The sequence below is a fragment of the Citrobacter sp. RHBSTW-00671 genome (genome assembly GCF_014103415.1).
Taxonomy (GTDB): domain Bacteria; phylum Pseudomonadota; class Gammaproteobacteria; order Enterobacterales; family Enterobacteriaceae; genus Citrobacter.
In genome coordinates, this window is sequence record NZ_JABXPR010000001.1 from 1 (window position 1) to 57,347 (window position 57,347).

Here is a 57,347-nt window from a genome sequence, read left to right on the forward strand (position 1 = left end):
TCGAAAATTATTGTACTATAAGGGCTTCCCCGGCGTGTCAACGCCGGTGTTTATGGTTTCTGTCTGCTCTTCAGTAAAAATAAAGGGGAGAGACTGCGGTACTATAAACGGCCATGATGAATCGTCATCGATTCGGACCCTGATGAAAGACGCGCGTGAGGTTCTTGTTCGTTAAGCGGATACGTATATCCTGTACAATAGCCAGATAGGCCTCACGGGGTCTAACCCTTTATCATCAACGAATTGCAGGTCAGATGGTTATTTTGTTTCGTGCTTTAGCTGGCTGAGTACAGCCTGAAATCATCACCGTAATGCAATGATGCCCAGCACAGCCTTGCGTTTTTGGCGGCGATGGCTACAACGGCACGCCAGTATCCTCTGCGATCGACCAGTGAACAGACCCAACGACTGAATAAATCAGTCCTTTTCTCGGCACCAATCAGAACCGAACGAGCCCCCTGAACCAGTAGCGTTCGCAGATACGAATCGCCAGCTTTAGTTATCCTGCCAAGCTTTGATTTCCCACCACTGCTGTACTGCGATGGCGTTAGTCCCAGCCAGGCTGCCAGTTGTCGCCCATTTTTAAAATCGTGTGCATTACCGATACTGGCGACCAGCGCACAGGCCGTTGTGGGACCAATCCCTTTCAGTTCCATCAATCGCTGGCTGCGGTGATCTGTTTTTGCCATGCGGGACAAAATCCGGTCATATTCAGTAATATTATCTTCAATACGATCAATGTGTTCCAGCAGGTCATTAACACATTGTTGAACCTGAAGTGGCAAAGAACTCTTCTGCTCAGAAACCATGTGACGCAGGGCATCTGTACTTTGTGGGGCGATGACACCGAATTCCGATATCAAACCTCTCAATCGGTTATATGTTGCTGTTTTCTCTTCGATAAAACCCTGTCTGATACGGTGTAGGCATTGCATCGCCTGCTGGCTCTCATCCTTCACTGGTACAAACCGCATATGCGGGCGACGAACTGCTTCACAGATAGCCTGAGCATCAGCTGCATCATTTTTGCCTGATTTACCGGCCATGCGGTAAGGAGATACAAATTTAGCAGCCATCAGCCGTGGTTCATGACCATATTGCCGAAACAACCTTGCCCAGTAGTGAGCCCCGGAGCATGCCTCCATCCCGATAACACAGGGAGGTAAACTGGCAATCAGCTCAGGAAGGGCAGCACGCGATACTTTGGGTTTAACCAGAACAGTTTTACCGTGTTGGTCAACGCAGTGAACAGCGAACACATTTTTAGCAAGATCGATACCGACAGTCGTGATGGTCATAACGAATCCCTCCGGGGCTATGTTTACCCCATGATTGCACAAGAGTTAATCAGGCGCATATCCAGGGGAAGTCCCTTCCATTCGTTAAGGCTGATTTTTTGTAAGTACCCCACTTAAACGCCCCATTCTCTTTCAGAGACCCTCTGGCACATGGATTAGGTTTTCCGAAAGCGAACTTCCGCTCTTCGCTCATAGATGCCGGTCAAACATCCCGCATTCAGCATGTGAGGCGGTAGCCTCATCTCTGATGTACTGAATAACAGTAACGTCTTGCTGGTGTGTCTATCCCGGCTTTACCATGACGTATAGCGATAGGGTCTAAATGCTCAACGGCACTCTCAGTGAGAGTCAGTACCGATTTAACGCTGATGCTTATTCTATCGATAATGGCCTGCCGGGGACCATGACGCCATGCTTCGCTATCATAAAAGGTGTCCTGGGCAGTTTTCAGGTGAGAGAGGCTGTTATAAGCCCTGATCAGATAGTAAGCATCGTCGTCATGTGCTGATATACCATAAGAAATAACATCCATTCCCACTGAACGGTGAAGTGGAACACTCACTTCTTTCATTATTCTATGAAAGTCTTTTCCAGTACCGGGTTTGAGGGTGTACAGCAAAAATTCGACAGTTTTCATCTTCGATATCCTATTCTGTTTTTCTCATCATAGCGAATTATGGCGACGTGTAGTCGTGAAACCGAACAGAAGAACTGGACTGCCAGGCTGTCCCCAGCAGTTATGGCTCTGAATGTCTCATGCGTGCCAGGAGCGGACGTTGCTAACATCGAGATGCTCTAATCTGCAAGGAGCAGCTCCCCCTTTATCAGACAATCTTGTCTGACGCTCCGGACAGAAATATGCTGGTTTTATCTGTTCAGAACACTGAACTATGTTCGGGAAATCACAGAGTCAGGCTAACGGAATAGAATAGTGAGCGGTGTCTTAACCCCTTAAATCGTAAAAGCACCGGTTGATAGCTGATGATGAACGCTTCTCTGATTTAACCAAGCATCGGCATTGAGAATGAATCAAAAAAGTGAAAATATCAAAGGGTAATAGCCTCCGTTTGAACCGGACACCTCACCAGTAAGACATAGTCATAGAGCTATGTTTAAGGAGTGTCCTGTGCAAAGAATCGAAGTGATCACTGGCGAGCAAAAACGCCGTCGTTATACTCCTGAAGAGAAAGCCCGTTTTGTTGCGCTCGCCATGCAGCCCGGCTACACCGTCTCACTCGTTGCCCGGCAATATGACATCACACCCAGTCTTCTTTTTAAGTGGAAACGGCTCATGAACGAGGGTGGAAAGTCTGCGATCGTCGCTGGCGACGAGGTCGTCAGTGTCTCCGAGGTCCAAGCGCTGGAGAAAAAAGTCAAACAGCTTGAACAAATGCTGGGCCGCAAGACGATGGAAGCCGAAATCCATAGGAACGCGCTTGAGATAGCCTAGGCAAAAAAGTTGATATCGCGCATGCCATTGCTGCCACCGGACGATACCTCCTCATCCGAATAGCAGAAGTGCTCTGCGTATCGCGTTCGAATCTTTATGAACGGCTGCTAAAGAAGCGCCAGCAGCGGCCAGCCCGCTATAGCAAAGATGATGACGCCCGACTGTTACCGCTTATCCGCCAGATATGCAGCGAGCGGGCGACAAACGGCTACCGTCGCGTGACGGCACACCTCAATCGTGCGCTGAAGGAACAAAACTGGCGGGTTAACCACAAACGCATTTACCGGATCATGCAGGCGAATAACCTGTTGCTGGCAAAATCTGGCCATAGAAAGCCAGAGCACAGTCATACCGGCAACGTCGTGACACTCAAGCCGGATACGCACTGGTGTTGAAATCCGCTGCTTGAATCGGGAAGTCGTGCGGGTAGTGTTCAGCCTTGACTGCTGTGATCGCGAAGCCATCTGCTGGTCGGCGACAACAGGTGGAATAAACAGCGTTATGGTGCAGGATCTGCTGACAACAGAGAGTGTGGAAAAGCGCTTTGGCAATACGCTTTACCTGCCACATGCCGTTGAGTGGCTGACCGATAATGGCTGTTGCTACATAGCGGACTCAATAAGAACGTTCGCCACCTCACTCAGGTTCATCGTGTGTACGACGCCAGTGCGCAGTCCGGAGAGCAATGGGATGGCTGAATCGTTCGTTAAAACGTTCAAGCGTGACTACGTGTATGTTAATGACCTGCCGGATGCCATGACAGTGATGTGAAAACTGACGGAATGGATGGAAGACTATAATAACTGGCATCCCCATAAAAGGCTGAAAATGCAGTCACCAAGGGAATACAGAAGTTCGCTGCTAGCTATAAATTAACCGTGTCCGTTTTAGCGGGGGCAACTCCACAAAGAGGACGTGGAGCTAAAATATTTGCACGGATAAAAAACCATACTTAACTATTAGTATTACATTAAAAAAATACGGACTCTTTATCAGCAGTCCGCTAAAGTCTATTCAAGGAAAAAACATGTGGCATATCAAGCATTAAAAATTAGTATATAGTGGCAGATTTTATCAAGGTATATATTCCTATAGATACCCTAAAATGATTATCTATTAATCCCCTAATTTAGCGGTCATATGCACTCGATTACCAGTATACGCAGAGAGAATTTTGTATGACGTTTGTGCTTCTTTTGCTTTAGCAGCAATTTTTGCTTCTGCACTGTCAAGAGTGGAAGCAGTTACGCTGACCGTCTGCGCCATACCAGAGAATGAGACAACAGAGAGAAAACCAGCTGCTGCGAGAAGTTTGATATTTTTCATAGTGATAACCCTAGTAAAGTTAATGTTCATCATAAGAGCATACTGCTCGTTTCCTGTTGATGAGCATTAAAAACCCTGCAACTACTATAGGGTCAATACTTTTTATTGTATTTTTTATATAGCGCTGACTGTCTTGAACATCCACTTATCGAGAAATTTTTCTTAAACAATAAAATTCACGCATAATCAATAAGATATGGCAATTTTTATATCGTTTTACACTGAAGATATTTTTTCTTACCCCATTTATATAGGTTTCAAAATATGTCTTTGCAGGTAATTGGAGGCTGGAACTCACGCATTCCTATCCCCTTCCCTTCAAACAACTCTAGCTTTACTCTGATCAAAAGAATAAATACCCAGACATTAAATCACGTGACATGAAATGCCAAAACTGTCTAAATAAACTGGACTGACCCCAGGATTAGATATAACCTTCAATTAGTAATGTCGGTTGGTTTTTCTTCATATTTCCCGTTTCGCCAGCCTGCTGGAAATTCAGCTGGAGTCTGGTAATCCAGCGATGAATGTGGACGGCACTCGTTATAATCCTGCCGCCAGTCATTAATCGTTTTCCTGGTGTGAACTGATCCTACCCACGTAATGTGGACACGGCCCTAAGCAAGGTTCTGGTTTTCAAATTGTTCAGGACTGAGCCCACCACAGGCACTGTGGCGACGCCAGCGATTGTAATCGCACTCAATATAATTAAATACAGTTGTTCTCATCATTTCCCGGCTGATAAAGCGTTCACCGTGGATGCATTCCACTTTCAGCGAGTGGAAGAAGCTTTCCACACACGCATTGTCGTAACAGCAGCCTTTCGCGCTCATGCTCCCGCGCAGATTATGCCGCTTCAGCAACGCCTGATAGTCCGCTGAACAGTACTGGCTGCCACGGTCAGTATGAACAATGACTTTTTTCGGGCGTTTACGCCGCCACAGCGCCATCTGCAACGCATCGCAGGTCAGTTGTGCCGTCATTCGCGGTGCCATTGACCAGCCGATGACAGCTCGCGACCACAGGTCAATCACCACTGCCAGATACAGCCAGCCTTCATCGGTGCGTAAGTAGGTGATGTCTCCCGACCACTTCTGATTCGGGCCGCTGGCGTAAAAGTCCTGCTTCAGCAGGTTCTCAGACACAGGCAAGCCATGCTCACGATAACTGACCGGGCTGAACTTGCGGGCTGCCTTTGCCCGAAGCCCCTGGCGACGCAGGCTGCCAGCTATCGTTTTGATGTTGTAGGCCGGGAGCTCATCCGCAAGCCGTGGCGCACCATACCGTTGTTTTGCATCAGTGAATGCTCTGAGAACCGCGGCATCACAGGCCAGACGGAACTGCTGCCGCGTGTTTATCTGATGACGCCGGGAGCACCAGGCATACCAGCCGCTACGGGCCACGCGCAGCACCCGGCACATGGCTTTGATGGTGAACTCAGCCTGATATTTTTCGATAAAAACATACTTCATTTCAGGAGCTTCGCGAAGTATGTCGCGGCCTTTTGGAGAATAGCCAGCTCCTCTGCCTGCTCCGCAAGCTGGCGTTTAAGCCGGGCATTTTCAGCATCCAGTTCGCTTTCGCGTGCAGATGATGTCAGTTGTTGCTGTTGTTTTTTTCGCCAGCCATAGAGTTGCGATTCATACAAACTGAGTTCGCGGGCAGCGGCAGCGACGCCAATGCGTTCAGCAAGCTTCAGAGCTTCCTGGCGGAATTCGGGAGTGTGCTGTTTACGCGGCTTTTTACTGACGGTTACTGATTTAGTCATGTGAGCTACCTCTGGTTGAGAGTTTACTCACTTAGTCGCGTGTCCACTATTGGCGGGTATCTGTGCCAACAGCTCTCAGGCCAAGGGCCGCGTTAAGCGCGCCAACCTGACGCTGCAGGAGCGGCTGGTTAAGGAGATGTGCCTGGAGAATATCACCTGCATTGATGCCGCCAACGCCTGGATCGAAACGTTCATCAGCGACTTCAACCACCGCTTTGCCAGACTGGCAAAATACCCGAAAAACCTTCACCGCACGGTCTAGAGAGCCACCTGGAACTGGACGACATTTTCGCCTGGCAGACGCTTCGGACGCTCTCAAAAGCACTGACTTTTCAGTATGAAAAAATCCTTTATCTGGTTGATCCCACTGACGAAAACTCACGCATAGTCGGAGAAGAAATCCTCGCTTTTGATTATACGGACGGTACGCTCAAATTCCGCCATGGAAACAGAACACTGAAATATCAGATGTTCGATAAGCTGGACTGCATCAGTCAGGGGCGCATCGTTGATAACAAAAGGCTTGACGCGGTGCTGAAGCTGGCGAAGGAAAAACAGGATGAGCTTGAAGCCGCAGGAAAAAGAAAGGCGCAGCCAGAGTATGCCTAAAAGGCGGGCACAGATTCAGGCTCAGCTCAGAGCCATCAATCCGGTTCTGGCTGAACCCTCTCTTTTCAAATCAAGCCTGAAAAAATGAGCTCACTGCCCTTTTTTCTTCATCAGAAATCAGCAGAAAGTGACATTTAAAACCGGGAAATCAGGGTGACATTATCAATAAGGAAAGACAGCGAGTATAATAGTTGTAATATCCGCACCTCCCCAGAACATCTGAATTTGTCTTTGACAGAAAGAACCGCGCTTCCGGCAGGAAGCCGGCCCCCTTGAAAACTCTCTTATCCTGTTAAAAAGCCTGATATGGTTCGGAGTTAGTCGGTGTTTCCTCCGGCAATAGTGCAGTTGGCTTCACAACAGCGTACATTATCACATCAGATTTATGCCAAAACGGCGTAACGCACTGGCCCACAAAAAGAAAATAAGGACGGTTACGACACAGCAGCTACCCAGCGTGATCCAAAAGCCAAATCGCTGACAGAAAACAGGGAATAGTAAAAACATAGGTAGTGTCGGCACTACATACCAGAATGTATACCACGCATGATTGGCTATTTTTTGCTGACTCTGTCCTTCCAGCTTCATCCACACGAGCACAAGCACAGTAACCAGGGGAAGCGCGGCGACAAGACCACCAAGCCGATCACTACGCTTGGCAACTTCAGAGATAAAAACAACCATTCCGGCGGTGATCGCGTACTTAATCAGTAGCCATAACATCATAAACCCTCACTAATCCTGTAAGTTAACGGCCCTGCACCGACCTATCTCCCCAGCGCAATCCCGGTTTCGCGGTGTCTGTTACGGCCGTATTTTCTCATGCCTCGTCAGCCACGGTGAGGCTCTTTCAAGAGCTGGGTTGTATGAAAACGAAAAAACACAGCCAACAATAATTTACAAAATAACTTATTGACCCTGTATTTACTACAGGGTTTTTAATGCACATCAACAGGTGAGACGGCGATGATGCCGGTATCACCAGATGACCAGATAACCCAAGGAATATAAAAAAAAAAAATATCAAACTGCTTGTTGCTGCCAGTATGCTCTCCGTAGTCTCATTCTCTGGCTTCGCCCAGTCAGTCAGTGTTACTGCTGACACACTCAGCAACGCGGAAGCGAAAATTGCCGCTATCGCCAAGGAATCCGGTGCTTCGTCCTACCGCATCACCAGTGCAGACCAGAACAACTTTGCCCGCATGACTGCAGTCCTAGATAAGTAACCCGGGACTGTACTACCCTGAACCTGACCAGTTAACGCAAGAGATGGTCGCAGAGCAAATAGCCGGACTGGCTGTCCCCCAGTGGGATGCATCTGGTTCCGCTGGCGACCTCACACGCAATCCCTCACTGTAACGTTTTCTGATCTCACCACGCTGGCCATAACAGATTGCCCTAGCCACTGCATTACGACCTTCTCTCCGGTTAAGCTGAGTCAGGATACGTCGGCGATAATACTCATCATAAATATAATTAAGAAGGTATAAATTGCTTCATTCGGCGCACTATTGTAAACGTTTTTGGCGGGACAGGATGTACTTGTGTGTACGAAACCGAGGGCCAACAATAAATATTGATTTAATGCAAAGGCCCATATAAGATTGATTTACAAGGTGATGGTGCTCCACCTTTCCCAACCGCCGGTTTTTCAACACCGGATGATGGCGCCTGATATACAGATGAAGTTGTCCTCTTATAGGCATGTATGTCAGGTATAGCTATGCAAAATAAAACCACATTACCGCTTACCGCAGAATCTCTCTCTTTTCAAAGAGATAATCCGATTTATGTCTTCGGTCATCGAAATCCTGACAGCGATGCTATTTGCAGCGCGCTGGTTGTGGCTGACTGGCTTAATTACACCGGTCGTCCCGCAACGCCCTGGCGCCTGGGGGATATCACCCCGGAAACCCGTTATATCCTCAACGCTGCGGGTGTTTCACAACCCGATTTACTCACCGTCGATCTGACAGATAAAACCGTATGGCTGGTTGATTTTACGGATGCAGAGCAGGGACCGTCTTCGCTGATGGACAGCAACGTCATCGGCATCATTGACCATCATCGTATTGGTACCCTTGTTACCCGCAATCCACCGGATGTCTGGGTGCGGGCGGTAGGATGCTGCGGAACAGTAATTCTCTCAATTCTCATGCATGACATTCCGATGCCGCTGACTGCCGCTCAGGCTGTGTTGCTGATGGGGGCGATCCTCAGTGATACCGTTGCGCTGACGGGTCCCACCACCACCACTCAGGATCAGGAATCCGTGGCTGTTTTGCGGGAAATCGCCGGTATCGATTATGACCAGTTTGTGACAGGGCTGCTGCGAGCCAAAACAGATATAACCGGGCAATCCGCGTCGGTTTTACTCAATCGTGACGCCAAAAATTACCGGATCCATGATGTGCCGCTGTTGTTGTCACAAATTGAGGTCCGCGACATGGCTGATATTACTCCCCTGTTGCCTGAGCTACTGCAGGAAATGGATAAAACCTGCAAGGACAGCGTGCTGGACATGGTGATCCTGATGGTGACAGACATTACCAGCCGGAACTCCGTTTTGCTTTTTTCAGACAGCAGCCTGACAGGCTCCCGCCAGGTATCGCTGCCCGGCATGACAAGCCGGAAAAAAGAAATCCTCCCCTGGCTGACCAACCGCTTCGCTTCTTATAAGAGGTGATTTATGCAAATTTACCGGCATGCCTTGTTACTTGTACAGAATGAAACCGATGGTCTGCTGTTGCTTGAGCAGGCAGAACGTCTGGCAAAAGAGATGGGCACCCGTATTACTGTCGGGCATCTCAGTGCTGACTATAGGGAACTGGATTATACCAGTGACTCATTAACCAAAGACCGTCAGTCCCGCGAAGTTATTGATGCAAAGGCAATGCTTAGCCGTCTGGTGGAGTCCAGCAGTATTGATATCAACGTCAGGTCCATCGTCAGCATCCATCGTTTCCGGGACGTTGAGGCCGTTGTTCAGCATGAAGATATCGATCTGGTCATGCTGGGGCATGAAAACCGCCTGTTCGGGGTTTTTTCCTCCTTTTCTTTCGAATTCATCAATCACCTTTCTGTTGATGTTCTGATTAAACATATTCCAGCCCCTTAAAAGAAGGTCAAACTTATGAGCTTTGAAATTGAATGTATCATCGCAAGAGAAATTCTGGATTCCCGCGGTAACCCGACCGTAGAGGTTGAAGTGACTTCTGTAGGGGGCAGTATGGCCCGTGCCTCCGTTCCTTCCGGTGCCAGCACCGGCTCCCGTGAAGCCATCGAGCATCGCGATGATGACAAGACACGTTTTGGCGGTAAAGGTGTTCAGGATGCGGTCCGGTGCGTCAATACCGAAATTAACGATGCCCTGCAGGGCTACGATGTACGCCGCCAGAAAGAAATCGACAACTGTCTGATTGCCCTTGATGGCACAGAAAACAAAGGCCGGCTGGGTGCTAATGCGATCCTTGGCGTATCGCTGGCAGTATCCCGCCTGGCGGCACAACTATCCTCTACCCCGCTCTACCGCTATCTGGGTGGCGTCGGCGCGAATCTGCTGCCGGTTCCCTGTATGAATATCATTAACGGCGGAGTTCATGCCCGCTGGCAGGGCGCTGATTTTCAGGAGTTTATGATTGCACCATGGGGAGCCTCTTCCGTACGCGAAGCTATTCGCTGGGGCAGTGAGGTCTACCAGGCCCTGCGTCAGGTCCTGCTGGAAAAAGGTTTATCCGCCGGCGTGGGCGATGAAGGCGGTTTTGCACCGGCCGTTTCCTCAAACCGTCAGCCGCTGGAGCTTATCGTGGAGGCAATTAGCAAGGCGGGATACCGCCCAGGCGAAGATATCGTTATTTGCATGGATCCGGCCTCCAGTGAATTCTACGTCGATGGGAAATATACCCTGCGTACCGAAAATACCCGGCTCAGCGCCGACGAAATGACCCGCTACTATGAGCAACTGGTGAAGGATTTCCCGATAGTCCTGATTGAAGATGGCCTTGCGGAAGACGACTGGGCCGGCTGGCAGCTCCTGCACCGCGCGCTCGGCGATAAAGTTGAGCTGGTTGGCGATGATATCTTTGTGACCAATGTGAAATATATCCAGCGAGGTATCGATGAAAACCTGGCCAATGCCGCATTGATCAAACTGAACCAGATAGGCACCCTGAGTGAAACCATCGAAGCCGTCCAGTTGTGTCAGGATAACAACTGGGGAACCTTTATTTCGCACCGGAGCGGGGAAACCGTGGACAGCTTCATTGCAGATATGACCGTCGGCCTGCGGGCTGGTCACCTGAAAACCGGTGCACCCAGCCGTGGGGAGCGCATTGAGAAATACAATCAACTGATGCGTATTGAAGATGAATTAGGTGATGCCGCCATCTTCGCCGGTAAAGCCGCCTTCAAAAAACGCTGATTCCGTCACCCTTCCCGTATGCTCAGATACGGGAAGGGGTAGGGTGGTTCTGTGAACGGAAAAATACTCATACTGTAACAGCAACGGGGATCCAGGCAAACTGTCTGGTTTTCCTGATCGCTGATGCCTTTTTTAATATACTGCCGGATGATACCAGTGCCGTTGTAATCGCGCTGTTCATCGGGAGCGGTGCCCATCTTCTGATGCGTCACCTCCTTGACCGGAGTCTAGGTAAATCCGGGTAATCAGTACAAACAACTCAACGGGTTCAGGTCCTTCCGGTTCAGTTGTGGGTGACAGACAGGTAGTTGTTATGGGGAAAATTATTTTACTCCGCCATGGCGAAAGTTAGTTGAATCGCAAAATCGTTTTACCGGATGGGAAAATGTCCCGCTGATGCTGAAAGGAGTGGAGGAAACCCGGCGCGCAGCAAACCTGATAAAACGGTCCGGAATCAGTGTGCCACTACAATCATAGATGGAGCCTGCACATCCGTTCTGAACCGGGCAATTCATTCGCTCTGGCTGATAATGGAAGCGCTGAATCAATTGTGGTTACCGGTGGACAAATCATGGCGGTTAAATGAACGTCATTACGGTGCGCTTCAGGGAATGAACAAAGATGAAGCCACTCAACAGATTGGCCAGAAAATCGTTTATCACTGGCGGAGGAGCTATCGTGGTATCTCCCCTCCGTTGCCGGATGCACCTGCTTCACTTCATCGTGAGGCACGTTATCGTCATGTGTCCCTGACGGATTTGCCGGGGGGAGAAAGTCTGGAAATGACGCAACGAAGGTTGTTGCCTTACTGGCACCACGTCATTGTCCTGCGCGTCGCCAGTGGCGAAACCATGTTGCTGGTCAGTCATGCTAATACACTGCGTGCGCTGACCATGTTTATTGAGCAGATTGATGAAAATAAGGTTCCCGATCTGCATGTCCTGACGGGAATCCCCGTACTGTATGAAATGAATGAAAAACGGGCCATCACCGCACGTTATTCCCTTGAATGACGGTCTGATGGTGCCCTGATTTCAGCGAGGTGGTATGTACAAATCATTATTCGCGGTGGTGATAGGCGGATCGATCGGCTGTGTGATCCGCTGGATACTGTCCATGCGTCTCAATGCACTTTTCCCCAATCTTCCACCTGGTACCCTGGTGGTTAATCTGGTTGGCGGATTTATCATCGGTATGGCACTGGCCTTTTTTGTCCGGCAGCCTCACCTTGATCCCGCCTGGAAGTTTTTTATTACCACCGGCATATGTGGCGGTATGACAACCTTTTCCACCTTTTCTGCTGAGGTGGTGGTGTTACTTCAGAATGGCAATTATGCATGGGCTGTCATTTCCGTACTGACGCACGTAACTGGCTCGCTTCTGATGACTGCCACTGGTTTCTTTGTGATGACACTGCTGTAAAAGCATATGCGCCATACACTTAACCGCGCCATGTCTCCGGCAGATTTTCATTTTATCGCCATAACAACATACCTGACCTGCCGGGTCAGGTATTTCCGGAGAAGGGTGTATGGAGATGCTCCCTGAGAATATCGTGAAGGGACTTTCCGAAGCCGAGGTGCAGACCCGGCTGGGTCAATGTGGCTATAACGAAGTGCGTGAACAGCCTCCGGACCAGGTGCGTGCTATCCTCAAACGTCTGCTGGGTCCCATCCCCTGGATGCTCGAAATTGCGCTGGTACTTGAAGTGGTTCTGGGAAAGACGACTGAACCAGTGCGCGCTCAGACAACGACGAACCATCCATTCACCTCATTCGGAGGTCACAGATAGTCGCTGTCTCACACGCCGAATCCCCTCCTGAGTTCACCACGATCCAGCAGGTCATGGCGGCGTCCGGCGCCATGATCCTAGCAGTCGCAACCGGCAGCGACGGTCATCCCCATATCCGCGGGTTGCAATCATTAGTCGAAGCACTAGGCGATGATACGGCAGGACTCGTCAGGGATACGGTTTCCAGTGAAAGATTAGACTTATTGCTGCCGGCAGTAGTGTCAGCGTTGCCAGTGTGGCTGAAAGCAGCCCACCAATAATGGCAAATGCCATCGGTTCCCAGAAAACATCCCGGGCAATCGGCAGCATCCCGAGAATGGCCGCCGAAGCGGTCAGCATGATGGGGCGTGAACGGTGCAGCGCGGCGACTTTGATCGCCTCATCCGCAGTGAAACCATTTTTCATCCCCACATCCACTTCGCTAATAAGAATGACGGCATTACGGATGATCATCCCGGCCAGTGCAATGATCCCCAGCAGCGCCACAAACCCCATCGGTATGCCAAAAGGCAGCATAGCCACAACTATCCCAGGCAAACCAAACGGTGCCATCAGCAGGGCCAGCAGCATCGACGAAAAGCGTTGTAACTGAATCATCAGCAGTAACAGCATCACCATCAGCGTGACAGGCAATACCGCATACACTGAGCTGTTTCCTTTCTCCGATTCCACAACCACTCCACCTTCCTCCACACTGTAACCCGGCGGGAGACTCTCCCGGAAACCGGCAACCACCGGAGAGAGTGCCGATGACACGGTCTCTGCACGAACGCCGGGCGCGGTATCCGACTGAACCGTGATAAACGGCAACCGCTGCCGACGCCAGATAACCGGATCATCCAGCGTCCATTCTGGCGTGGCGACCTGTCCCAGGGGAACTTTATTCCCGGTCGATGATGTCAGCATCAGAGCATTCAGTAACGCCGGGTTTTGTCGTGAGGCTTCATTTCCCCGCAGCACCACATCAATCTGGCGGTTACGGTCGCGCAGGGTGGTCACGGTGGTTCCGGAAAACAGCGTGGCAAGCGTTCCTGCCAGTGACTGAGACGTCATGCCGGTGGCACGCGCCTGCGTCTGATCCACCCGCAGACGGATGACCCGCTCCGGTTCACCGGACGTCAGATTGACACCCCGGGTATCGGGATTGCGGGCAATCATCCCTGCCAGTTGCGTGGCCAGTTCACGTACACGGGTATTATCCGGCCCGGATACCCGGTATCTGACCGGCCAGCCCACCGGAGGGCCCAGCTCCAGTGTGGATACCCGGGTTGTGAGCGTACTGAAATCTTTCGACAGGATCTGCTCAAGCTGTTTCTGCAGCCGGTTTCTCGCCGCTTCATTTTTCGCCACTACGACCAGCTGGGCAATGTTCTCTTTCTGCAGCAGAACATCCATCGGCAGATAAAAACGCACAGCGCCGGAACCGATGTAGCTTGAGTAATGGTCAATATCAGGATTATCGCGCAACTTCGCTTCAAACTTCAGGACGTCGCGGTGCGTCTGTGCCTGGCTGACATTCTGCGGCAGAGTCAGGCTCACCAGCAGCTCCGGGCGATCGGACGCTGGGAAAAACTCACCCTGCATCAGCAGGGCTCCGCCCCCGGACAATATCAGTATCGCCAGGGCACAACCGAGTGTCTTGCGCCGGTGCTGCATCACCCGGTCGAGCAGGCGGGTATAATGACGGTGAAAGAAACTGTGCTTATGTGACTGATGTGAATGCTGTTCCGGCAGTAACCAGACGCCGGTAAGCGGCGAGAAAAGAACCGCAACCAGCCATGAGCTCAGCAGCGCTGTCAGTACCACCACAAACAGGGAGTAGCAGTATTCTCCTGCGCTCGATGCCGCAAATCCCACCGGTATAAATCCGGCAATCATCACCAGTGTCCCCGTCAGCATCGGGAACGCGGTGGTACGAAATACCTGCGTGGCGGCCACACTCAGGGCATCGCCAGCCTCAAGCCGCGACACCATGGCTTCTACGGTGATCATGGCATCATCAACCAGCAGTCCCAGTGCAATGATCAGGGCACCGAGGGAGATTCGCTGTAGCCCTATTCCGGCCAGTTCCATCCCGGTAAATGTCATGGCCAGCACCAGCGGAATGGCCACGGCGACCACCAGACCTGCCCGGCTGCCCAGCGAAACAAAAGAAACGGCCAGCACAATAATAACGGCCTCAACCAGCACCTGGACGAATCCTCCCACCGCGTCACTGACTACGGCCGACTGGTCTGCCACCTTCTCCACACTGATCCCGTAAGGAAGATGCGTGCGGATCCTGTCCATCGTCGCGTTCAGCGCCCGACCAAAATCAACAATATTTCCACCGCGAGCCATCGAAATCGCCAGCCCGAGTGCTGGTTTACCGTTAACCCTAAACTCCGGTGAGGGCGGATCTGCCTGCTGCAGTGTGACCGTGGCCAAATCGGTGAGGGGGATAAAACGGTTTCCGGTATGCAGCACAATTTGCCGCAGGCTGTCCACGGATGTGAAGGCGCCACTGACTTCCACCGACATATTTTCCTGTGATGTCCGGATACGTCCGGCGGGCGTGACGGCATTCTGTGCCTGCAGAGCCGCCGTCACCTGCTGAAGATCGAGTCCCATTCCCGACAGTTTCAGTGGATCAAAAGCAATCACCACCTGTTGTTCGCTGTCACCCAGCAGCGTAACTTTCCCTGTTCCCGGAACAGCCAGCAGAGATGTCCGGATATCATCGACGGTATCGCGTAACTGCCGGGGAGTGAAGCCGTCCGACGTGAAGCCATAAATTGTGCCGTATGTATCATCGAATTCATCATCCACGGCCGGGGTGGTGGTGCCGTCCGGCAGGGATGCCCGGATGTCGTCCATCTTTTTCCGCACGCTATACCAGATACCCGCAACCTCTGACGGCGGTGTGTCATCACGCAGGTTCACAAAAATCACCGACGAGCCCGGACGCGTGTAACTCTCGATATAATCCAGATGTGGGATTTCCTGGAGCTTCTTCTCCAGCGTGTCGGTGACGAAACTGACGGTATCTTTTACCGTTGCGCCCGGCCACTGTGCCGACACCACGGTGGTCTTAATGGTAAACGCCGGATCTTCGCTGCGCGGCAGATTCAGAAAGCTCATGACGCCTGTCACCGTGACCATCAGCATCAGAAAAGCCACCAGTTGTCGGTGGGCCAGTGCCCAGGCAGAAAGATTAAAACCGCCGGAAGCGTGCATAACATTTTTCATTTTTGGTTCTCCGTCAGCACGTTTTCCCCGTCACGTAACTGACTGACCCCGGCAGTGACCACCTGTTCACCGGCTGTCAGCCCTTTGCGGATGAGCACCGAATCGGTCATATAGGCCGCAATGTCAACGGGTGTCAGGCGCAGGCGATTTTTGCCGGTGTCCACCACGAACACTGCCGGTTTCTGTTCTTTCCTCGTCAGGGCAGATGCCGGTACCTGAAACACTTCACTGCCGCCCAGGGGTAATGACCCGGTGACCGTCGCCCCCATAGCCATTACCGCGGGTGCATTCTCAAGGTCATAGCGTACCCGCCAGGTCCGGGTCTGTGTGTCGGCCTGCGGGCTGATGTCACGCAGCGTTCCGGTTACCGACACCGACGGGTTATCCGCCATACGCAGGGTGAGTGTCTGCTGCTGTTTCAGGGTGTCAGCCAGAGCCCCCGGTACGCTGAAGACCGCATCACGGGCCCCTGACTGCGCCACCCGCAGGATTTCCTGTCCGGTGGTCACTACCTGTCCCGGACCGGCGCTGACGGTGGTGACCACCCCGGTAACCGGTGAGAGCAGTCGCGCATACCCCAGACGGTCCGCTGCACTGCTCAGGTCGGCCTGAGCGCTCTGCAGTTTTGCTGTTGCCGTGTCGCGGTTTGTGCGGGCCTCGTCAAGCTGAACCCGGGCAACCGCACCCTGCGGGGCAAGCAGCGTCATGCGTCGCAGGTTTATCTCAGCAAGCCTGACGCTTGCCCCGGCTTCCTGTACTACCGCCTGAGCACTGCGGTACTGATTACACAAATCGGTATCATCCAGTTCAGCCAGTACCTGCCCGGCAACCACTGACTGCCCCACATCCGTGAGTCGTTTCACCATCCGGCCATCGGTACGGAAGCCGATAATCGTCTCTTCATGGGGCAATATTTCACCGGTCATCAGCGTCTGCCCACCATGATTGCCGGCAGATACCTCCGTGGTCATCACCGGTCTTGGTGGGACATGGCGGGATACCGGCTCATTATCACAGCCGGTCAGTTGCAGGGCGAGGGCGAAAACCAGGGCTGAGCCCCGTCGCCAGAAAAGCAAAGACGCTATCAGGGGGATGAATGAATATGATGGCATGGCAGCCTCCGGAAAAAATGCTGCCATGAGTAAACCGCAGGTGTGTCCAGATACGTTCGACGAACCATCAAGATTTGGTCAAGAAAAGTGAAAAAGAAAACTCATACGGGCAGTTTCACCCGAAACAGGAGTCCGTTCCCCTCTTGCGGGATACTGGCGGTCAGCGTTCCGCCGTGAGACTCACAAATGGCTCTGGCAATCGACAGACCCAGTCCACTGCCTCCTGAATGACGGGAACGGGAAACATCAGAACGGGTAAACCGGTCAAACATCACCGGCAGAAAATCCGGTTCGACGCCCGCGCCGTAATCCCGGAAGGAGAACGTCCAGTAGCCTGACTGAACGGAACCCTGTATCGTTTGCTTCCCGCCTTCCGTCGCGTAACGCAGTGCGTTCTCCATTAAAATGGTAAAGACCTGTCCGATTCGCAGCGGGTCCGCACAACATTCTCCCGGAGGGATATCCGTGTCGTAACCGAAATGCCCGGCGGTAGCCTGTGGCCGTAGCCAGGCAATCTTTTCCTGCAGTAATCCGGCGGGTGAGAAGCGTTGTTTATTCAGCGTAAGCTGCCCTGCATCAGCCAGTGAGAGCAGGTGCAAATCATCAATCAGACGGCTGAGGCTCAGGAGCTGGTTCATCACCATATTCATCTGCGCTTTATCAGCCGGGAATACGCCGTCCATCATTCCCTGTAGACGGCCCACCGCGGCCGTCAGTGGAGAGCGCAGTTCATGCGCGGCTGCAACATGAGATGCCCGTAATTCCCGGTCATAACGTTCAAGTCTTTCGGCCATGGTATTGAAGTTCTGCGTAAACAACATCAATTCAGAGGGCGCACTTGCATCCATTTTTGAGCGAGTGGTAAAACGCCCCTGCGCTATCGCTGCGGAGGCTCGCGTCAGCAGACCGAACTGCCGGGCGAGAGGCCGGGCGGCCAGCAAACCGAGCATAATTATCAGCGGTGTCACAAACAGGACCAGCCCTCCCAGCGTCAGCCAGTCTGTTGACGCAATGGACGGATCTGAGAACTGCAGTCCGTACCAGTCATCAATAATTTCATGGTAACGGATGCGATTAAGATCGGGATTTTCCCGCAGATGCAGAAATTCCTGTCGTACCGCCTCCGGCATCCGATGCTGTACCCAGGCATCCAGCAGGGCAAAACGCAGCCACATGCACAGGGCGATAAGCACGACACTGCCGGCCGCCAGCGACAACACCCTGACGCAAATCCAGCGCCATAATGAACGGGACTCTCTTTTTTTCATGGCTGCAGATACCGGTAACCGATCCCTCTCACGCTGGTCAGCACACCGCTGACCCCCGCTTTTTCCAGTTTGCGGCGTAGGTTATAGATGTGTGTATCAACCACCCTCTCCAGCGCATCACTTTCCGGCAGGCAGTGTTCAAGCAGCGTCTGACGGGAACAGACGCTCCGGGGGCGGGTCATCATCATGTCCAGCAGTGAAAACTCGGTGGGGGTCAGCTCAAGGTGCACCCGGTTTTCATCGTGAATAACAGCGACTGACATGGTGTCCCGGTTGAGTTCAACGGCCCCCACCCGGCGATAATTTTCAGCGCTAGCATGCGCTGCCGCCCCACGCCGTAACACCGCCTGCACCCGGGCCACGACCTCACCCGGATGATAAGGTTTGACGACATAATCATCCGCACCGAAGCGTAAGGCCCCGATACGGTCCGGGGCCTCGCCCATTGCGGTGACCATTATCACGGGAACATCGGATTCGCGGCGCAGCCGGCTGAGTATTTCTGTTCCGGTCATACCCGGCAGCATGATATCAAGCAGAATAAGTGCAGGATGCTGGGTAAGGGCGGCTTCAAGTCCTGCTTTTCCATCATGGGCCAGTATGACCCCGAAGTTTTCACGACGAAGATAGGCTTCGAGCACATTCGCCGCATCCCGGTCGTCCTCGATAATCAGAATACGTTTTGTGTTCATTCATTCTGCCTTGATGGTTTCTTGATGGTTTCCACGCTGAGTCTTGATAAAGCATCGTCATAATCCACTGCGGGTGGCCGGGCGGGTCACAGCTTACCGTAATGCATAAACATAAAACGAGGGATATATGATGGCAACGTATTCGTCTGTAACAGGGTGTACAGTGATCCTGCTGGCAGCGACCTGCGGGTCCGCTATTGCCGACAGCGGCAATCAGGATGGAGTGACGGTGGGGATAATGGGAGAAAACGCCCCCCGCTACAGTGGCGCGGATAAGCAGCACTGGACAGTGATGCCTTCCCTGCAGGTCCGTAAAGGCGCGTTTTTCTTCGACTCAACAAAAGGTATCGGTTATGACCTGCAGACGGATAATGGCCTCTATTTTGAAAATGCGTTCGGATACAGTTTTGGCCGTGCCGATCAAAATTCATCGTGGCGCGATGGTTCTGACAAACTGAAAGGAATGGGAAACATCCGTGGTGCACTGAACACGCAGGTTGCTGTTGGCTGGCAGGTGAACAGCTGGTTTACCCCGGAAATCCGTGCAACTCTGCCGCTGACGGATTCACAGGGGGTACAGTACCAGGCCTCGCTGACGCTCGTGCCCTGGCAGAACGACACAGATACGGTTGCCCTGCAGGGCGCGGCACTTTTTGGTGACGCCCGGTACATTAACACCTGGTACGGCGTTAATGCTGCCCAGAGCCGCACAACCGGTTTCCGGGAATACAACCGTAGCGCAGGATTTTATGCTACGCAGACTACCCTGAGCTGGCAGCATCAGTTTAATGAACACTGGGGCACCCTACTGGGCGCTTCATATGCCTGGCTTGCGGATAAAACCAGTGACAGTCCTGTTGTGTCAGCGCGAGACAATATCAGCGGTTTTGCTGGTATCAACTGGACATTCTGACACGCCAGGAACTGGCAGAGTCTCCGAAAAGTGGACTATCAGAAACATATATTTGAATGTTGATATCAGATGATGTTTTGCGAGTCATCTACTGGCTTGGAAATGGCTTCAAGCCCTGAGTGATATATCACCGGAAGATTACGAGCAGGAGCATGTACTATTACACTTTCAGTGGAGTGGATTATAAGCGCAGGATAATAGCATATGAGGACAGCATTAAAATTCATTACACTCCCAAATCCTTTATCTATATTCTCGCTAGTATAAAATCATGTATAGCGAAAGAAAACCCTAGCACCTTAAATAAGACCGCACCGACAGTCTTTTGCGCCGAGGTTCTTCTCCCCCCCATAAACAATGACCACGAAAATATCAGGAAAACTACGACATCACATGTCAGATGGGCCGAATCCCAGCTTAACCAGAATTGACGAATGAATACTTGAAAAATTTGACATAAATTGAATATCGTCATTCCATAATAGTATGGGCATAGTACGAACTGCCAGCTAGTTTGTTCCGTCCGTTGAGTCTCTAACTGACTATTATTTTAAGACTAACATATCAGTCTCTTTGATTTTTAGATAGCAATAATATTTGCTGATATTACTTCATTGAGTACTTCTACCGCCATACTGGCATCAAGATTCTTGACCGACACATAGACCTTTATATGAGCCTCCACGCTATCGAGAATTATCTCGAGCGTACGGTCAAGCTCTTCTGGATAGTAGTTCATCACGCTGTCGAACACGCTATTGTACGATGCCCTGACAATCCCATTACATACCGTAAGGAATAAGGCGATATTTCTCATTCAGAACTGAATCACATGCGGTAGCAGGAGGATGAAAATCAGCTACTGAAGAAACAGGTGGCTGGCCTGAGTGTGGACAAGGAGATGCTTCAGGAGATGCTGAAGCAAAAGTTCTAAGGCCGGCACAGAAATACCAGTCGGTGCATTCTCTGCGGGAAGCATATCGTATCAACGCCTACCGGGGACGCGGGTTACTAATGCAAAGCAGAACTGTTTAACCGCCGCTATCGGACATAAATACTGGATTTTAATCTATTTAGAACTCAGAATGAGGTACGGGAGAATTACATTATGCTGGCTGAGGTAATACAATAACGAGCGGCCTCATGAATCTCTGAATAACCTGATACAGGAAGAGGTATCGGCTGATGACTGAAAACCCGGAGCTATCAAGAAGTGCATGGAACAAAAATGGCATGCTTAAACTTACAGCGTTTGGTTTACGTATACTTCGCTCTTCTTACTTTTTATGATGATAAATTTGGCATACCACCCTGTTCTTAATATATTTAAAAAAAACCAAATACTCCCTCCACAAATACTTGACGTCACATGATACATTAATGAGGCCTTAAAAGAAAAAACCGATGATTTAGTAAATCACACATAAATATTGAACACAATACATTTAACATAGAGAAAAAATTAGTGAGTTAAGTAATAGACATATTAAATCAAAACTACAACTCAAGACATCTAAACACCCCACCATGGTGCATAATAATAACAGAAATACTTCTAACCGTAAGGATACATGATAAAAAATGGTTACCACAGCGGGGAGGTAACCATTTTTAGTTAACTACTCTCTCGGAGGAAAACCTGCCTCACGTAAAGCATTAGCAACTTGTTCAGTAGATAAAGAAGTTTTCACTTCGATCTTACGAGTCGGTGGATCAGTTATGATACTTGCCTCAGGATCAATATTTTGAATCACTTTAGTCACTGTCCGGGCACATCCGCCGCATGTCATATTTTCTAGATGTAATTGCATATATATATCCTATTTAGTTGTAGTAACTTCAATGATAGAACTTGCCACCGTTGTAAGGTCAAGCCCTATCGCCAAAAATTTTCGTGCTTATATTCTCTGACTAAGCGTTTCACCTGAGGTGGGGATATATACTGCCCCAAAGTATTTCAAGTAAACCGTTCAGTTGTGCTTTCTGCCGGCTGTCGGGCAACAAGACGAAGACGTAGCAGTCCTCGCAGTAAAAGAAGTGGTTGCCGCGCCGTAACCCCTTATCCCTACGACAATGCAATACGCGGGCGGTTTTATCCCTCCACCCACGTATTGCCGACCTTATCGCCAGACAGTGGCGTTAACCTGCCCGGAGAGTTATGGCTTAGCCGGAGAGCTTTCTGTCCATCCGCCCCCCAGCGCTTTATACAAATTGACCAAATTGCTCATTCGCGCCAGTCGGGTCTGAACCAGAGTTTGCTGTGCACTGAACAGCGCTCGTTGCGCGTCAAGCTCCGCCAGATTATCGTCAATACCGGCCCGGAAGCGCTGTGAGGCCAATTCATAGTTAGCCTGGCTGGCCTGCACCAACAATTGTTCTGAACGGAATTGATCGTCCAGGGTTTGTCTGCCCGCCAGGCCATCAGCCACTTCGCGGAAGGCAACCTGAATCGCCTTCTCGTAATTCGCAATTTCGATGCGCTTTTGTACCTGGGCTAGGTCCAGATTGGCGCGCAGAGCGCCTCCCCGGAAAATAGGCAACGAGATTTGCGGAACAAAACTCCAGGCCGCTGACCCCGGCTCGAACAACCCGTCCAGACTCGAACTGGCCGTACCAGCCGATCCTGTCAAACTGATTGCCGGGAAAAATGCCGCGCGAGCGGCCCCGATATTGGCATTGGCCGCACGCAGTTGCTGCTCTGCCGCACGGACATCCGGACGACGCACCAGCAATTCTGCCGGCAAGCCCGCCGGCAACGCGGAAGGGATGATGTCATCGGGCAAGGTATTCGCCTTATCCAGGCTGGCCGAGAGTTCGGCCGTCAATGGCTGCCCTAAAAGCAAAACCAGTGCATTGCGATCCTGCGCCGCCACCCTCGTATAAGCAGCCTGACTGACTTCCGCAGTACGCAACGCAATCTCTGCGCGCCGCAAATCAATTTGCGTTGCATTACCCGCATCAAACAGCGCCTGGGTCAATGCGTAAGTCCTCTTTTGCGTGCTCAGCGTATCGTGAGCCAGTTGCAGCAACTCCTGATCCGCACGCAACGTCAGATAAGCGTTTGTCACCTCAGCGAGCAGGCTCAGCCTTGCCGCAATCCGTGTTTCATCCAACGCCAGGTACGTTGCCAGCGCCCGATCGCTGAGGCTACGAACCCGTCCCCACAAATCCAGCTCCCAGGCTGACACCGCACCATTAACCTCATAACTCCGCGTTATCTGCGTTGTACCACTCGGGCTGACATCTGCGGGCAGACGCTGCACGGTAGCGCCCGCATCCACATTCAGTGTTGGCAACATATCGGCACGACGGATCCGGTACTGAGCCCGCGCGGCCTCAACATCCAGCACCGACTTGCGCAGATCGCGGTTGTTTGCCAACGCGACCTCAAGTAATTGTTGCAACAACGGATCACGATAGAAATCGCGCCAACCGATATCAGCCACGGCAGTCTGAGCCGCTGAAACTGTTCCCTGAGCATAAGCCGCTCCCGAAGGATAGCTTGAGCTCGTTGGTGCAGAAGGCCGTTCGTAGTCCGGCGCCATAGTACAACCGGCCAATACCAGCGCCATCGCCAGCACCGAGAGTTTATTAATACGATGGTTCATTTCATACTCTGCTTTCATTATTCTCTCTCCGCCCGTCATGGCCGTGAATCACTGATTGCCCGCTGTGCCTGCTTGATTTCCCGGCGAATAACCAGCTTACGGACCACGACATAGAACACTGGCGTCAACAAGAGTCCGAACAGCGTCACCCCCAGCATCCCGGCAAACACGGCAATCCCCATGGCATGACGCATTTCCGCACCGGCACCGCTCGCGATCACCAAAGGCACAACCCCCGCAATAAATGCCAACGAGGTCATCAGTATCGGGCGCAGACGCAGGCGAGCGGCCTCCAGCACGGCAGCCAGAGGATCGACGCCTTCACTCTCTCTGGCGCGAGCGAACTCGACGATCAGGATTGCGTTTTTCGCCGCCAGTCCCACCAGCACCACAAAACCAATCTGCGTGAAGATGTTGTTATCTCCATTCGATAGCCAAACCCCGGCGATCGCGGAAAGTAATGCCATTGGGGCAATTAACAGCACCGCAAACGGCAGCGACCAGCTGTTGTATTGTGCGGCCAGGATCAGGAACGCCAGGAACACCGCCAACGGGAAGATATACAGCGCCGAGTTGCCAGTCTGCTTCTCCTGGTAAGTCAGATCGGTCCATTCGTATGTCATTCCCTCAGGCAGCGTTTCACTAACGATCTTCTCAATAGCTGCCGTTGCCTGTCCGGAGGAGTAGCCAGGCGCTGCGCCACCGGTAATATCCGCCGACGGATAACCGTTGTAACGCATAACACGGTCTGGTCCAGAGGTACGGGTAATGTTCACCAGCGTTCCCAGTGGGATCATGTCACCCGCGGCATTACGCACTTTAAGCAACCCGATATCTTCAGGCTGCATACGGAATTGCGCATCCGCCTGAGTGATCACCCGATACGTACGACCGAAGCGGTTAAAGTCATTTACATACAGCGACCCCAGATTCACCTGCAACGTATCAAAGATATCGGTCAGTGCGACGCCCTGAGACTTGGCTTTGACGCGGTCGATATCAACCTGCAACTGAGGTGCGTTGGTCTGGAAACTGGCCATCATCCCTGCCAGTTCAGGAGCCTGCATGGCCTTCGCCATAACCATCCCTTGAACACGGGTCAGCTCTTCAAAGCCAAGCCCTGCCCGGTCTTCGATCTGGAGTTTAAATCCTCCCATGCTGCCCAGCCCCGGTACCGGTGGTGGCGGGAAGATCCCGACAAAACCGTCAGGTATCTGGCTAAATTTCCCCATCAGGCTACCGGCAATAGCCTCGGCAGACAGCGAAGGATCCTTACGTTCACTGAAGGGTTTCAGCATGGTAAACATCAATGCGGAGTTAGGCATGTTAGGGCCGTTTACCGACAACCCAGGAAACGCCACGACGCTTTCCACTCCAGGTTCCGCCAGCGCAATTCGGGACATCTCTTTCACTACGGCTTCCGTGCGATCCAACGAGGCGCCGGAAGGCAATTGAGCAATCCCAACCAGATAGTATTTGTCCTGAGCGGGCACAAAACCGTTAGGAACCTGCTGGAACCCCAACAGTGTCAGGCCCAGGAAACCGGCATACAGCACCAGCACGATGATACTGCCGCGTACGGCCCGGCGGACTGCGCCAACGTAGTTGTTCGACAATCTATCGAAGAAAGCGTTAAAGCGACGGAAGAAACCACCGAATACGCGATCCATGATGCGCGTCAACCTGTCGGCCTGCGCCATATCCTGATGGGGTCTAAGCAGAACCGATGCCAGCGCCGGCGACAACGTCAACGAGTTGATCGCAGACAAGATCGTCGAAATGGCGATGGTCAGCGCGAACTGGCGATAGAACTCCCCCTGCAATCCTGACAGGAACGCAGAAGGAATAAACACAGCAGCCAAAACGGAAGTAATGGCTAAAATAGGGCCAGTCACCTCGTCCATGGCCCTTCTTGCCGCTTCTTTCGGAGAACGGCCCTGTGCAATATGCCGTTCGACGTTTTCAACCACCACAATGGCATCATCGACAACGATACCTATCGATAACACCAGACCAAACAACGACAGCGTGTTGAGCGAAAAGCCGAACAAATACATGAGGGCGAAAGTACCGACCAACGAAATAGGTACCGCGACCAGAGGGATGATCGAAGCCCGCCAGGTTTGCAGGAACAGCATCACCACCAGTACCACCAACACCGTCGCCTCCAGCAACGTCATTGCCACTGATTTCAACGAGGCGCTGACAAACACTGTCGGGTCATAAGCGATACGGTATTCGATACCTTCCGGGAAGTTGGCCTGCAGCCTCGCCATCGTCGCCCGAACCGAGGCAGAGACGTCCAGCGCATTGGCGCCTGGCGTCATAACGATGTGCATACCCACGGCATTTTTATCGTCCAGCAGGCTGCGCAGGGAATAGTTGTCCGATCCCAATTCCAGACGCGCAACATCGCGCAGGCGGGTAACCTGCCCGTCAGCGCCAGCTTTGATCACGATATCGCCAAACTGCTCAACGGTGGTCAGACGCCCCTGGGCATTGATACTGACTTCGAAGGCAGAGGAGCTGTTCGGCTGTTGACCGACAGAACCGGCCGCGACCTGGACATTCTGCTCACGAATTGCTGCGGTCACATCACTGGCCGTCAAACCGCGGGAAGCGACTTTGGTCGGATCCAGCCAGACGCGCATCGCGTATTCACCCTCGCCCCCAAGCGTGACGCTGGCAATACCTGGCAAGCGTGATAGCTCATCACGCACGTTCAACATGGCATAGTTGGAAACATAAAGCGGATCGTAGCGATCGCCCTGTGCAAATATATGCACAACCATGAGGATATCCGGTGACGTTTTCTCCGTCACGACACCGATCTGCTGCACCTCAGTCGGCAAGCGCGGCAAGGCCCGAGAAACCCGGTTCTGCACCTGAATCTGCGCAATATCGGGGTCGGTTCCCTGCCGGAATGAAATCGTCAAGACCATTCGACCGTCGGCAGACATCTGGGAACTCATGTACAACATGCCTTCCACCCCGTTGATTGCCTGTTCCAGTGGAGCAGCAACGGTGTCAGCAATCACCTTAGGGTTAGCACCAGGGTAGCTTGCCGAAACCTGCACGGTAGGCGGTGTTACCGATGGGTATTCACTCAGCGGAAGCTGAAAGAAAGCCAGAGCGCCAGCTATCAGCATAAACACCGATAACACAATCGCGAAAATAGGCCGCTGGATGAAGAAGTGTGGGAATTTCATTATTGGCCTCCCCCTTCAACGGAGCCGGCTTTTTCCCCCTCGCTAACCGACGCGCCAGAAGCCTGCATCGGGGTCAAACGCGGCGTCACCGCCATACCGGGACGCACCAGCCCCTTGATAATAATGTTCTCACCGGCTTTCAGGCCACTCTTGACCACGCGCAAACCATCAACCACCGCGCCCAGCTCAATCGGGCGATACTGCGCCTTATTATCCGCACCCACCACCAGGACATAGTTGCGTCCCTGATCGCTCCCTATCGCCTGATCGTCAATCAGAATCGCCTGATGTGCCGCACCGGTGGCCAGCTGCACGCGGGCAAAGGCACCTGGCGTCAGTTTCCCATCGTCGTTAGGGATTACGGCACGTACCCTGACAGTACCGGTACTACGATCGATCTGATTCCCGACAAAATCGAGCGTTCCCTGATGCGGGAAACCTTTTTCTGTCGCCAGCCCAACATGCACGGGTAAACGCTCTTCCACCTTGTTAACTGCGTCAGGACGTGCCTTGCTGACTGAATTAAGGAACGTCGCTTCGTCAATATCAAAGTAAGCGTATAGCGGATTGACGGAAACAATCGTTGTCAATAGCGTCGCAGATCCCGTACCACCGCCGCTGACCAGATTTCCCTCAGTCACCAGCATGCGATCCACGCGGCCGGTAATCGGTGCCACCACGCGCGAATAAGACAAGTCCAGTTTCGCCGCCGCAACCTCGGCCTTTGCAGCCTGCACCTCAGCCTGACGAGCATGACGTGTAGAAGCGGCGTCATCGTAATCTTTCCGGGATACCGCGCCATTGTTCACCAGCCGACCAACTCGTTCAAAATCGCGATTGGCCTGGATAGCCAGCGCTTCTGCCTGCTTGAGTCGTGCTTGCGCGCTGTCAAGAGCCACCTGGAATGGACGAGGATCAATTTGGAACAGCAGCTGCCCCTGACGCACCATGCTGCCTTCAGGTACGCTGACAGCGTCGATGGTACCGCCAACGCGTGGGCGTAGCTCTACGGTTTTTGGGGCCGCCAATGAACCGGTAAACTCTGCCGAAGGGACTATCTGACGCGAGAGCACTTCGGCTACGGGAACCTGGGGAGCCATAGGTGCGGCCGCTGCGGCCGGCTCATCGTTGCCGCCACTATCCCGGGCAAACGCAATCCCGGCAGTGGCGATGATTGCGGCCGACACAATCAGAACCCCAATTTTCATTTTCATAACAGTGATCCTTGCATACGCCACAGGCAGCCCCGGCCCATCCGAAAACGGCGCTGTAGCAATTTCTTACAAGGCTAAAGGTTGATGTTACTGGAAGGTCAAGCACACCAATTAAAAAAAATGAAAAACATCCAATCAGGCTTAATTAATATTTAATGTGTAAGCGTTAAACGAGCGCCGTATTGACGATTATTTATCGGGAAGAACCACGTTCCATGGAAGTAGTTCGGCCACTTTGTTGCTGGACTACTCCGGTAGTATGCTCAAGATATGGCGAAGGTAGTGACCCATGCAGCAATTGAGCTCACCGCTGAAGACTCACGCCAGACCTTCCCCCTTCTCCCGGGATAGCCGCCTGCGGCAGCATGTCATTCGTCATCGCGCTGCCAACCTGACCATTCAGAACCAGCGGCACAACATGCCGCATTTCTTTACGCAACTGGCTGATTTGCTAGCGCGGGACCAGCAGATGATTGGTAGGTGCTTGGCTGTCCGCGTGTCTCCGGGGTCAGACACTGACCTTTACTGACAGCTGGCGGCCCCCATTAAGGTCGGAACCACAGTACTTGGCGGGCTGTGCTGCAGGCGCTGATACTGCCCCAGTACCAGTTCGGCGCTGTTCAGAACATTTAGCATCCAGAACGGGGACATGTCTGCCATGCGCTCGTTACTATAGGGCAGGATCGTCTACCGGGGTGGGGTCAGTCCATCAACGGCTCGGAAGTGTCTAGATTACCCGTGGCGATTCAAGAAGGTTGAATATGATTCCCGACTCATTAATGGAACGCTGCATGATGTTATGCATTACGGGTTGACATTACGATGTGACGGGCCGGGTTAGCTGTATGGAGCCTGTACACAAGTTTGTGTAATTGCCTGATTTTGATATGTTCAATTCAACATCAAAAGCAGGTTACTTTATGGACGAAAAACAGTTGTAGGCTCTGGCTAACGAACTGACCAAAAATCTCAAAACCCCTGACGATCTCAACCAGTTCGATCGCCTGCTGAAAAAAATCAGCGTTGAGCGCCGCCTCAACGCCGAAATGCTCCATCACCTCGGCTACGGTAAACATCAGTCTAAACCGGGTGCCAACTCCCGCAACGGCTATTTCACAAAAACCGTTACCACCGGCGATGGCCCGCTGGAACTGCGTACGCCGTGCGATCGTGACGGCTCCTTCGAGCCCCAACTGGTGAAGAAAAACCAGACCCGGATCACCGGGATGGATAACCAAATCCTGTCACTGTACGCCAAAGGGATGACCACCCGTGAGATAGTGGCTGCGTTCAAAGAGTTGTATGACGCGGATGTCTCACCGACGCTGGTAGTCCTTCATGCTCCGGAAGGTCAGACTGATGTTGTCTTCACTGCCATCATCAGCAAGCGTGTTTTTAACGGTAAGATTGACTTTTGGGGAATATTCAGAAATGACAGAATCACAATTATTTTTATTCAAATCAACTTTTTTGCGCTCAGACAAGGGGCAGACTCCTGACCATTACTGAAGTCGCCCGCCACGAGCAATTTCAGGGGGAGCTCCGTTTTCTTGCTCGCACCACCGGTATGCAAATCAAGTTTTAAATTAATACGCGCTTTAGGGATTTCGGACTGAAAGGAAGAATTAGACATGGCTGTCCCTGTTCTATGGAGTGATAGAAACGGTCAATGCCAGTGAAAAATAAATAAGAAAAAATTACCCAGCCAGAACAACTTTCCGGTTCGCGTCATCCGACGTAAATAAAAATCCCGGAACCAAAAAAAGCGGGCGCATTCCATCCACCAGCATGTCGACACTGTATTTTCTGGGTATTTGTCTGAAATGAAAAATTTCGGATAAGGCCCAATGGCTGGAGTTTGGGAACGTTCCCTGCCAGATCGAAAATGAAAAAATGTAACAAAGATTTACATTCCTGGCTTTTAACAAAAAAATATCATCTTTCTGATTTATAAGAATTTTACACCATAACCCTTCAGGCCCCGCGGGATAAGGATGCACAGAAAATGATCAATTTGGCTTAGGGTGTATATTTGTACAAAATATCACCAGTCACGTGAAATATCTGATTTTGTACTTTTATCAGAAATTGAGAAGCTGGACGTGACTGAGCATGTGAAAAACTGGCGACAGTTTCAGGTTTCCATCATTTCTTATTATTCACGTAAACCGGGCTTATTTATTTTTTTCAGATTAAAGGAATTGCAACGCCCGGACTTTACGCATATCTCATACCTGTACCAGCGATATGAATATCTCAGCCGCCGGTGCATTAGCGCGACCAGGAACAACACCCGTTCGGTTTACAGAAAGACAGACGTGGACAGTGATGAGCTTTGCTGCGGGTTGAGAACGGTTGTTTTACTGCTCAAGGTTGTAACACGATCCGATTCGACTCCAGCATGACAGCCGACAGTGTATGAGCCGCAAAAACAGCCATACAGGCTGACAAGTCGCCATTCACAAGAAACTCAACCGGCGCAACGAGTTTCCCTCCATCCGAAAATCCGCAGGTCAGTGCCGACTTCCTTACCAGCAGTGCATTCGCATCGCTGTATTCCAGGACCAGAAGCGTTTCATTGTCCCAGTCCCTGTCACTCACCGCTGCATTGACCCAGCCCCGCGATTTAAGCTGTTCAATTGCGTACGTCAGCCGATACAAATCCGACTGCGCTGACACCGGTCCGGTGCACGAAGACCACAGATATTCCAGACGACTGAATAAGCTGGCGGCAAGGCCTTTGTTACGCCCCAGCGTCAGCAATCCCTCAATATCAGATGCGATTGCACGTGGAAACCGTTTTTGCTTATACGCCACCGTTAACCAGCGCAGTATAAATGCATGCGTGCTGAGTGGCGACAATGCCTGACCATCCTGCTGAGCGGTACGTAAGGCGACAAGGGCGCACCAGGCGAAATGCGCAAGTGCTGTGACGGTTTGTTCCGGGGGTAAGGTATCGTGAGCTTTTTTCATTCAGGGATTATATCGGCGCTGCAGACACCGGGGAAGACCTGGATAACTCCCCCATTAATTAGAGAAGCTATTACTTTCACGGACAAATCATCCCCGTTCTGGCCGTTGCTATTGGCTCTGACATGGCCTTAACATGCACGGTAAGCTGGTTAAAGGGTGTTGCGAAGACTCCCTGAGCGACGCGGTTAATAATGATCTGCGTCATACTCGTTACGCCGTCAGTGCAGGCGGTACCGGTCACCTTTTGCCATGCGTCGGCGATGATGGCGTTAAGCCCCGGAGGCGCACTGTCGGTCAGTTGCAGGTTTCGCCCTGTACCCAGCGTATCGAGATTGAGCAGCAGCACCATTTTGCACTCCGGTGCGCTGGCCGTCTCCCATATCCAGCGTAACAGCGTCGGGAGTGAACGATGTCGTGCCTGCTGACGCTGGCGCGAATATTCGCCGGTGCGCTGCCAGACTTCAGAGTGAAAACGCAGAATCAATGACCGGTATTCGCTCATGGCTTCACGATACGGTAGCGCCAGCGTAAAGCTGAATGCCGCCAGTCGCGGGTAATGGTCAACGGCCTGTTGCAGAAATGCACGCGTGCTGACGGCATCCGCGCTGACAGCATCAGACGCCCGTATGTAAGAATGATTCATAATGCAGACTCTCTTTAGGTTAAATCAGGGAGGACACCGCCTCTACGGCGGTATCTGGTTCATAAAGACGGGGAACTATCTGGTACTGCAGCAGTAGTTTCTCTGCCAGTGCGCTTCTTCGATGCTGTAGATACCAGTCAGACACCGGGGACAGTGCTTCACGCCCTGGTAATGGTCGCCGCACCACACGCAGTACCAGGAGAGCACCATTACCGTCGCTTCCAGCCCGTTGATGAGACTGCGCAGCTTTCGGTGCCGGGCTTCGGTTTTCACTTCCGGGTCAAGGTGGGCGCAGGCCATCAGCACATGCCGGGCCACGCTCTGCTGGTCATGTTCAAACCACGGCGGCTCCCCGTATGTCCCCGCATGGAGCACCAGTCGACAGCCGCAGGACGCGCAGCTCCATATCTGCCCCGGCGCACTCACGGCCTCCCCGGCTGTCGCGAAGTGGCCTTCGCGGTCATTGGCCAGATAACATTTCAGCATGCGCATGCCGTCACTTCCTCTATCCGGTTGGTATCAGCACGCACATCACTGTGCTCGCCCGTCCGGCAGGTGAGGCAGTAGCGCTCACCGTGGTAATCACTGCCGCAGCCGTGACAGTGCCAGTCTGCGTAGAAAACCAGGGGACGGGCTTCCGGTACATAAGACTGCAGTTGCCGGATATGGCGGGTCTCCCTCACCCCGGGCTTTACATACGGGCAGTGCTGTCGACCGTTCTCCGAAAGCTTTGCTGCATGATGTTCAAACCACGGACGTTCGGTGTCGTATTCAGGATGGTACTGCAGGGCACTGGCACACAGATGGCAGCTGTAGCGGTCATACGGCGCGGTCTGCGCGGTTATGGCTCCCGTGAGACGGCCGTTGCCGTCCAGAGCCATAAACGATTTTGCATACATAGTGGTACTCTCCTTACCGCCAGACGACACGCAGGCGTCAGCCGTCCCGGTACGGGCAGCGTGGCAGGGTGAATGGCGGTTCAGTTATGCGTTAGCGGGTCGGTACGGTTGGTGGTCGGCACCGGAATACAGAAAGGTTACGGTTGCGCAGGTGCGTCGGTGGGTCTGAAACAAACGGGACAGGGTCTGGCGCCACAGTACTGTCGCCGGCAACGGGGACACGTCCAGCGAACCGGGATGGCCTGTGGCTGAGTGCGGCGTCGTTTTTCCATTCAGATATCCTCCCTGCTCAGACGCCACGGGAATCAGCAATACGCTGCTGCATCCAGGCTTCCACCTCGCTTCTGCGCCAGCGGGAGCTGCGCCCCAGCTTGATGGGTTTCGGAAACAACCCGTCGCCAATCAGTTTGTAAAACCATTTGTCGGTCATCCCGGTAAACGTGGTGATAAAGGTCATGTCGATAAGCGGGTCCTGAGCTGAAAGCAGTGTGTCAGGGCTGGCATTAATATTCGTATTCAACGTGGTCATGGTATTTTTCTCCCTCTGAGGATATGGCTATCGGGAGACGTCCGGTGGTGGTTGAATCATGGGGTTACCGGTTCGCCTCAGAGGATAGGGGAACGTTGTAAAAAATTACCCGGCCCGCACAATCAGGCCTGATGAATCGAGATATGTCTGGCTCAGCCACGGCTGCAACCGAAGTTACGCTCACCGTCACCGGTGATTTTGGTCTCCAGCTTGGCTAAATAGGCCGCCTGCGACAGGGCCTGTTGCAGTTGAGCACCATCGCCACGTGTCAACCATGAGACTGGACTCGCCGGGAAACGAGCCAGAACGGCATGCGCCTGTGCATCCACCTTCAGGGCGCTGCACCACGCTTGTTTAATCATACCTGCAAGCGAATCCGGGTCTTTGTAATCTCCCGGTCCGCACCACGTATCGCGGTTCAGCAACAGCACCGCGTGGTAATGCTTCTTCCCTTTGATTTCACCAAACTCCCGCGCCCAGATAAAACGCAGCGTGGTCGGCCAGACGCGTTTGCCCTCGCGACGTTGACGCGTCTGAAGGGCATCAATCCGGGCTTTCAGGGAATCGGTGAAGCGGGAGATAACAGCAGCATCGGTGGCCGCTGGCGTATCCGGCAGACGGAGGTCAACACGCAGGGCCAGTAAGCGGGTGTAAGCGTTAAGAGCGCAACTGAAGGTATCAGCGATGCGTTGCTGCCAGTAAGGGTCGTATGTGTAACTCATTAAAATGGACTCCGGTGGGTTATCGTTCATAACCATTACCGGTGCTGTTAAAAAAAACTTATTGCCTTCAGCGAGTCCGCCAGTCGATCCCTCAGAGACGGCTGGCTTCAGTAAAATATCGTGGCTGGCAGAATGATTGCGTAAAGGGTAATCGCCTCTCAGAAATCGGTTCTAATGCCGGGTGACCCGAAGGCTGCGAAAAAACAGTCTTCCCGTTAGACGATGGCGGGTACGCTTGACATAAGCGGCGTCAACGAGTTCATCGGGTGGCAAATCACGGGTGATATTACAAATCGTCGCCAGTGCTGTATCGGAGAGTTTAAAACTCCGTGACAAGGCGTAGTAATCCCCGGTTTTTTGGTTACTGATGTTATCGAATAACGCTCTGAAGAAATCCGTCTGTGAAGGTCTGCGGGCGTTGATAATTGCCTCTGTCGCTTCATCCCTGAATGTTACCTCCACCTCTTCCATCCCCAGTGAGCGAATGATCCCGGCAATGTCAGGCCAGTAGCGAAGATCGAAACTGTTAAGTCGCTGCAATTCTGGCTTACAGAAGCAGCTGAAGATTGCGATGCCCTTGTATTGACCTGGACCCAAAATAGGTTGTGGTTACCCTGAAAAGCAAATATTACCCCAGAGGGATGTATATACCCGGGGCAAGAGCCCCTGTACCAGTCCCTCATTGCTGTCATGATATTATTACCCCGTTCAATAAGCCCGATAAATAATCGTTATCGGGACTACTGCTAAAACGCCCTGTAACGCATCAGGAGCGCCATATTCATACTAACCACAGATTTCCACTATCGTGTTATTCAATGCGCTTATGCAGGCTCACAGGAAGCTATGGCGGTATAAGACACTACAGCGCTCAATTACTTATTAAATAGCTTGCGGTGATTACCAGGATAATCACCCTATTCCACGTCACCTCAATCGGGTTATTCTGTTTACGATACAATCATGACTATTATCACCAACACGGATAATGCCCCGTTTACAGTCGTTACCAATGGCCTTGTTTACACATATCAAAAAACTTTCAGGGATAACGGGTCACCGTAGTATCTGTAACTGACAGGTATTGTAAGCGTCAATATCAGGCAGACAGAGCAATACCGACAGGCTTACTACAGGTTAGTTCACTGACTGAGCATTTAACGCTCATCACTAATACGCAGACCAGTAATAAACCATTGATACTCACCTGCTGATTTTCAGGCATGACCATTCACCCAAAACGTTACTGTTAACCAGTAACCACCCTGTCGTTATGATTATTAGATTACTGATGTTAATCATCTTCACTTTTATCCTGACGAGGACTAGTCAATGGTAATATCGACTCAATTCAATTCTGTTTTCTTAATGATAGATTTTTAATGAGTGCTAAACATTCAGGTTGTGACTACATTGAATGGTGTATTTCTTACCTGATGGCAATGATTGCTCAATGGATACCATCCAATAGTACTATCCCCTTAGTGAATACCTTCAGATAATAATACCTCCCAGGCATAACCCACTTACTGATAACACATCATCGATTACTGTTACAAATGATAAGACCCCTTCTTTAATATATTAATACCAATCCAACACGCCAGGCATAACAATAGCTATGAAGATAACCACGCCATACAGCACTTACCTACAACAAACGCCTGCATCAGTTACTCTGGAATTATCTTTTTTCAATAACATGAAAATAGACACCACGTCATATCAAATAACCTCAATCAAATTAACCCCGTATCATCACTGCCCGCAGAAGCCCTCAATCCTGATTATGAGCAACAAAATGGAAATACCTCATGGCAGCCCGACCTGATACCAGAAATGCCCCCTGAAGCGAACCAGGCACCATGATGGGGATGAAAACGAAAGCATGCAGGAGAACAAGATAACCTATTGAGACGATACTCATCCAGTAAACAGAGAAGCATCTGAGAGATAAACAAAGAAAATGACAACTTTAAAACCATGGTAAAACCTTGTCAAAACCAGTATAAATCAACAATAAAACCTCACGATGACTACCAGATGTGTTTTTAAGTGACGATAAAACCATCATCGTGATACTGTGTAGCTACAACAATCACCACCATAACCACTACTATGTAGTTTACGATTACAGGTATCCACAATGGTTGTACATTACGACAATGGCAGACAACATCTTATAAAAACCCGTGACCTGAGAGTCTGTGCTTTTTATGCCGGGTGGCTGGGTATTAATAAAATAATTAACACCCGTGACATTCCTCACCAGGATGCAGAAAGTTGTCGACAGGCACTCAACAAACTGATTAATCAGTTCATACCGAATGCAGAACAGCGGGCAAGACTTTTTTCTGATATGGAAACAGCCCGTGATGAAAACATCCTTCCGCTGGAAAGTTTTGACTGGCTAGAACAGGATGAACGGGCAACATTCTGGTTATGGGCGTATATTTGCAAGGCCGGAGACTACGAACTTGGTATTGACAAACCAGCAAATGCAGAGTTCGGAAAGAACTGGTATCAGCGAATGAATCTGAGTGTATCTCCGACAAGCCACCAGGAAAGAATTAATATTATCATCTCTTTTTTCGACAACATTATTATTCCGACCCCACCGGTAAATCATCTCAAGCGCCAGGTCATGGACAGGCTGAAAGACCAGTGGAAAAATATTTACAGCAAACCAGCTCCGCTGAAATGGTTACCTAATGAAGAAGACGCGGTACTGTGGGCATGGAACAGCCTCAAATCGCTTCAGGAAGAAAGAAATGCGCCCACTATCGGGCTCTCATTAAATATTTCAACGCCAGGAATGAGTACCTGGTTTACCCCCCTGAGTCATTCTGAACGCAATTTAGCCCTGCGCACGGCGATCGACTTATGGGACGATGCACCGGATACAAAGCGTTTATTCCTTCTGAACCTGAATAAAGCCTGGAACCAGCAAAAATTACGTCAGTCCCGTACCGATAAAAAAGCACTCAATACGTACCTGAAGAACGAAACAAAAACTCGACTGGACTTTATGGCAGAACGTAGCGGAGTTCGCATCAGTGATATGCTGGAAATGCTGATTAATGACCATTACCGAAAAACCTGTGGTGGTGAGTGAGGGCTTTGCGCTAAAAACAAGGTGAGCGGAGGCAGTAATACAGACCAGAAATGACATTCAAAATAATTTCAGACCTATATTACCGGTGTGAGAACGGCAGCAGAAGTGCTGCCGTTTTGTTATTTCACTCACGGAGGTTAATGTGTCCAGTAAGAACAAACGGGGTCCCGATACCCTGTTACCGTCGTTATTCCTTCTCCCGGGTCAACTGTCCCACAAAATACCCGTGCGTATGCTTCTCGCGCTAAGTCACAGCTATGCTTTCTGTTCCGGTACCCAGGTCTCTCTGATACACGGTCCGCCAGCTCATGAAGGCGGCTATTTATTGCCAGTAATAAGGGAGAAAGAAATGCATTGTCCGAATTGCGGTTCGCAAAACATACGACTGCGCCATGTGGGTAAAAAGACGGGTGGGGTCATTGGCGCAACAGCCGGAGGCATTGCCGGGCTTGAAGGAGCCTCCACCGGTGCGCTGATAGGTTCAGTCATTCCGGTTGTCGGTACGATAGCCGGAGGCCTCATTGGTTTTCTGTCCGGCGCCTGTGCTGGTGCGGTGGCAGGCTCTCTGGCCGGAGAACAACTGGACGGTACCGTCTTTGATGAATACGGCTGCACGCAGTGCGAGCATATCTTCAGTGCACCGTAACGTTAATAAGGGTCAGCCCATCCTGCACAAAGCCTGAGCCGCTGACCGTACTCGCTACGGCACGACTGATGACAGGGCGTGTCAGCATGCTGTCGTCATTTCAGCTACCTGGCACTAACCCTTTGTTAATTCTCCTGTTTACTGAAAGATGAATTTTACTTTTTCTTTTCCGCCATTACGGGGGATGGACATAACGTGTCCCTCCCCGCCCGCATAATAACCGCATGAAATATCAACCTATTTATCGCACACGGAGCGTCCATGCAACGACCCGATGAAGAGGCCCGCTACGACCGGCTGGCCGTCAGATTGTCGGTCATTATCAGCCGGTTAATGGCCGGAGAAACGCTGACCCTTCAGACACTGTCCGGTGAGTTTGGTGTATCGATACGCACCCTGCGTCGTGACTTACATCAACGGCTGGTCCACCTCGACATTATCGGGGAGAACGGCACGTATCGGCTCAGTGAGAGCGCCACGCGTGATCACTCTCCGGGGGCCGTTTCCTTTGCCCGCAGTACCGGTATCGCACGCATTATCCCGTCGCAGAACCGGCAACTGATGCACCTGCTGATGAATGAAACGGGCACCTCACCCTGCTTTATCTGGCACGACTTACCGCCAGCATGGACACAGGCTGACAGTTTTCATCGTCTGGCCGAAGCCATTTGTCATCACCGGGTGGTCAGTCTGCTGGTCGGCGGTGTCCGTCACGATGAGCAGGAGCCTTACCGCCTGATTTACCGGCATCAGCACTGGTATCTGGTCGTCTGTTGCCGGGGGAGCCTTCGGGTGTTCCGGCTGGAAGACATTATCTCGGCCTCACTCTCAGAGCAAACCTTCCGTCGCCGGAGCGAAATCAGTTCGCTCATTACTGAAGAGGGATTTATCAGCGCACTGCCCCACTTTCGCTTTATCAGTGATGTCATTCACACCTTCAGGGAACAACACCCTGAACATCCATCCAGACCCAAAGGAGTCAAATCGTGAAACCTGTCGCAGGCCCTCTGCTGCTCTTCACCCTGATGTTGTCTGCCGTAACCCTGAGCGGCTGTGGCGACAAAAATGAACGCGAGTTTATCCGGGGATGCAAATCAGGCGGCGGTACTACCGCCGTCTGCGGATGTATCCGGGATGACCTCAAAACGAAATATACGCACGGGGAGCTGGAGAAAATGAACCAGCAATACGGTTATGTCCCCCCGCGCTTCATGGACAACATGCTGAGCGCTGCTCAGCAGTGCAGAAAATAAGGAAATCTGAACATGGCGCTTGTCATTAAATATTTCGCGATTGCCTTCGCCATCGCGCTTGTGGTCGTGCTGTTTAACGTGTTCGGGAGTACCGGCGAGATACGCAGTTTTGGTCAGGGAATGGAATATCTGTTCTGGATGACGCTTGGGCCCGGAGCCGGTATGACGGTCGGTGCTGCTCTTCGACAATGGCTGATGCCGGATGCGGTATACACCCGCGAAGGAATGACCGGATTACTCAAGGCCCGTCTGTTCTGGCTTGTGGGCCCACAGTATATCGGCTGGCTGGCCGGACTTATCGTCGTGGGTAAACAACTCATGTAACACGGCTGCCCCCCAACAACATTTTTGACTGAGAAGGAAAAATACCATGCGATTCATGCACGCCATCCTGTCAGCAGGATTACTGACCTTTGCCATCACGGCACAGGCGGTCCCCAATATGTGGAGCAGTGGCTTCGGTATGGGCGTCACCGAGTACATCATCACCAGCCCGGAAAACGTGATGATGAACCTGAACTGCACCGGCAACCCTGACGACCAGAATATCCTGCAGCATCACGTCATGCTCACCCTGCCTGACGGCAGCGGTGCCGATTCACAGGATGAGAAAACCGCCATCACCGTCGTCACGGATGACCAGACGTTCCCCCTGCCGTCCTCTCTGGGCTGGCGTAACGGCGACAACGCCTGGCTGTCGTTCATTGATGCCATCAGAAAAGCAACGTCGTTTGAGATTTACGTCAACGACAAACAGGTGGGGCACTTTACCCCTTCGGCTGGAAACGTTCACAAGGTTCTGGCTGATATGCCCGAATGCACGACACTGACCGCCGGGTAACCCGGCGCATCCCCGGTTTACAGCAAAATCAATCAAGGACAATACGATATGACCGACATTTCGACACTCAGCCAGCGACTGACGACGCCAACCCTGCATTTTGTTCTACTCACCGTCGCCACCTGCGGCATCTGGCCGTTACTGTGGCTGTACCGAAAACAGCAGATTATCAGCGACACCACCGGATATCCGGTTTGCGGCAATCTGTTTATCATCTGGCTCGCCGTCTGTTTTGGGCTCGGACGACAGTTCGGCGTGATGGCCTCACCGGACCTGGCGGGCTACGACACGGGCAGCGATACACTGTTGGCCTTAAGCGGCATTCTGTCGCTCACCTGCGGCGTGATGTACATCGTCTGGGCCTTTAAGGCCAGAGCAGCACTGCGACACTATGCGCTGAACACCTTCCGGTTTGACCTGAAGATGAATGCGTTTTATACCGTGGTGCTCAACGTCTTCTACATTACATACTGCATCAACGATATGCCGCAGGCACTGGCGAAGCACCGCATTATTCATGGTCAGGCCCCTGTGCCGCCGGAGTCTCCGTCACCGCAGTAACGCAGCTCTCCTCTTATTATCCGGCCGGGGCATTCCTTGTGCCCCAGATTCATCCGGATCCCCCCTCTGAGATTTGACCCAATGACATTCCTGAAAATCGTGCTCAACACCCTGCGTCAGGTGCTGACGTGGTGCGCCAGCAGCCGGGCGCAGCAGTTTGTGGAAGACCACTTCCGCGAAGAAGGCTATGACGAAGACAGTATTTACATCGCCAGACAGGCGGCAACCCTGCTCGCAGGTGCCTTAATCACAGCGCTCATGGAACAGATACTGCAGCTTATTGCCACACACTTAACCCACTGATGCCCTGCTCACTGAGCGGGGCATTTTGTTTTATGCCATTCATCAGGAACTGAATATGCAAGTCACTGACGATACGTCGTTACCGCCAGGGCAATTCACCCGCCGACAGGCTGAAGCCGTGGTCACGCTTTACCACAACGTCACTATAGAAGATGACCAGGGTACGCACTTTCGGCTGGTTATTCGCGACAGCGAGGGGACGTTAATCTGGCGGGCCTGGAATTTTGAAGCCAGTGCCGGGGAATGGCTTAACCGCTATCTGCTCAGCCACGGGATCCCCAAACACTGACACACCACAGCTTAACCCAATAGCGACCACACAAAAAAGCCATGCTCCCACAGGAGCATGGCTTTTTTGTTTATGCCGTTAAATCAACAATAAGGAATTTACCATGAGACTAGCCAGCCGCTTTGGACGGACAAACCAGATCCGTCGCGATCGTCCGTTAACCCGCGAAGAACTGATGCAGGTCGTTCCCAGCGTATTCAGTGCAGATCGCCACGGTTCCAGGAGCGAAAAATACGCTTACATACCCACCATTACTCTGCTCGAAAATCTTCAACGCGAAGGCTTTGAACCCTTCTTCGCCTGCCAGTCACGCGTACGCGACCCTGACCGCCGGGAGCACACCAAACATCTGCTGCGCCTGCGTCGTACCGGTCAGATAACCGGCCAGCAGGTTCCCGAAATCATTTTGCTTAACTCGCACGATGGTAGCAGCTCATACCAGATGCTGCCGGGGCTGTTCAGAGCCATCTGCACCAACGGGCTCGTCTGCGGACAGTCGTTCGGTGAAATTCGTGTACCGCATCGTGGCGATGTGGCCGGGAAAGTGATTGAGGGGGCTTATGAAGTGCTCGGTGTCTTTGATCGGGTGGAAGAAAAGCGCGAGGCCATGCAGTCACTTCGACTACCAGCACCCGCGCAACATGCCCTGGCGAACGCCGCACTGACATACCGCTTTGGTGAAGAATATCAGCCGGTGACCGCAGCGCAGATACTGACACCGCGACGGTATGAGGACCATCAGGACGACCTGTGGACCGTTTATAACCGCATTCAGGAATCGTTGCTGAAAGGCGGGCTGAGCGGACGCACCGCGCAGGGTAAACGTACCCACACTCGTGCGGTTAACGGTATCGACGGGGATATCAAACTCAACCGCGCGCTCTGGGTGATGGCCGAAGAACTGCAGCAGGCACTGAGCTGATGCAGCACATTCCTGCAAATACCCGTCTGACGGCTGTCTGGCCCGTTTCCCTGCAAAACCAGTCCGGCTGCCGTTCCATCTCCGACGATGACCTCTGCGCCTGGTGCAGACATCTTTGCTACCGTCCCGGCGAGCTCAGCCTGTGCCGACTGTCTGTGTCTGACAGCATCTGGCCCTCACGGTGCGATGAAGATGGCTATGCGCAGTCCTGCCCGTCACTCCTGCTGAACCAGCATCCCCAACCCGATAAATAAACAAGGAAAAACTAACATGACCGACATTATTAACCTTCACGATACCCTTCCGTTACCGCCACAACCTGCCGGTTCTGCGCCAGCGCTGACTGCCACCCTCGTACAGGACGAGCAGCGCATCGGCTTTTGGCCGCAGTACTTCGGCAGCATACCGCAGTGGATAATCCTTGAGCCGACGGTCTTCGCGTGGATGGACCGTTTCTGCGCCGACTACAACGGCGGTATCTGGAATTTTTATACGCTCAGCAACGGTGGTGCGTTTATGGCCCCGGAAGCGGAGAACAATGAACCGTGGTCGCTGTTCAACACTATGAACGGCAACGGCGGTGAACTCAGTGCCGACGCTGCGGGGATTGCCGTCTGTCTGATGACTTACAGCCACCATGCCATGCGCACCGAATGCGATGCCATGACGGAGCACTACTACCGCCTGCGGGATTACGCGCTCAGTCACCCGGAATGCAGCGCCATCATGCACATCATCGACTGAGCATCCCGCCATGTCGTATGAACTGTCTCACCTGAATACCCTGTGGGATGCGCTGGGGAAAATAACGGTCAGGGATGAGGACGGAGACGTTGTGACCGACGAACTCTTCCTGCATTTTCTGACGGGCACCTCTCTCTTCCCTATCTGGTCATGGTTTGAATCCCAGCACGACGAGTTCGTCGTTGCCGTGAAACTGTACAACACATCAATCCCGGACGGGTCAACATAAAGGAAAAGCCAATGAATATAACCCCTTGCCCCCCCGACAGCGGGGGAATATCTCCCGCCGCACAGCGCACTATCCGACGTGCGCTGACCCTGCTGGAACGCCAGTTACGCGAGCCCGGCGCCTCCTTTACCTCCACCACCGCCGTTCGTGACTGGCTGCGTCTGCAACTCGCCTCACTGGAGCGTGAAGTATTCACTGTACTCTTCCTCGATAACCAGCATCGTCTGATAGCCCACGAAACGCTCTTCACCGGCACCATCAATCATACGCAGGTCCATCCCCGCGAGGTGGTTAAGGCCGGTCTGAAGCATAACTGTGCCGCTGTCATTGTGGCGCATTGCCACCCGTCAGGCCTTGCCGAACCCAGCAATGCAGATCGTCAGGTCACTACGCGTATTCAGCAGGCGCTGGAGCTGGTTGATATCCGACTGCTTGATCACCTGGTGGTGGGCGGCATGGAGATCGTCTCGTTTGCTGAGAGAGGGTGGCTTTAAGGAGAGAATAACGATGAAAATCATCAGCAAACGCCAGGCGATGGCGATATACCGCCAGCATCCGCAGTCCCGGTTGTTTCGCTTCTGTGCCGGCAAATACACATGGTCCGGCAGCATCTGCCACTACGCAGGTCGGGAAGTGCAGGATATCAGCGGCGTGCTCGCCGTCTTCGCAGAACACCGTCAGGACCGCAACGGCCCGTACGTCGTATTACGCAGCGTTACGCTGAATTAATTCACGTTTAAGGAAGGCTAAAATTGTCGAATACAATACCGCCTGTAAACCACGATATCGCCGCCCCTTGGTGGGGGCTTAAACGCGATATCACCCCCTGTTTTGGCGCACGTCTGGTGCAGGAGGGCAACCGGCTGCATTACCTGAACGACCGCGCCAGCATCACCGGCACCTTCAGCGACGCGGATTTACGCCATCTCGACCAGGCATTCCCGCTACTGCTGAAGCAACTGGAGCTGATGCTGCTTTCCGGTGAGCTGAATCCCCGTCATCAGCACTGCGTCACGCTGTATGCAAAAGGGCTGATATGCGAGGCCGACAGCCTCGGCTCGCACGGGTACGTCTATCTCGCAATTTACCCGACACCTGCAACAACAGAATAAACCTCCCGGCAGTTTTCCTTCGTTTAACTCACCAGTAAAGGTTTCCATTATGCAAACACAACCTGTTCCTCCGAAACGGGAGGTTTCGCCACGCCCGTCACCCGTGGCGATCTGGCAGCGCCTCCTGAGTCACCTGCTGGACCGTCACTACGGTCTGACGCTCAACGACACGCCATTTGGCAAAGATGGTGTGATCCAAGAGCATATCGATGCCGGTATCTCACTGTGCGACGCGGTGAATTTCATCGTGGAGAAATACGACCTGGTACGCACTGATCGTCGCGGTTTTAACGCGGAAACTCAGTCGCCGCTTCTCACCAGTATCGATATTCTCCGCGCCCGCAAAGCCACCGGGCTGATGACCCGTCATAGCTACAGGGCCGTTACCGACATCACCACCGGCAAATACCGTGAGGTGCAACCATGAAGCTGTCCCTGACGGTGGAAGCCGATGCCATCAACGTACTGGCCCTCAACATGGGCCGGATCGTCGTAGACATTGACGGTATTGAACTGACCGACCTGATCAATGTGGTGAACCAGAACGGTTATTCGCTTCTCGTTGCTGACGAACCGGGGAAATTGATTGTTGAAGATCCAATTCCGCCCGTTGCCCGCCTGAACGGCATTCAGTGCAGCACTGCACATATCACGGCGGAAGACAATGCTCTGCTGTTTACCCTTTCACACCAGCATGAAGACTTTGGCGAGTCTGAATGGATTAGTTATACCGGCTCGGGTTATCTGCTCCACCTGGGCGCGTGGTCGTTTCCGGTCTTACGCCTCAAACGCCTCGGTCTGTCAAAAGCCTGCCGTCGGTTATTAGTGACGCTTATGCGTCGCTACGCCGCTGGCATTGTTCATCTGGATGCCTTTGGCGAAGTGCTACCAAGTTTTACAACCTTTGACTGGTAACCCCACCTCAATCACCACAAGGTTTTTACATGCCGGAATTAACCACCGAAGTGGCTCTCAACATTCTGATTGGCTGGCTGCAGGACAACATCAGTTGCAACACCGGCATTATTTTCGACAACGACGAAGACAAGACGGATTCAGCAGTGCTGTTGCCCTGGATTGAGCAGGCGCGAAACGATGTTCGTAATCTCCGCCATCTTCAGCTTCTGCAACAGACCAGAACCTGTTAGCCACCGAACCATACTCACCACACACCTATAAGCCCCAGCCCTTACCGGCTGGCGCTTTGCTTTATATAAAGGAAATTAAAATGTCAGATCTTACCCTCACCGAACCTGAAGTGTTAACCGGCCATACCGATGTGATTTGTTCTACCAGTATTGAGCGCATCATCACCGGACGTAATTTCGCGATTGCACAGATTGAAACGCTGATACAACAACTTGACGATATCTCGACGCTGACCCGCAGCATCGGCGGTGGTAAAGCGAATGAATAGGGAATGCGGCAATACAGCTACGACTGCTGGCTGATGGAGGATACTGATACGGCCATGAAAGCCATTACTCGCAATATCGATCGTGGTATATGGCGGGATCTGATGCAACGCTCGGGAATGCTGGCGCTCATGGACGCACAGGTCCGCGACGAGTGGTACAACAGCCTGGAGAAAGACGATATTCCGGCTATCAGTGAAGAGAATATTCTCAACACATTCGAACAACTGCATCTGAATAAAGGTGAGGTGTTTGAACGAGGTGTGATTAACGTGTTTAAAGGTCTGAGCTGGAATTTTAAGACAAACAGCCCCTGTAGGTTTGGCGGGAAAATCATCGTGACGGGGCTTGTCAAATATGACCGGTGGGGATTTGGTCTGAACTGGGGCTGGCAGCGTGACCGGTTAACGGACCTTGAGCGCATGCTGATGCTGCTGGATGGGAAGGCCATCCCCGACAATCGCGCCGACGTCACGCGCCGGTTAAGCGACCATATCCATGAGAACAGGCATAGCACCCGTTATGAGGATGAGATGTCTGTGATTAAGTATTTTCAGAAGGGAACTGTCCATATCACGTTCAGGCGATCGGAGCTGGTCGATAAGCTGAACGACATTATCGCGAAACACTATCCAGGGGCGTTGCCCACTAAACAGTAAGGAACCAAATTATGGTATCATTTTCAAACATGGATGGTGCTCACTGCGATTCCGTAGTAGATCACTATACCTTGCCATCAAATAGTATTCAGATGGATGTAAAAGTTCCTGTTCAACCATCAAATTTTGACCCTTTGCAGAAGGGGGCCTTAATGGGGGCCTCAACGTTTATGGAACAAGATAAAAACCATTCTAATCAATGCAATTACAAAACAAAATCCATTCCGAGTCCGGCACCACTATTTAGAAAAACCCGCCCATGGCGGGTTTTTTGCTATTGGAGAAACGGAGTCTCCATCGAACTCCATTCGATTATTCGCCGCCAGGAGCTCCCCTCTCTGGTCACTGCGCCAGTGCGTTGTGTAACCACAAATACCATTCGAAGCATCAACGCCTCACCCATGACGACAGTTTAACCTTCTCAGGGAACCATCATGGTTCTGAAAAATGCAGCGGTATCAGGCACACCTCTATTTCTGACGTGCTTAACCGTAGGCCAGGGCAACCATTTTCTTCTATGGCAAACGGCAGATATGGCCAAGCTGGAAAGTGATTCACCGCCATCAGTTGCTTATAAACCTGATTCCACTCCCCCCCCATGAGGTTCGGATATAAACAGAGGGCCCCGGCGTTTTGTTGGTTGCGCAAAATCAGCCACGGGCTGGTTTTCTCGCTGTCTGGATTCCGGCCAATATCCAGCCTGAGCATTTTCCTAAATTTGGTTTATTCAACAACGCTGGGTTCATCCTCATTCATGCTTTCTTTGCTTTGAATGAACCGGAGCGCCAAATAAAGGTCTGGCGCCAGAATCATGTCGTCATCTTTCATTGTTGGTCGACTATCCTTAAACCAGCGTGTTAACTCGGTTTTACGCCCTGCAAGAATTAACTTAATCTGTCGACCTTTCAGGTCCCGCTTTAACTCATTAATGGTTGCCAGGACGCTGATATCTGAATAGGTAAAGCAAGACACGGCGTCAATGACCACCCATTTCGGTTGTAACACTGCCCCATCGACTAAATTCAAAACGCGGCGTTTAAAATAAGCCACATTAAAATAGGTCAGCGGTGAGTTATATCGGTATATCAACACGCCGGGGATCATTTTCACATCGGTTGAATTACCTAATGAGTGAATCATCCCATTTTCGTCAATTCCCAATAAGTGTTCAGTAGGACGAAAAACTGTGCGCAGGAACTGCAACAGGCCAAGCAATACCGCAAGGGCAATCCCCTGAATAACACCAATAACCAGAACACAACCAAAGGTGAAGAACGCCAGGCGAAATGCAGGCTTATTTCTTCGCCTTAGATTCCAGAGTCCGCGTAAATCAATCAATGACCACGATGCATATATTAGAACAATGCCTAATGCAGAGACCGGAATAAATTGTAATGGCTGCGTGAAAAATACCACAACGATTCCGATGATTAAGGCTGCAACAACGGAAACCAGCTGGCTTTTCCCTCCCGTGGAATCATTTACCGCAGTCCGGGAATCGGCTCCGCTAATCGCAAACCCCTGAGATAAACCAGACATCAGATTCGCAACCCCCAACGCCCTGAACTCAGCATCAGCATTTATTTCATATCCATTTTTCGCGGCAAAACTGCGAGCGGTCAGCATCAGGCTAACAAAACTGACTAGAGCCAGGTTCAGTGCGGGGATCAATAAATCACGCGCCAGACCTGGCTTAAACGAGCCCCAGTGGACGACAGGCAAACCAGACTGAAAGCCCGCCCCCCCAATAGTGGCAATACCATACTGCTGTGCAGATGTGATCCAGACCAGCGCCGTTGTTATCACAATGGCAATCAACGGTGCTGGCCATTGGCTACGAAACGTTTTGATCGCCATTAAAATAGCTAACGTTAAGATAGAGATCCCTAAGGTTAAGAAATGAATTTCTGAGAGTCGGCCTGGCAGGGCAATGATCTTCTCAATCACTTGCTCTTCATCAAGCGTAATCCCCAGCACCTTACCGAGTTGCCCAACAATAATCGTCACGGCAACACCGTTAAGCAGACCCGTTAGAATGGGATGAGAAAGCAGGTCAGCAAGAGCACCCAGGCGAAATTTACTGGCAAGTAGGCACCATCCTCCCATCATCACAGTCATGACAATCGTCAATTGCCAGTGAAGTTCTGAGTTTCCGGCAGAAAGAGGAACCACAACGGCCGCAATCACCGCGCAGGTCGTAGCATCAGGACCAACAATCAACTGGCGTGAAGAACCAAATAGCGCATAAGCTAGCATTGGCAACACGCAGGAATATAGCCCGACTATAGCCCCGACTCCCGCCAACTCAGCATAAGCAATCGCAACCGGTAGTGCTACGGCAGCAACGGATAACCCGGCTTTAACATCATGTTTTAGCCAGCTTTTATCGTACGCTAATAAATTTTTTAGCCCTGGCATGTAGTTTAATACCATTTTTCCGAGCACTTTATTCTCCGGATAGACTCTCACTCATAGATAAAGGTACACGTAACTGCCGCGGGAGATCCTGATATTTTCGGGGGAGTAATACAGGAAATTCAGACTGGGTATTAAAGGGAGCAGCCTAATGAGGAAATCAAGAATGTTTGCAAAGTGAGGGCATGGACAAATTCCGGGTCTGGCACAAGGCGGGACGCCGCATCCGGCAAAATGCCGTCGGGAGTGCCTGATGCGCTGCGCTTATCAGGCCTACAACATACATTCAGTCCGGTTCATCCGCCTGTTTCCGGAAAAACACGCAGACGCAAAAAAGCCCATCCGTCAGGATGGGCTTCTTCACTTATTTGATGCCTGGCAGTTCCCTACTCTCGCATGGGGAGACCCCACACTACCATCGGCGCTACGGCGTTTCACTTCTGAGTTCGGCATGGGGTCAGGTGGGACCACCGCGCTACAGCCGCCAGGCAAATTCTGTTTATCAGACCGCTTTTTGCGTTCTGATGTAATCTGTAATCAAGCTGAATTTCGATGTCTGTCTTTCGCCAAAACACCTTCGGCGTTGTAAGGTTAAGCCTCACGGTTCATTAGTATCGGTTAGCTCAATGTATCGCTACACTTACACACCCGACCTATCAACGTCGTCGTCTTCAACGTTCCTTCAGGAGACTTATAGTCTCAGGGAGAACTCATCTCGGGGCAAGTTTCGTGCTTAGATGCTTTCAGCACTTATCTCTTCCGCATTTAGCTACCGGGCAATGCCATTGGCATGACAACCCGAACACCAGTGATGCGTCCACTCCGGTCCTCTCGTACTAGGAGCAGCCCCCCTCAATTCTCCAGCGCCCACGGCAGATAGGGACCGAACTGTCTCACGACGTTCTAAACCCAGCTCGCGTACCACTTTAAATGGCGAACAGCCATACCCTTGGGACCTACTTCAGCCCCAGGATGTGATGAGCCGACATCGAGGTGCCAAACACCGCCGTCGATATGAACTCTTGGGCGGTATCAGCCTGTTATCCCCGGAGTACCTTTTATCCGTTGAGCGATGGCCCTTCCATTCAGAACCACCGGATCACTAAGACCTGCTTTCGCACCTGCTCGAGCCGTCACTCTCGCAGTCAAGCTAGCTTATGCCTTTGCACTAACCTCCTGATGTCCGACCAGGATTAGCTAACCTTCGTGCTCCTCCGTTACTCTTTAGGAGGAGACCGCCCCAGTCAAACTACCCACCAGACACTGTCCGCAACCCGGATCACGGGTCTACGTTAGAACACCAGCCATTAAAGGGTGGTATTTCAAGGTCGGCTCCACGCAGACTGGCGTCCACGCTTCAAAGCCTCCCACCTATCCTACACATCAAGGACCAGTGTTCAGTGTCAAGCTATAGTAAAGGTTCACGGGGTCTTTCCGTCTTGCCGCGGGTACACTGCATCTTCACAGCGAGTTCAATTTCACTGAGTCTCGGGTGGAGACAGCCTGGCCATCATTACGCCATTCGTGCAGGTCGGAACTTACCCGACAAGGAATTTCGCTACCTTAGGACCGTTATAGTTACGGCCGCCGTTTACCGGGGCTTCGATCAAGAGCTTCTCCTTACGGATAACCCCATCAATTAACCTTCCGGCACCGGGCAGGCGTCACACCGTATACGTCCACTTTCGTGTTTGCACAGTGCTGTGTTTTTAATAAACAGTTGCAGCCAGCTGGTATCTTCGACTGATTTCAGCTCCATGAGTAAATCACTTCACCTACATATCAGCGTGCCTTCTCCCGAAGTTACGGCACCATTTTGCCTAGTTCCTTCACCCGAGTTCTCTCAAGCGCCTTGGTATTCTCTACCTGACCACCTGTGTCGGTTTGGGGTACGATTTGATGTTACCTGATGCTTAGAGGCTTTTCCTGGAAGCAGGGCATTTGTTACTTCAGCACCGTAGTGCCTCGTCATCACACCTCAGCGTTAAAAGAAGTCCGGATTTACCTAAACTTCCCGCCTACATGCTTAAACCGGGACAACCGTCGCCCGGCTAACATAGCCTTCTCCGTCCCCCCTTCGCAGTAACACCAAGTACAGGAATATTAACCTGTTTCCCATCGACTACGCCTTTCGGCCTCGCCTTAGGGGTCGACTCACCCTGCCCCGATTAACGTTGGACAGGAACCCTTGGTCTTCCGGCGTGCGGGTTTTTCACCCGCATTATCGTTACTTATGTCAGCATTCGCACTTCTGATACCTCCAGCACCCCTCACAGGACACCTTCAACGGCTTACAGAACGCTCCCCTACCCAACAACACATAGTGTCGCTGCCGCAGCTTCGGTGCACAGTTTAGCCCCGTTACATCTTCCGCGCAGGCCGACTCGACCAGTGAGCTATTACGCTTTCTTTAAATGATGGCTGCTTCTAAGCCAACATCCTGGCTGTCTGTGCCTTCCCACATCGTTTCCCACTTAACTGTGACTTTGGGACCTTAGCTGGCGGTCTGGGTTGTTTCCCTCTTCACGACGGACGTTAGCACCCGCCGTGTGTCTCCCGTGATAACATTCTTCGGTATTCGCAGTTTGCATCGGGTTGGTAAGTCGGGATGACCCCCTAGCCGAAACAGTGCTCTACCCCCGAAGATGAATTCACGAGGCGCTACCTAAATAGCTTTCGGGGAGAACCAGCTATCTCCCGGTTTGATTGGCCTTTCACCCCCAGCCACAAGTCATCCGCTAATTTTTCAACATTAGTCGGTTCGGTCCTCCAGTTAGTGTTACCCAACCTTCAACCTGCCCATGGCTAGATCACCGGGTTTCGGGTCTATACCCTGCAACTTAACGCCCAGTTAAGACTCGGTTTCCCTTCGGCTCCCCTATTCGGTTAACCTTGCTACAGAATATAAGTCGCTGACCCATTATACAAAAGGTACGCAGTCACCCCATAAAGAGGCTCCCACTGCTTGTACGTACACGGTTTCAGGTTCTTTTTCACTCCCCTCGCCGGGGTTCTTTTCGCCTTTCCCTCACGGTACTGGTTCACTATCGGTCAGTCAGGAGTATTTAGCCTTGGAGGATGGTCCCCCCATATTCAGACAGGATACCACGTGTCCCGCCCTACTCTTCGAGTTCACAACACATGCGATTTTGTGTACGGGACTATCACCCTGTACCGTCGGACTTTCCAGACCGTTCCACTACCACACATGCTGATTCAGACTCTGGGCTGCTCCCCGTTCGCTCGCCGCTACTGGGGGAATCTCGGTTGATTTCTTTTCCTCGGGGTACTTAGATGTTTCAGTTCCCCCGGTTCGCTTCATTACGCTATGTATTCACGTAATGATAGTGTGTCGAAACACACTGGGTTTCCCCATTCGGAAATCGCCGGCTATAACGGTTCATATCACCTTACCGACGCTTATCGCAGATTAGCACGTCCTTCATCGCCTCTGACTGCCAGGGCATCCACCGTGTACGCTTAGTCGCTTAACCTCACAACCCGAAGATGTTTCGTAAAACACCATCGTGTTGCGAAAATTTGAGAGACTCGAACACACCATTTTTCATTTCTTATTACGGAGAAATGAAACAGTGTGTCGTTTCAATTTTCAGCTTGATCCAGATTTTTAAAGAGCAAAACTTCGCAGTGAACCTTTTCAGGTACACTCTGAAGTTTTCTTGGTTTTTTGCAGTAAAGATGGTGGAGCTATGCGGGATCGAACCGCAGACCTCCTGCGTGCAAAGCAGGCGCTCTCCCAGCTGAGCTATAGCCCCATCGTAGTTATCTCATTCACCTTAATTTTTGTTGAAGCAAGGCGTGGTGACACGAAGCATACTGAAGTATGTGAGTGTCGCCGCAACGCAGCATCAGCAAAAATTTGGTAGGCCTGAGTGGACTTGAACCACCGACCTCACCCTTATCAGGGGTGCGCTCTAACCACCTGAGCTACAAGCCTGCAGAGATTTTTACTGCTAATTTTCATCAGACAATCTGTGTGAGCACTACAAAGTACGTTTCTTTAAGGTAAGGAGGTGATCCAACCGCAGGTTCCCCTACGGTTACCTTGTTACGACTTCACCCCAGTCATGAATCACAAAGTGGTAAGCGCCCTCCCGAAGGTTAAGCTACCTACTTCTTTTGCAACCCACTCCCATGGTGTGACGGGCGGTGTGTACAAGGCCCGGGAACGTATTCACCGTGGCATTCTGATCCACGATTACTAGCGATTCCGACTTCATGGAGTCGAGTTGCAGACTCCAATCCGGACTACGACGCACTTTATGAGGTCCGCTTGCTCTCGCGAGGTCGCTTCTCTTTGTATGCGCCATTGTAGCACGTGTGTAGCCCTACTCGTAAGGGCCATGATGACTTGACGTCATCCCCACCTTCCTCCAGTTTATCACTGGCAGTCTCCTTTGAGTTCCCGGCCGGACCGCTGGCAACAAAGGATAAGGGTTGCGCTCGTTGCGGGACTTAACCCAACATTTCACAACACGAGCTGACGACAGCCATGCAGCACCTGTCTCACGGTTCCCGAAGGCACTAAAGCATCTCTGCTAAATTCCGTGGATGTCAAGAGTAGGTAAGGTTCTTCGCGTTGCATCGAATTAAACCACATGCTCCACCGCTTGTGCGGGCCCCCGTCAATTCATTTGAGTTTTAACCTTGCGGCCGTACTCCCCAGGCGGTCGACTTAACGCGTTAGCTCCGGAAGCCACGCCTCAAGGGCACAACCTCCAAGTCGACATCGTTTACGGCGTGGACTACCAGGGTATCTAATCCTGTTTGCTCCCCACGCTTTCGCACCTGAGCGTCAGTCTTTGTCCAGGGGGCCGCCTTCGCCACCGGTATTCCTCCAGATCTCTACGCATTTCACCGCTACACCTGGAATTCTACCCCCCTCTACAAGACTCTAGCCTGCCAGTTTCGGATGCAGTTCCCAGGTTGAGCCCGGGGATTTCACATCCGACTTGACAGACCGCCTGCGTGCGCTTTACGCCCAGTAATTCCGATTAACGCTTGCACCCTCCGTATTACCGCGGCTGCTGGCACGGAGTTAGCCGGTGCTTCTTCTGCGAGTAACGTCAATGAATGCGGTTATTAACCACATCCCCTTCCTCCTCGCTGAAAGTACTTTACAACCCGAAGGCCTTCTTCATACACGCGGCATGGCTGCATCAGGCTTGCGCCCATTGTGCAATATTCCCCACTGCTGCCTCCCGTAGGAGTCTGGACCGTGTCTCAGTTCCAGTGTGGCTGGTCATCCTCTCAGACCAGCTAGGGATCGTCGCCTAGGTGAGCCGTTACCCCACCTACTAGCTAATCCCATCTGGGCACATCCGATGGCAAGAGGCCCGAAGGTCCCCCTCTTTGGTCTTGCGACGTTATGCGGTATTAGCTACCGTTTCCAGTAGTTATCCCCCTCCATCGGGCAGTTTCCCAGACATTACTCACCCGTCCGCCACTCGTCACCCAAGGAGCAAGCTCCTCTGTGCTACCGTTCGACTTGCATGTGTTAGGCCTGCCGCCAGCGTTCAATCTGAGCCATGATCAAACTCTTCAATTTAAGTTTGATGCTCGTGAATTAAACTTCGTAATGAATTACGTATGTTCACTCAAGAGACTTGGTATTCATTTTTCGTCTTGCGACGTTAAGAATCCGTATCTTCGAGTGCCCACACAGATTGTCTGATAAATTGTTAAAGAGCAGTTGCGACGCGCTTTAGCGCTCTGTCGCGAGGTGGCGTATATTACGCTTTCCTCTTTCAGAGTCAACCCTCATTTTCAGGTTTTTCTCTTCAACCGAACCGGCTGTTTGTGTGAAGTGATTCACATCCGCCGTGTCGATGGAGGCGCATTATAGGGAGTTTCCTGTGGCCCGCAACCCTTAAATGACAGAAAAATGACTGACTGCTGCAATCCCCAGCAAAAGCCCGCCTTATACCCATTTACACACAGAGTTATCCACAAAGCCGTCAATATTTCCTGCATCACATCCCGGAAAAAGAAGAAACCAACATTGAATTCTCTTTTCTATATAGAAAGAAAATAACGGATGCCCGTTTTCTACTACATATATAAGAAGGGATGGCGGCGGGAGCGCCCGGCCCCCCTACTACCTTTGAATTACGTACCTCATCAGGCGATAATACCCGTACAAATAGTGATTCCAGGACTGCGATGAGACACCCTCTGCAACGAACTGCTATACGCAAACGCCCGATGAAACTCGGCACAACCGTGATCCTCATGGTCAGCGCTGTCCTCTTTTCTGTGCTGCTCGTCGTTCATTTGATTTACTTCTCGCAAATCAGCAACACGACACGTGATGCATTAGCAGACAAAGCGCTTGCGGTAGCGCGAACGTTGGCAAACTCTCCTGAGATCCGCGAAGGGCTCAAGAAAAAGCCTGAGGACAGCGGTATCCAGGCAATTGCTCAGGCAGTAAATAAGCGCAACGATTTTTTATTCATCGTTGTCACTGATATGAAAAGCATTCGTTATTCGCACCCTGAAGCACAACGCATCGGCCAACCGTTTAAAGGCGACGACATCCTGTTGGCGTTACAGGGCAAAGAGAACGTTGCCATTAATCGCGGCTTTCTGGCTAAAGCGCTACGCGTTTTCACCCCCATTTATGACGAACATCACCAGCAGATTGGGGTTGTGTCGATTGGTCTCGAGCTAAGCAGGGTCACTGAACAGATCAATAACAGCCGCGGCAGTATATTTTGGTCCATCTTATTTGGCGTGCTGGTTGGGTTACTCGGTACCTGGGTATTGGTGAAGGTTCTCAAACGCATTCTGTTTGGTCTGGAGCCTTATGAAATATCCAACCTGTTCGAACAGCGCCAGGCGATGTTGCACTCTATAAAGGAGGGGGTCATTGCCGTTGATGATAGTGGTGAGGTCACGCTAATAAACCAGGCCGCTCAGGAGCTGCTGGATTACCGTAAGTCGCAGGATGATGCCCAGCTTTCCACGCTCAGCCATGCGTGGTCTCAGGTAGTCGACCTTTCGCAGGTACTACGTGATGGAACGCCACGCCGTGATGAGGAGATCACGGTGAAGGACCGGCTGCTTTTAATCAACACCGTTCCAGTGCTCAGCAATGGCAAAATCATCGGGGCAATTTCAACGTTCAGAGACAAGACCGAAGTCCGTAAACTCATGCAACGTTTGGATGGTATGGTCAACTATGCCGATGCACTTCGTGAACGATCCCACGAATTCATGAACAAGTTACACGTGATTCTGGGATTATTGCACCTGAAAAGTTATAAGCAGTTGGAAAATTACATCCTTAAGACGGCCAACAATTATCAGGAAGAGATTGGCTCACTGTTAGGCAAAATAAAATCACCGGTGATCGCAGGCTTTTTACTCAGTAAGATTAATCGCACATCTGATTCAGGTCATAGCCTGATCATTAGTAATGAAAGCCAGTTGCCGGAAAACAGTAATGAAGATCAGGTGGCGGTGTTGATCACCGTGCTGGGTAATTTGATTGAAAACGCCCTGGAGGCGCTAGGTCAAGAACCGGGGGGTGAGATCAGCGTATCCTTACATTATCGACACGGCTGGTTGCATTGCGAAGTGAATGACGATGGTCCGGGGATCGCCCCCGAACACATCGACCACATCTTTGAGAAGGGCGTCTCGTCAAAAGGAACCGAACGAGGCGTCGGTTTAGCACTTGTGAAACAGCAGGTTGAAAACGTTGGCGGCAATATTTCCGTCGAATCCGAACCTGGGGTCTTCACCCAATTTTTTGTACAGTTACCGTGGAATGGTGAGAGGGCCAGCAGATGATCAATGTCTTAATTGTCGATGACGATGCAATGGTAGCGGAGTTAAACCGCCGTTATGTCGCGCAGCTCTCTGGTTTTCATTGCTGTGGAACGGCCTCTACTCTCGAAAAAGCCAAAGAGATCATCTTTCATGGCGAACATCATATTGACCTGGTTCTACTGGATATTTATATGCAGAAAGAAAACGGTCTGGACCTGTTACCCATTCTGCACAGCGAAGGCTGTAAATGTGATGTCATCGTCATCTCCTCCGCTGCCGATGCGACAACCATCAAAGACTCACTCCACTACGGTGTCGTTGACTATCTGATCAAACCGTTTCAGGCCTCACGCTTTGAAGAAGCCTTAACCAACTGGCTGCAGAAGAAAACGGATATGGAGAAGCACCAGTACTATGAACAGTCAGAGCTTGATCAGCTGATTCATGGTAGCGCGTCCAGCGAGCAGGAAACGCGGCGCTTACCCAAGGGGCTGACACCACAAACGTTACGTACGCTGTGCCAGTGGATTGATGAGCATCAGGACCAGGAGTTCTCCACGGATGAGCTAGCTAACGAGGTCAATATCTCCCGGGTCTCGTGCCGTAAATACCTTATCTGGCTCGTCAATTGTCATATCTTATTTACCAGTATCCACTATGGTGTTACTGGCCGACCGGTTTACCGCTACCGCGTTCAGGCTGAGCATTACTCATTACTGAAACAATACTGCCAATAAAACGCTCCCCCAGGGATTATTCGTTATATAAAAGTAACAATTATTAAAATAATGAAAAATCCCTTTTCATCCCGCAAAAACAGATAAATAGTGAATTTGCGTTAGATCAAATATACTTGTATCAGACATGTTAAATTTATTATTTTGTTATTGATAAACATCACACTGTTTTTAATTTCAAAATCGCTAACAAAAGTTAATTAAGTATTAACTAACTCACAGAGTGTGTATTTTTACTCCTAAAGGATTAGTCTGAATTTAATCAGACATAAAAATCTAAGCTGGTAGCAATGGAGACCATGCTACGTACTATGGACACCGTACATTTTTGTGAGCAAATAAACGTATCCGTACGCCAGACTCATTACCACATGACATGGCGTGACCGCGATCACATAAAGAATACACTCACCTGGTATACCGGTGTTTCACGTAATAGCGGACAACGTAGAACCGACGGTCAGCACCCGGGAAACCGGTGTAAGCCAGCCAAACTACAGCGTCAGCCGCAGCGCTTCATAACCAGCTCTACTTCCCATCGCCTGAGGATCCTCTCCTCTGATCAATGCCATAGAAAAAAGCTAAATATTGCCAAAAATTTATAAAAAAATTCTGGCCAGATATTTAAACATTAATCGC

The 57,347-nt window shown here is 51.6% G+C and carries 51 protein-coding genes, 2 tRNA genes, 3 rRNA genes, 9 pseudogenes and 1 riboswitch; of the genes and pseudogenes, 35 read left to right on the top strand and 30 right to left on the bottom strand.

Going from position 1 to position 57,347, the window contains the following annotated elements:
* Positions 1 to 275: 275 nt before the first annotated feature.
* Both HV261_RS00005 and HV261_RS00010 read right to left on the bottom strand, forming a co-directional pair.
* Complete coding sequence (locus HV261_RS00005; protein ID WP_001572362.1) at positions 276 to 1,298, bottom strand: IS110 family RNA-guided transposase; 1,023 nt, start codon at positions 1,296 to 1,298, stop codon at positions 276 to 278.
* 319 nt (positions 1,299 to 1,617) lie between these two features.
* Positions 1,618 to 1,935: pseudogene (locus HV261_RS00010) on the bottom strand (NIPSNAP family protein); the annotation flags it as partial.
* A gap of 489 nt (positions 1,936 to 2,424) precedes the next feature.
* Between HV261_RS00010 and HV261_RS00015 the strand changes: the two are divergent.
* A pseudogene (locus tag HV261_RS00015) lies at positions 2,425 to 3,624 on the top strand (IS3 family transposase).
* A gap of 240 nt (positions 3,625 to 3,864) precedes the next feature.
* On the opposite strand, the gene HV261_RS00020 reads toward HV261_RS00015, so the two are convergent.
* From HV261_RS00020 to HV261_RS00030, 3 genes and pseudogenes are all read right to left on the bottom strand, one after another.
* Entirely contained in the window at positions 3,865 to 4,074 is a 210-nt protein-coding gene (locus HV261_RS00020; protein WP_032443218.1) for a YdgH/BhsA/McbA-like domain containing protein, read from the bottom strand.
* 437 nt (positions 4,075 to 4,511) lie between these two features.
* Positions 4,512 to 4,661, bottom strand: a pseudogene (locus HV261_RS00025) (integrase core domain-containing protein); the annotation flags it as partial.
* Between the two features lie 30 nt (positions 4,662 to 4,691).
* A protein-coding gene (locus HV261_RS00030) for an IS3 family transposase (protein ID WP_087728540.1) occupies positions 4,692 to 5,842 on the bottom strand; the annotation gives its coding sequence in 2 pieces (ribosomal slippage) (positions 4,692 to 5,581 and positions 5,581 to 5,842; 1,152 coding nt in all).
* A 58-nt stretch (positions 5,843 to 5,900) separates the two neighbouring features.
* On the opposite strand from HV261_RS00030, the pseudogene HV261_RS27565 reads away from it, so the two are divergent.
* Positions 5,901 to 6,539, top strand: a pseudogene (locus HV261_RS27565) (transposase family protein); the annotation flags it as partial.
* A gap of 284 nt (positions 6,540 to 6,823) precedes the next feature.
* On the opposite strand, the gene HV261_RS00040 reads toward HV261_RS27565, so the two are convergent.
* Complete coding sequence (locus HV261_RS00040; RefSeq protein ID WP_016154441.1) at positions 6,824 to 7,174, bottom strand: DUF3147 family protein; 351 nt, start codon at positions 7,172 to 7,174, stop codon at positions 6,824 to 6,826.
* Positions 7,175 to 7,497: 323 nt separating this feature from the next.
* Here HV261_RS00040 and HV261_RS00045 point away from each other — a divergent pair, with 323 nt between their 5' ends.
* Positions 7,498 to 7,677 carry a YdgH/BhsA/McbA-like domain containing protein gene (locus tag HV261_RS00045; protein WP_151550363.1) on the top strand — a complete coding sequence of 60 codons (180 nt, stop codon included), beginning with the start codon at positions 7,498 to 7,500 and terminating at the stop codon, positions 7,675 to 7,677.
* Between the two features lie 120 nt (positions 7,678 to 7,797).
* Here the strand turns inward: HV261_RS00045 and HV261_RS27885 are convergent.
* A pseudogene (locus tag HV261_RS27885) lies at positions 7,798 to 7,941 on the bottom strand (Tn3 family transposase); the annotation flags it as partial.
* A gap of 116 nt (positions 7,942 to 8,057) precedes the next feature.
* Positions 8,058 to 8,132, top strand: a riboswitch (Fluoride riboswitch).
* A 42-nt stretch (positions 8,133 to 8,174) separates the two neighbouring features.
* Between HV261_RS27885 and HV261_RS00055 the strand changes: the two are divergent.
* The 6 genes from HV261_RS00055 (at position 8,175) to HV261_RS00080 (ending at position 12,663) form a co-directional block, all read left to right on the top strand.
* Entirely contained in the window at positions 8,175 to 9,137 is a 963-nt protein-coding gene (locus tag HV261_RS00055; RefSeq protein ID WP_009652407.1) for a DHHA2 domain-containing protein, read from the top strand.
* 3 nt (positions 9,138 to 9,140) lie between these two features.
* Complete coding sequence (locus HV261_RS00060) at positions 9,141 to 9,569, top strand: universal stress protein (protein ID WP_009652460.1); 429 nt, start codon at positions 9,141 to 9,143, stop codon at positions 9,567 to 9,569.
* Between the two features lie 15 nt (positions 9,570 to 9,584).
* Complete coding sequence (eno, locus tag HV261_RS00065; RefSeq protein ID WP_023336652.1) at positions 9,585 to 10,871, top strand: phosphopyruvate hydratase; 1,287 nt, start codon at positions 9,585 to 9,587, stop codon at positions 10,869 to 10,871.
* Positions 10,872 to 11,248: 377 nt separating this feature from the next.
* A complete protein-coding gene (locus HV261_RS00070) occupies positions 11,249 to 11,884 on the top strand; it encodes a 2,3-bisphosphoglycerate-dependent phosphoglycerate mutase (protein ID WP_223175621.1) in 636 nt (211 codons plus the stop codon).
* Positions 11,885 to 11,918: 34 nt separating this feature from the next.
* Positions 11,919 to 12,293 carry a fluoride efflux transporter CrcB gene (crcB, locus tag HV261_RS00075; protein WP_016154442.1) on the top strand — a complete coding sequence of 125 codons (375 nt, stop codon included), beginning with the start codon at positions 11,919 to 11,921 and terminating at the stop codon, positions 12,291 to 12,293.
* Between the two features lie 109 nt (positions 12,294 to 12,402).
* Positions 12,403 to 12,663 carry a cation-transporting P-type ATPase gene (locus HV261_RS00080; RefSeq protein WP_016154443.1) on the top strand — a complete coding sequence of 87 codons (261 nt, stop codon included), beginning with the start codon at positions 12,403 to 12,405 and terminating at the stop codon, positions 12,661 to 12,663.
* Between the two features lie 168 nt (positions 12,664 to 12,831).
* On the opposite strand, the gene HV261_RS00085 is transcribed toward HV261_RS00080, so the two are convergent.
* The 4 genes from HV261_RS00085 to HV261_RS00100 all read right to left on the bottom strand — a co-directional run bounded on the left by HV261_RS00085 (position 12,832) and on the right by HV261_RS00100 (position 18,963).
* Positions 12,832 to 15,891, bottom strand: coding sequence for an efflux RND transporter permease subunit (locus HV261_RS00085; RefSeq protein ID WP_080685893.1), 3,060 nt, complete (start codon positions 15,889 to 15,891; stop codon positions 12,832 to 12,834).
* Positions 15,888 to 17,003 (bottom strand): efflux RND transporter periplasmic adaptor subunit, encoded by a 1,116-nt coding sequence (locus HV261_RS00090; RefSeq protein WP_032950079.1) that lies wholly within the window; start codon positions 17,001 to 17,003, stop codon positions 15,888 to 15,890. The genes HV261_RS00085 and HV261_RS00090 overlap by 4 nt, the downstream gene beginning before the upstream one ends.
* Before the next feature lie 101 nt (positions 17,004 to 17,104).
* Positions 17,105 to 18,271, bottom strand: coding sequence for a sensor histidine kinase (locus tag HV261_RS00095; protein ID WP_009652412.1), 1,167 nt, complete (start codon positions 18,269 to 18,271; stop codon positions 17,105 to 17,107).
* Positions 18,268 to 18,963 (bottom strand): response regulator, encoded by a 696-nt coding sequence (locus HV261_RS00100; RefSeq protein ID WP_032950081.1) that lies wholly within the window; start codon positions 18,961 to 18,963, stop codon positions 18,268 to 18,270. The genes HV261_RS00095 and HV261_RS00100 overlap by 4 nt, the downstream gene beginning before the upstream one ends.
* 127 nt (positions 18,964 to 19,090) lie before the next feature.
* Between HV261_RS00100 and HV261_RS00105 the strand changes: the two genes are divergently transcribed.
* Positions 19,091 to 19,876: a MipA/OmpV family protein gene (locus tag HV261_RS00105; protein ID WP_016154445.1), complete on the top strand. Its 786-nt coding sequence runs from the start codon at positions 19,091 to 19,093 to the stop codon at positions 19,874 to 19,876.
* A 1,619-nt stretch (positions 19,877 to 21,495) separates the two neighbouring features.
* Here HV261_RS00105 and HV261_RS00110 read toward each other — a convergent pair.
* The 5 genes and pseudogenes from HV261_RS00110 to HV261_RS00130 all read right to left on the bottom strand — a co-directional run.
* Complete coding sequence (locus HV261_RS00110) at positions 21,496 to 21,687, bottom strand: heavy-metal-associated domain-containing protein (protein WP_016154448.1); 192 nt, start codon at positions 21,685 to 21,687, stop codon at positions 21,496 to 21,498.
* 345 nt (positions 21,688 to 22,032) lie between these two features.
* On the bottom strand, positions 22,033 to 23,502 hold the full coding sequence (locus HV261_RS00115; RefSeq protein ID WP_032950086.1) for an efflux transporter outer membrane subunit: 1,470 nt from the start codon (positions 23,500 to 23,502) through the stop codon (positions 22,033 to 22,035).
* A 17-nt stretch (positions 23,503 to 23,519) separates the two neighbouring features.
* The gene (locus HV261_RS00120; protein ID WP_009652455.1) at positions 23,520 to 26,693 is read right to left on the bottom strand and encodes an efflux RND transporter permease subunit; all 3,174 of its coding nucleotides are present in this window, start codon (positions 26,691 to 26,693) and stop codon (positions 23,520 to 23,522) included.
* Positions 26,693 to 27,907 (bottom strand): efflux RND transporter periplasmic adaptor subunit, encoded by a 1,215-nt coding sequence (locus tag HV261_RS00125; RefSeq protein WP_009652401.1) that lies wholly within the window; start codon positions 27,905 to 27,907, stop codon positions 26,693 to 26,695. Before HV261_RS00125 ends, HV261_RS00120 begins: the two co-directional genes overlap by 1 nt.
* 546 nt (positions 27,908 to 28,453) lie before the next feature.
* Positions 28,454 to 28,579, bottom strand: a pseudogene (locus HV261_RS00130) (hypothetical protein); the annotation flags it as partial.
* Between the two features lie 272 nt (positions 28,580 to 28,851).
* On the opposite strand from HV261_RS00130, the pseudogene HV261_RS00135 reads away from it, so the two are divergent.
* Positions 28,852 to 29,238: pseudogene (locus HV261_RS00135) on the top strand (transposase); the annotation flags it as partial.
* Here HV261_RS00135 and tssB read toward each other — a convergent pair.
* The 5 genes and pseudogenes from tssB to HV261_RS00160 form a co-directional block, all read right to left on the bottom strand.
* Positions 29,236 to 29,540: pseudogene (gene tssB / locus HV261_RS00140) on the bottom strand (type VI secretion system contractile sheath small subunit); the annotation flags it as partial. The pseudogenes HV261_RS00135 and tssB overlap by 3 nt on opposite strands.
* 734 nt (positions 29,541 to 30,274) lie before the next feature.
* The gene (locus tag HV261_RS00145) at positions 30,275 to 30,880 is read right to left on the bottom strand and encodes a DUF2913 family protein (protein ID WP_023336638.1); all 606 of its coding nucleotides are present in this window, start codon (positions 30,878 to 30,880) and stop codon (positions 30,275 to 30,277) included.
* A gap of 76 nt (positions 30,881 to 30,956) precedes the next feature.
* Positions 30,957 to 31,523 (bottom strand): UCP030791 family putative phage-derived protein, encoded by a 567-nt coding sequence (locus HV261_RS00150; protein WP_009652434.1) that lies wholly within the window; start codon positions 31,521 to 31,523, stop codon positions 30,957 to 30,959.
* 75 nt (positions 31,524 to 31,598) lie between these two features.
* Entirely contained in the window at positions 31,599 to 32,015 is a 417-nt protein-coding gene (locus tag HV261_RS00155) for a putative zinc ribbon protein (protein WP_009652429.1), read from the bottom strand.
* Positions 32,003 to 32,422 (bottom strand): putative zinc ribbon protein, encoded by a 420-nt coding sequence (locus tag HV261_RS00160; RefSeq protein ID WP_016154451.1) that lies wholly within the window; start codon positions 32,420 to 32,422, stop codon positions 32,003 to 32,005. The genes HV261_RS00155 and HV261_RS00160 overlap by 13 nt, the downstream gene beginning before the upstream one ends.
* Before the next feature lie 72 nt (positions 32,423 to 32,494).
* Here HV261_RS00160 and HV261_RS00165 point away from each other — a divergent pair, with 72 nt between their 5' ends.
* Positions 32,495 to 32,674, top strand: coding sequence for a hypothetical protein (locus HV261_RS00165; protein WP_131334065.1), 180 nt, complete (start codon positions 32,495 to 32,497; stop codon positions 32,672 to 32,674).
* A 37-nt stretch (positions 32,675 to 32,711) separates the two neighbouring features.
* On the opposite strand, the gene HV261_RS00170 is transcribed toward HV261_RS00165, so the two are convergent.
* From HV261_RS00170 to HV261_RS00180, 3 genes are all read right to left on the bottom strand, one after another.
* A complete protein-coding gene (locus tag HV261_RS00170; protein ID WP_009652493.1) occupies positions 32,712 to 32,951 on the bottom strand; it encodes a helix-turn-helix transcriptional regulator in 240 nt (79 codons plus the stop codon).
* Positions 32,952 to 33,103: 152 nt separating this feature from the next.
* The gene (locus HV261_RS00175; protein WP_016154452.1) at positions 33,104 to 33,673 is read right to left on the bottom strand and encodes an inovirus Gp2 family protein; all 570 of its coding nucleotides are present in this window, start codon (positions 33,671 to 33,673) and stop codon (positions 33,104 to 33,106) included.
* A 171-nt stretch (positions 33,674 to 33,844) separates the two neighbouring features.
* A complete protein-coding gene (locus tag HV261_RS00180) occupies positions 33,845 to 34,213 on the bottom strand; it encodes a hypothetical protein (RefSeq protein WP_009652475.1) in 369 nt (122 codons plus the stop codon).
* A 1,606-nt stretch (positions 34,214 to 35,819) separates the two neighbouring features.
* Between HV261_RS00180 and HV261_RS00185 the strand changes: the two genes are divergently transcribed.
* From HV261_RS00185 to HV261_RS00285, 21 genes and pseudogenes are all read left to right on the top strand, one after another.
* Positions 35,820 to 36,788, top strand: coding sequence for a hypothetical protein (locus HV261_RS00185; RefSeq protein ID WP_032950089.1), 969 nt, complete (start codon positions 35,820 to 35,822; stop codon positions 36,786 to 36,788).
* 349 nt (positions 36,789 to 37,137) lie between these two features.
* The gene (locus tag HV261_RS00190) at positions 37,138 to 37,434 is read left to right on the top strand and encodes a membrane protein (RefSeq protein WP_009652512.1); all 297 of its coding nucleotides are present in this window, start codon (positions 37,138 to 37,140) and stop codon (positions 37,432 to 37,434) included.
* Between the two features lie 261 nt (positions 37,435 to 37,695).
* Positions 37,696 to 38,424, top strand: coding sequence for a helix-turn-helix transcriptional regulator (locus HV261_RS00195; protein WP_009652433.1), 729 nt, complete (start codon positions 37,696 to 37,698; stop codon positions 38,422 to 38,424).
* A complete protein-coding gene (locus tag HV261_RS00200) occupies positions 38,421 to 38,687 on the top strand; it encodes a hypothetical protein (protein WP_032950091.1) in 267 nt (88 codons plus the stop codon). The genes HV261_RS00195 and HV261_RS00200 overlap by 4 nt, the downstream gene beginning before the upstream one ends.
* Positions 38,688 to 38,699: 12 nt before the next feature.
* A complete protein-coding gene (locus HV261_RS00205; protein ID WP_009652410.1) occupies positions 38,700 to 39,011 on the top strand; it encodes a hypothetical protein in 312 nt (103 codons plus the stop codon).
* 46 nt (positions 39,012 to 39,057) lie between these two features.
* Positions 39,058 to 39,528 (top strand): YfjT/YkfB family phage-associated protein, encoded by a 471-nt coding sequence (locus HV261_RS00210; RefSeq protein WP_009652431.1) that lies wholly within the window; start codon positions 39,058 to 39,060, stop codon positions 39,526 to 39,528.
* 48 nt (positions 39,529 to 39,576) lie between these two features.
* A complete protein-coding gene (locus HV261_RS00215) occupies positions 39,577 to 40,089 on the top strand; it encodes a DUF4234 domain-containing protein (RefSeq protein ID WP_032950094.1) in 513 nt (170 codons plus the stop codon).
* An 81-nt stretch (positions 40,090 to 40,170) separates the two neighbouring features.
* A complete protein-coding gene (locus tag HV261_RS00220; RefSeq protein ID WP_032950095.1) occupies positions 40,171 to 40,392 on the top strand; it encodes a hypothetical protein in 222 nt (73 codons plus the stop codon).
* Positions 40,393 to 40,447: 55 nt separating this feature from the next.
* Entirely contained in the window at positions 40,448 to 40,681 is a 234-nt protein-coding gene (locus HV261_RS00225) for a DUF905 domain-containing protein (RefSeq protein ID WP_009652474.1), read from the top strand.
* Positions 40,682 to 40,784: 103 nt separating this feature from the next.
* The gene (locus HV261_RS00230) at positions 40,785 to 41,603 is read left to right on the top strand and encodes a DUF932 domain-containing protein (RefSeq protein ID WP_009652424.1); all 819 of its coding nucleotides are present in this window, start codon (positions 40,785 to 40,787) and stop codon (positions 41,601 to 41,603) included.
* Entirely contained in the window at positions 41,603 to 41,857 is a 255-nt protein-coding gene (locus tag HV261_RS00235; protein WP_009652519.1) for a hypothetical protein, read from the top strand. The genes HV261_RS00230 and HV261_RS00235 overlap by 1 nt, the downstream gene beginning before the upstream one ends.
* A 16-nt stretch (positions 41,858 to 41,873) precedes the next feature.
* Positions 41,874 to 42,347 (top strand): antirestriction protein, encoded by a 474-nt coding sequence (locus tag HV261_RS00240; RefSeq protein ID WP_009652453.1) that lies wholly within the window; start codon positions 41,874 to 41,876, stop codon positions 42,345 to 42,347.
* Positions 42,348 to 42,357: 10 nt separating this feature from the next.
* Complete coding sequence (locus HV261_RS00245) at positions 42,358 to 42,576, top strand: hypothetical protein (protein ID WP_009652503.1); 219 nt, start codon at positions 42,358 to 42,360, stop codon at positions 42,574 to 42,576.
* 11 nt (positions 42,577 to 42,587) lie between these two features.
* Positions 42,588 to 43,070, top strand: a complete 483-nt coding sequence (locus HV261_RS00250) for a RadC family protein (protein WP_016154455.1) — start codon at positions 42,588 to 42,590, stop codon at positions 43,068 to 43,070.
* A gap of 13 nt (positions 43,071 to 43,083) precedes the next feature.
* Positions 43,084 to 43,305 (top strand): DUF987 domain-containing protein, encoded by a 222-nt coding sequence (locus HV261_RS00255; protein ID WP_009652392.1) that lies wholly within the window; start codon positions 43,084 to 43,086, stop codon positions 43,303 to 43,305.
* 23 nt (positions 43,306 to 43,328) lie between these two features.
* Positions 43,329 to 43,688, top strand: coding sequence for a type IV toxin-antitoxin system YeeU family antitoxin (locus HV261_RS00260; RefSeq protein ID WP_009652436.1), 360 nt, complete (start codon positions 43,329 to 43,331; stop codon positions 43,686 to 43,688).
* Between the two features lie 49 nt (positions 43,689 to 43,737).
* On the top strand, positions 43,738 to 44,115 hold the full coding sequence (locus HV261_RS00265; protein WP_016154457.1) for a TA system toxin CbtA family protein: 378 nt from the start codon (positions 43,738 to 43,740) through the stop codon (positions 44,113 to 44,115).
* Positions 44,112 to 44,603, top strand: a complete 492-nt coding sequence (locus HV261_RS00270; protein ID WP_009652438.1) for a DUF5983 family protein — start codon at positions 44,112 to 44,114, stop codon at positions 44,601 to 44,603. Before HV261_RS00265 ends, HV261_RS00270 begins: the two co-directional genes overlap by 4 nt.
* A 29-nt stretch (positions 44,604 to 44,632) precedes the next feature.
* Entirely contained in the window at positions 44,633 to 44,836 is a 204-nt protein-coding gene (locus tag HV261_RS00275; RefSeq protein ID WP_009652505.1) for a DUF957 domain-containing protein, read from the top strand.
* An 80-nt stretch (positions 44,837 to 44,916) separates the two neighbouring features.
* A pseudogene (locus tag HV261_RS00280) lies at positions 44,917 to 45,762 on the top strand (DUF4942 domain-containing protein).
* Between the two features lie 11 nt (positions 45,763 to 45,773).
* Positions 45,774 to 46,178, top strand: a complete 405-nt coding sequence (locus HV261_RS00285) for a hypothetical protein (RefSeq protein WP_202037121.1) — start codon at positions 45,774 to 45,776, stop codon at positions 46,176 to 46,178.
* A 307-nt stretch (positions 46,179 to 46,485) separates the two neighbouring features.
* Here the strand turns inward: HV261_RS00285 and HV261_RS00290 are convergent, their stop codons facing one another.
* From HV261_RS00290 to HV261_RS00315, 6 genes are all read right to left on the bottom strand, one after another.
* Positions 46,486 to 48,207 carry a SulP family inorganic anion transporter gene (locus HV261_RS00290; RefSeq protein WP_202037122.1) on the bottom strand — a complete coding sequence of 574 codons (1,722 nt, stop codon included), beginning with the start codon at positions 48,205 to 48,207 and terminating at the stop codon, positions 46,486 to 46,488.
* Positions 48,208 to 48,550: 343 nt separating this feature from the next.
* Positions 48,551 to 48,666 (bottom strand): 5S ribosomal RNA (gene rrf, locus HV261_RS00295).
* Between the two features lie 98 nt (positions 48,667 to 48,764).
* Positions 48,765 to 51,671, bottom strand: a 23S ribosomal RNA gene (locus HV261_RS00300).
* Between the two features lie 206 nt (positions 51,672 to 51,877).
* Positions 51,878 to 51,953, bottom strand: a tRNA-Ala gene (locus HV261_RS00305).
* 105 nt (positions 51,954 to 52,058) lie between these two features.
* A tRNA-Ile gene (locus HV261_RS00310) sits at positions 52,059 to 52,135 on the bottom strand.
* Between the two features lie 69 nt (positions 52,136 to 52,204).
* Positions 52,205 to 53,746, bottom strand: a 16S ribosomal RNA gene (locus HV261_RS00315).
* The 16S, 23S and 5S rRNA genes sit together here with 2 tRNA genes alongside, the layout of an rRNA operon.
* A gap of 614 nt (positions 53,747 to 54,360) precedes the next feature.
* Here HV261_RS00315 and HV261_RS00320 point away from each other — a divergent pair.
* Together HV261_RS00320 and dcuR are read left to right on the top strand one after the other, a co-directional pair.
* Positions 54,361 to 55,992 carry a sensor histidine kinase gene (locus HV261_RS00320; protein ID WP_202037123.1) on the top strand — a complete coding sequence of 544 codons (1,632 nt, stop codon included), beginning with the start codon at positions 54,361 to 54,363 and terminating at the stop codon, positions 55,990 to 55,992.
* Positions 55,989 to 56,708 carry a two-component system response regulator DcuR gene (gene dcuR, locus HV261_RS00325; protein ID WP_202037124.1) on the top strand — a complete coding sequence of 240 codons (720 nt, stop codon included), beginning with the start codon at positions 55,989 to 55,991 and terminating at the stop codon, positions 56,706 to 56,708. The genes HV261_RS00320 and dcuR overlap by 4 nt, the downstream gene beginning before the upstream one ends.
* The last annotated feature ends 639 nt before the right edge of the window (positions 56,709 to 57,347 follow it).

What these genes read in the sequence shown, in the direction of transcription:
- dcuR (WP_202037124.1), top strand. Translation starts at nt 55,989, where the DNA reads ATGATCAATGTCTTAATTGTCGATGACGATGCAATGGTAGCGGAGTTA.
- HV261_RS00235 (WP_009652519.1), top strand. Translation starts at nt 41,603, where the DNA reads ATGCAGCACATTCCTGCAAATACCCGTCTGACGGCTGTCTGGCCCGTT.
- HV261_RS00220 (WP_032950095.1), top strand. Translation starts at nt 40,171, where the DNA reads ATGACATTCCTGAAAATCGTGCTCAACACCCTGCGTCAGGTGCTGACG.
- HV261_RS00170 (WP_009652493.1), bottom strand. Translation starts at nt 32,951, where the DNA reads ATGACCACGTTGAATACGAATATTAATGCCAGCCCTGACACACTGCTT.
- HV261_RS00255 (WP_009652392.1), top strand. Translation starts at nt 43,084, where the DNA reads ATGAAAATCATCAGCAAACGCCAGGCGATGGCGATATACCGCCAGCAT.
- HV261_RS00055 (WP_009652407.1), top strand. Translation starts at nt 8,175, where the DNA reads ATGCAAAATAAAACCACATTACCGCTTACCGCAGAATCTCTCTCTTTT.
- HV261_RS00105 (WP_016154445.1), top strand. Translation starts at nt 19,091, where the DNA reads ATGATGGCAACGTATTCGTCTGTAACAGGGTGTACAGTGATCCTGCTG.
- HV261_RS00115 (WP_032950086.1), bottom strand. Translation starts at nt 23,502, where the DNA reads ATGAAAGCAGAGTATGAAATGAACCATCGTATTAATAAACTCTCGGTG.
- HV261_RS00215 (WP_032950094.1), top strand. Translation starts at nt 39,577, where the DNA reads ATGACCGACATTTCGACACTCAGCCAGCGACTGACGACGCCAACCCTG.
- HV261_RS00190 (WP_009652512.1), top strand. Translation starts at nt 37,138, where the DNA reads ATGCATTGTCCGAATTGCGGTTCGCAAAACATACGACTGCGCCATGTG.
- HV261_RS00060 (WP_009652460.1), top strand. Translation starts at nt 9,141, where the DNA reads ATGCAAATTTACCGGCATGCCTTGTTACTTGTACAGAATGAAACCGAT.
- HV261_RS00250 (WP_016154455.1), top strand. Translation starts at nt 42,588, where the DNA reads ATGAATATAACCCCTTGCCCCCCCGACAGCGGGGGAATATCTCCCGCC.
- HV261_RS00070 (WP_223175621.1), top strand. Translation starts at nt 11,249, where the DNA reads ATGGGAAAATGTCCCGCTGATGCTGAAAGGAGTGGAGGAAACCCGGCG.
- HV261_RS00120 (WP_009652455.1), bottom strand. Translation starts at nt 26,693, where the DNA reads ATGAAATTCCCACACTTCTTCATCCAGCGGCCTATTTTCGCGATTGTG.
- HV261_RS00205 (WP_009652410.1), top strand. Translation starts at nt 38,700, where the DNA reads ATGGCGCTTGTCATTAAATATTTCGCGATTGCCTTCGCCATCGCGCTT.
- HV261_RS00225 (WP_009652474.1), top strand. Translation starts at nt 40,448, where the DNA reads ATGCAAGTCACTGACGATACGTCGTTACCGCCAGGGCAATTCACCCGC.
- HV261_RS00160 (WP_016154451.1), bottom strand. Translation starts at nt 32,422, where the DNA reads ATGTATGCAAAATCGTTTATGGCTCTGGACGGCAACGGCCGTCTCACG.
- HV261_RS00110 (WP_016154448.1), bottom strand. Translation starts at nt 21,687, where the DNA reads ATGCAATTACATCTAGAAAATATGACATGCGGCGGATGTGCCCGGACA.
- HV261_RS00185 (WP_032950089.1), top strand. Translation starts at nt 35,820, where the DNA reads ATGGTTGTACATTACGACAATGGCAGACAACATCTTATAAAAACCCGT.
- crcB (WP_016154442.1), top strand. Translation starts at nt 11,919, where the DNA reads ATGTACAAATCATTATTCGCGGTGGTGATAGGCGGATCGATCGGCTGT.
- HV261_RS00100 (WP_032950081.1), bottom strand. Translation starts at nt 18,963, where the DNA reads ATGAACACAAAACGTATTCTGATTATCGAGGACGACCGGGATGCGGCG.
- HV261_RS00285 (WP_202037121.1), top strand. Translation starts at nt 45,774, where the DNA reads ATGGTATCATTTTCAAACATGGATGGTGCTCACTGCGATTCCGTAGTA.
- HV261_RS00080 (WP_016154443.1), top strand. Translation starts at nt 12,403, where the DNA reads ATGGAGATGCTCCCTGAGAATATCGTGAAGGGACTTTCCGAAGCCGAG.
- HV261_RS00265 (WP_016154457.1), top strand. Translation starts at nt 43,738, where the DNA reads ATGCAAACACAACCTGTTCCTCCGAAACGGGAGGTTTCGCCACGCCCG.
- HV261_RS00210 (WP_009652431.1), top strand. Translation starts at nt 39,058, where the DNA reads ATGCGATTCATGCACGCCATCCTGTCAGCAGGATTACTGACCTTTGCC.
- HV261_RS00045 (WP_151550363.1), top strand. Translation starts at nt 7,498, where the DNA reads ATGCTCTCCGTAGTCTCATTCTCTGGCTTCGCCCAGTCAGTCAGTGTT.
- HV261_RS00195 (WP_009652433.1), top strand. Translation starts at nt 37,696, where the DNA reads ATGCAACGACCCGATGAAGAGGCCCGCTACGACCGGCTGGCCGTCAGA.
- eno (WP_023336652.1), top strand. Translation starts at nt 9,585, where the DNA reads ATGAGCTTTGAAATTGAATGTATCATCGCAAGAGAAATTCTGGATTCC.
- HV261_RS00245 (WP_009652503.1), top strand. Translation starts at nt 42,358, where the DNA reads ATGTCGTATGAACTGTCTCACCTGAATACCCTGTGGGATGCGCTGGGG.
- HV261_RS00040 (WP_016154441.1), bottom strand. Translation starts at nt 7,174, where the DNA reads ATGTTATGGCTACTGATTAAGTACGCGATCACCGCCGGAATGGTTGTT.
- HV261_RS00125 (WP_009652401.1), bottom strand. Translation starts at nt 27,907, where the DNA reads ATGAAAATGAAAATTGGGGTTCTGATTGTGTCGGCCGCAATCATCGCC.
- HV261_RS00150 (WP_009652434.1), bottom strand. Translation starts at nt 31,523, where the DNA reads ATGAATCATTCTTACATACGGGCGTCTGATGCTGTCAGCGCGGATGCC.
- HV261_RS00240 (WP_009652453.1), top strand. Translation starts at nt 41,874, where the DNA reads ATGACCGACATTATTAACCTTCACGATACCCTTCCGTTACCGCCACAA.
- HV261_RS00020 (WP_032443218.1), bottom strand. Translation starts at nt 4,074, where the DNA reads ATGAAAAATATCAAACTTCTCGCAGCAGCTGGTTTTCTCTCTGTTGTC.
- HV261_RS00175 (WP_016154452.1), bottom strand. Translation starts at nt 33,673, where the DNA reads ATGAGTTACACATACGACCCTTACTGGCAGCAACGCATCGCTGATACC.
- HV261_RS00155 (WP_009652429.1), bottom strand. Translation starts at nt 32,015, where the DNA reads ATGCGCATGCTGAAATGTTATCTGGCCAATGACCGCGAAGGCCACTTC.
- HV261_RS00095 (WP_009652412.1), bottom strand. Translation starts at nt 18,271, where the DNA reads ATGAAAAAAAGAGAGTCCCGTTCATTATGGCGCTGGATTTGCGTCAGG.
- HV261_RS00145 (WP_023336638.1), bottom strand. Translation starts at nt 30,880, where the DNA reads ATGAAAAAAGCTCACGATACCTTACCCCCGGAACAAACCGTCACAGCA.
- HV261_RS00320 (WP_202037123.1), top strand. Translation starts at nt 54,361, where the DNA reads ATGAGACACCCTCTGCAACGAACTGCTATACGCAAACGCCCGATGAAA.
- HV261_RS00005 (WP_001572362.1), bottom strand. Translation starts at nt 1,298, where the DNA reads ATGACCATCACGACTGTCGGTATCGATCTTGCTAAAAATGTGTTCGCT.
- HV261_RS00165 (WP_131334065.1), top strand. Translation starts at nt 32,495, where the DNA reads ATGGCGGTTCAGTTATGCGTTAGCGGGTCGGTACGGTTGGTGGTCGGC.
- HV261_RS00270 (WP_009652438.1), top strand. Translation starts at nt 44,112, where the DNA reads ATGAAGCTGTCCCTGACGGTGGAAGCCGATGCCATCAACGTACTGGCC.
- HV261_RS00090 (WP_032950079.1), bottom strand. Translation starts at nt 17,003, where the DNA reads ATGCCATCATATTCATTCATCCCCCTGATAGCGTCTTTGCTTTTCTGG.
- HV261_RS00275 (WP_009652505.1), top strand. Translation starts at nt 44,633, where the DNA reads ATGCCGGAATTAACCACCGAAGTGGCTCTCAACATTCTGATTGGCTGG.
- HV261_RS00085 (WP_080685893.1), bottom strand. Translation starts at nt 15,891, where the DNA reads ATGAAAAATGTTATGCACGCTTCCGGCGGTTTTAATCTTTCTGCCTGG.
- HV261_RS00230 (WP_009652424.1), top strand. Translation starts at nt 40,785, where the DNA reads ATGAGACTAGCCAGCCGCTTTGGACGGACAAACCAGATCCGTCGCGAT.